Annotated in this window: 46 protein-coding genes and 7 pseudogenes (1 of these 53 running past the window's edge); 16 read left to right on the top strand and 37 right to left on the bottom strand. The window is 70.4% G+C overall.

Annotated elements, in window-relative coordinates:
- Positions 1 to 64: the final stretch of a tyrosine-protein phosphatase gene (locus ACWD68_RS18700; protein ID WP_451807518.1), read on the top strand. 734 nt of this gene lie to the left of the window's left edge; only the last 64 of its 798 coding nucleotides appear in the window; the start codon falls outside the window, past its left edge; its stop codon occupies positions 62 to 64.
- A gap of 42 nt (positions 65 to 106) precedes the next feature.
- Here the strand turns inward: ACWD68_RS18700 and ACWD68_RS18695 are convergent, their stop codons facing one another.
- The 20 genes from ACWD68_RS18695 to ACWD68_RS18600 all read right to left on the bottom strand — a co-directional run bounded on the left by ACWD68_RS18695 (position 107) and on the right by ACWD68_RS18600 (position 21256).
- The gene (locus ACWD68_RS18695; RefSeq protein ID WP_356166334.1) at positions 107 to 223 is read right to left on the bottom strand and encodes a DUF6126 family protein; all 117 of its coding nucleotides are present in this window, start codon (positions 221 to 223) and stop codon (positions 107 to 109) included.
- A 29-nt stretch (positions 224 to 252) separates the two neighbouring features.
- Complete coding sequence (locus ACWD68_RS18690; protein WP_451807517.1) at positions 253 to 888, bottom strand: helix-turn-helix domain-containing protein; 636 nt, start codon at positions 886 to 888, stop codon at positions 253 to 255.
- A 99-nt stretch (positions 889 to 987) separates the two neighbouring features.
- A complete protein-coding gene (locus ACWD68_RS18685) occupies positions 988 to 2388 on the bottom strand; it encodes an aspartate aminotransferase family protein (protein WP_451807516.1) in 1401 nt (466 codons plus the stop codon).
- Positions 2385 to 4337, bottom strand: a complete 1953-nt coding sequence (dxs, locus tag ACWD68_RS18680; protein WP_451807515.1) for a 1-deoxy-D-xylulose-5-phosphate synthase — start codon at positions 4335 to 4337, stop codon at positions 2385 to 2387. The genes ACWD68_RS18685 and dxs overlap by 4 nt, the downstream gene beginning before the upstream one ends.
- Positions 4338 to 4364: 27 nt before the next feature.
- Positions 4365 to 5522 carry a flavodoxin-dependent (E)-4-hydroxy-3-methylbut-2-enyl-diphosphate synthase gene (gene ispG / locus ACWD68_RS18675; RefSeq protein WP_451807514.1) on the bottom strand — a complete coding sequence of 386 codons (1158 nt, stop codon included), beginning with the start codon at positions 5520 to 5522 and terminating at the stop codon, positions 4365 to 4367.
- A 4-nt stretch (positions 5523 to 5526) separates the two neighbouring features.
- On the bottom strand, positions 5527 to 6549 hold the full coding sequence (gene hpnH / locus ACWD68_RS18670) for an adenosyl-hopene transferase HpnH (protein ID WP_451807513.1): 1023 nt from the start codon (positions 6547 to 6549) through the stop codon (positions 5527 to 5529).
- 5 nt (positions 6550 to 6554) lie between these two features.
- Complete coding sequence (locus ACWD68_RS18665; protein ID WP_451807512.1) at positions 6555 to 7196, bottom strand: phosphorylase family protein; 642 nt, start codon at positions 7194 to 7196, stop codon at positions 6555 to 6557.
- A complete protein-coding gene (shc, locus tag ACWD68_RS18660; protein ID WP_451807511.1) occupies positions 7196 to 9196 on the bottom strand; it encodes a squalene--hopene cyclase in 2001 nt (666 codons plus the stop codon). Before shc ends, ACWD68_RS18665 begins: the two co-directional genes overlap by 1 nt.
- 149 nt (positions 9197 to 9345) lie before the next feature.
- Positions 9346 to 10476: a polyprenyl synthetase family protein gene (locus ACWD68_RS18655; protein WP_451807510.1), complete on the bottom strand. Its 1131-nt coding sequence runs from the start codon at positions 10474 to 10476 to the stop codon at positions 9346 to 9348.
- Entirely contained in the window at positions 10473 to 11879 is a 1407-nt protein-coding gene (gene hpnE, locus ACWD68_RS18650) for a hydroxysqualene dehydroxylase HpnE (RefSeq protein WP_451807509.1), read from the bottom strand. Before hpnE ends, ACWD68_RS18655 begins: the two co-directional genes overlap by 4 nt.
- On the bottom strand, positions 11876 to 12007 hold the full coding sequence (locus ACWD68_RS18645) for a DUF6380 family protein (RefSeq protein ID WP_406376945.1): 132 nt from the start codon (positions 12005 to 12007) through the stop codon (positions 11876 to 11878). Before ACWD68_RS18645 ends, hpnE begins: the two co-directional genes overlap by 4 nt.
- Before the next feature lie 8 nt (positions 12008 to 12015).
- Positions 12016 to 12966, bottom strand: coding sequence for a presqualene diphosphate synthase HpnD (gene hpnD, locus ACWD68_RS18640; RefSeq protein ID WP_451807508.1), 951 nt, complete (start codon positions 12964 to 12966; stop codon positions 12016 to 12018).
- Positions 12963 to 13865 (bottom strand): squalene synthase HpnC, encoded by a 903-nt coding sequence (hpnC, locus tag ACWD68_RS18635; RefSeq protein WP_451807507.1) that lies wholly within the window; start codon positions 13863 to 13865, stop codon positions 12963 to 12965. Before hpnC ends, hpnD begins: the two co-directional genes overlap by 4 nt.
- 358 nt (positions 13866 to 14223) lie before the next feature.
- Complete coding sequence (locus tag ACWD68_RS18630) at positions 14224 to 15003, bottom strand: ABC transporter ATP-binding protein (RefSeq protein ID WP_451807506.1); 780 nt, start codon at positions 15001 to 15003, stop codon at positions 14224 to 14226.
- Positions 14996 to 15925, bottom strand: coding sequence for an ABC transporter permease (locus ACWD68_RS18625; protein ID WP_451807505.1), 930 nt, complete (start codon positions 15923 to 15925; stop codon positions 14996 to 14998). The genes ACWD68_RS18630 and ACWD68_RS18625 overlap by 8 nt, the downstream gene beginning before the upstream one ends.
- Before the next feature lie 98 nt (positions 15926 to 16023).
- Positions 16024 to 16908 carry a glycosyltransferase family 2 protein gene (locus ACWD68_RS18620; protein ID WP_451807504.1) on the bottom strand — a complete coding sequence of 295 codons (885 nt, stop codon included), beginning with the start codon at positions 16906 to 16908 and terminating at the stop codon, positions 16024 to 16026.
- Positions 16905 to 17684 carry a CDP-alcohol phosphatidyltransferase family protein gene (locus ACWD68_RS18615; protein ID WP_451807503.1) on the bottom strand — a complete coding sequence of 260 codons (780 nt, stop codon included), beginning with the start codon at positions 17682 to 17684 and terminating at the stop codon, positions 16905 to 16907. Before ACWD68_RS18615 ends, ACWD68_RS18620 begins: the two co-directional genes overlap by 4 nt.
- Positions 17662 to 18723, bottom strand: a complete 1062-nt coding sequence (locus tag ACWD68_RS18610; RefSeq protein ID WP_451807502.1) for an iron-containing alcohol dehydrogenase family protein — start codon at positions 18721 to 18723, stop codon at positions 17662 to 17664. Before ACWD68_RS18610 ends, ACWD68_RS18615 begins: the two co-directional genes overlap by 23 nt.
- Positions 18711 to 19463: a phosphocholine cytidylyltransferase family protein gene (locus ACWD68_RS18605; RefSeq protein ID WP_451807501.1), complete on the bottom strand. Its 753-nt coding sequence runs from the start codon at positions 19461 to 19463 to the stop codon at positions 18711 to 18713. The genes ACWD68_RS18610 and ACWD68_RS18605 overlap by 13 nt, the downstream gene beginning before the upstream one ends.
- The gene (locus ACWD68_RS18600) at positions 19460 to 21256 is read right to left on the bottom strand and encodes a DUF5941 domain-containing protein (protein WP_451807583.1); all 1797 of its coding nucleotides are present in this window, start codon (positions 21254 to 21256) and stop codon (positions 19460 to 19462) included. Before ACWD68_RS18600 ends, ACWD68_RS18605 begins: the two co-directional genes overlap by 4 nt.
- Positions 21257 to 21575: 319 nt before the next feature.
- On the opposite strand from ACWD68_RS18600, the gene galE reads away from it, so the two are divergent.
- The 4 genes from galE (at position 21576) to idi (ending at position 25090) form a co-directional block, all read left to right on the top strand.
- The gene (galE, locus tag ACWD68_RS18595; RefSeq protein WP_451807500.1) at positions 21576 to 22556 is read left to right on the top strand and encodes a UDP-glucose 4-epimerase GalE; all 981 of its coding nucleotides are present in this window, start codon (positions 21576 to 21578) and stop codon (positions 22554 to 22556) included.
- A 136-nt stretch (positions 22557 to 22692) separates the two neighbouring features.
- Complete coding sequence (locus ACWD68_RS18590) at positions 22693 to 23631, top strand: cation diffusion facilitator family transporter (RefSeq protein ID WP_451807499.1); 939 nt, start codon at positions 22693 to 22695, stop codon at positions 23629 to 23631.
- Between the two features lie 187 nt (positions 23632 to 23818).
- Positions 23819 to 24373: a GNAT family N-acetyltransferase gene (locus ACWD68_RS18585; RefSeq protein WP_451807498.1), complete on the top strand. Its 555-nt coding sequence runs from the start codon at positions 23819 to 23821 to the stop codon at positions 24371 to 24373.
- Between the two features lie 123 nt (positions 24374 to 24496).
- Positions 24497 to 25090 (top strand): isopentenyl-diphosphate Delta-isomerase, encoded by a 594-nt coding sequence (idi, locus tag ACWD68_RS18580; RefSeq protein ID WP_451807497.1) that lies wholly within the window; start codon positions 24497 to 24499, stop codon positions 25088 to 25090.
- 9 nt (positions 25091 to 25099) lie between these two features.
- On the opposite strand, the gene ACWD68_RS18575 is transcribed toward idi, so the two are convergent.
- Positions 25100 to 25600, bottom strand: a complete 501-nt coding sequence (locus ACWD68_RS18575) for an ATP-binding protein (RefSeq protein ID WP_451807582.1) — start codon at positions 25598 to 25600, stop codon at positions 25100 to 25102.
- Between the two features lie 303 nt (positions 25601 to 25903).
- On the opposite strand from ACWD68_RS18575, the gene ACWD68_RS18570 reads away from it, so the two are divergent.
- The gene (locus ACWD68_RS18570; protein ID WP_451807496.1) at positions 25904 to 26647 is read left to right on the top strand and encodes an enoyl-CoA hydratase/isomerase family protein; all 744 of its coding nucleotides are present in this window, start codon (positions 25904 to 25906) and stop codon (positions 26645 to 26647) included.
- 80 nt (positions 26648 to 26727) lie between these two features.
- On the opposite strand, the gene ACWD68_RS18565 is transcribed toward ACWD68_RS18570, so the two are convergent.
- The gene (locus ACWD68_RS18565) at positions 26728 to 27363 is read right to left on the bottom strand and encodes a DJ-1/PfpI family protein (RefSeq protein WP_451807495.1); all 636 of its coding nucleotides are present in this window, start codon (positions 27361 to 27363) and stop codon (positions 26728 to 26730) included.
- 138 nt (positions 27364 to 27501) lie between these two features.
- On the bottom strand, positions 27502 to 28455 hold the full coding sequence (locus ACWD68_RS18560; protein WP_451807494.1) for a GlxA family transcriptional regulator: 954 nt from the start codon (positions 28453 to 28455) through the stop codon (positions 27502 to 27504).
- A 112-nt stretch (positions 28456 to 28567) separates the two neighbouring features.
- Between ACWD68_RS18560 and ACWD68_RS18555 the strand changes: the two genes are divergently transcribed.
- From ACWD68_RS18555 to ACWD68_RS18545, 3 genes are all read left to right on the top strand, one after another.
- Positions 28568 to 29434 carry an SCO6745 family protein gene (locus tag ACWD68_RS18555; protein ID WP_451807493.1) on the top strand — a complete coding sequence of 289 codons (867 nt, stop codon included), beginning with the start codon at positions 28568 to 28570 and terminating at the stop codon, positions 29432 to 29434.
- Positions 29435 to 29514: 80 nt separating this feature from the next.
- Positions 29515 to 29646, top strand: a complete 132-nt coding sequence (locus tag ACWD68_RS18550; RefSeq protein WP_266764083.1) for an LPFR motif small protein — start codon at positions 29515 to 29517, stop codon at positions 29644 to 29646.
- Positions 29647 to 29852: 206 nt separating this feature from the next.
- Positions 29853 to 32237 carry a Tex family protein gene (locus ACWD68_RS18545; RefSeq protein WP_451807492.1) on the top strand — a complete coding sequence of 795 codons (2385 nt, stop codon included), beginning with the start codon at positions 29853 to 29855 and terminating at the stop codon, positions 32235 to 32237.
- Between the two features lie 72 nt (positions 32238 to 32309).
- Here ACWD68_RS18545 and ACWD68_RS18540 read toward each other — a convergent pair whose 3' ends face one another.
- Entirely contained in the window at positions 32310 to 33950 is a 1641-nt protein-coding gene (locus ACWD68_RS18540) for an ABC-F family ATP-binding cassette domain-containing protein (protein WP_451807491.1), read from the bottom strand.
- 540 nt (positions 33951 to 34490) lie between these two features.
- Positions 34491 to 35510, bottom strand: coding sequence for an oxidoreductase (locus ACWD68_RS18535; RefSeq protein WP_451807490.1), 1020 nt, complete (start codon positions 35508 to 35510; stop codon positions 34491 to 34493).
- 66 nt (positions 35511 to 35576) lie between these two features.
- Here ACWD68_RS18535 and ACWD68_RS18530 point away from each other — a divergent pair, with 66 nt between their 5' ends.
- Positions 35577 to 36539, top strand: a complete 963-nt coding sequence (locus ACWD68_RS18530; RefSeq protein WP_451807489.1) for an FAD-dependent oxidoreductase — start codon at positions 35577 to 35579, stop codon at positions 36537 to 36539.
- Positions 36540 to 36588: 49 nt separating this feature from the next.
- On the opposite strand, the gene ACWD68_RS18525 is transcribed toward ACWD68_RS18530, so the two are convergent.
- Entirely contained in the window at positions 36589 to 38547 is a 1959-nt protein-coding gene (locus ACWD68_RS18525) for a Xaa-Pro dipeptidyl-peptidase (RefSeq protein WP_451807488.1), read from the bottom strand.
- A gap of 182 nt (positions 38548 to 38729) precedes the next feature.
- Here ACWD68_RS18525 and ACWD68_RS18520 point away from each other — a divergent pair, with 182 nt between their 5' ends.
- Entirely contained in the window at positions 38730 to 40229 is a 1500-nt protein-coding gene (locus ACWD68_RS18520) for a M1 family metallopeptidase (RefSeq protein WP_451807487.1), read from the top strand.
- Positions 40230 to 40350: 121 nt separating this feature from the next.
- Here ACWD68_RS18520 and ACWD68_RS18515 read toward each other — a convergent pair whose 3' ends face one another.
- From ACWD68_RS18515 to ACWD68_RS18505, 3 genes and pseudogenes are all read right to left on the bottom strand, one after another.
- Positions 40351 to 41274 (bottom strand): adenosine kinase, encoded by a 924-nt coding sequence (locus ACWD68_RS18515; RefSeq protein ID WP_451807486.1) that lies wholly within the window; start codon positions 41272 to 41274, stop codon positions 40351 to 40353.
- 140 nt (positions 41275 to 41414) lie between these two features.
- Positions 41415 to 41684 (bottom strand): annotated as a pseudogene (locus tag ACWD68_RS18510) (Appr-1-p processing protein); the annotation flags it as partial.
- A pseudogene (locus ACWD68_RS18505) lies at positions 41684 to 42358 on the bottom strand (AMP-binding protein); the annotation flags it as partial. The pseudogenes ACWD68_RS18505 and ACWD68_RS18510, both read right to left, overlap by 1 nt.
- A 73-nt stretch (positions 42359 to 42431) precedes the next feature.
- On the opposite strand from ACWD68_RS18505, the pseudogene ACWD68_RS18500 reads away from it, so the two are divergent.
- Positions 42432 to 42887, top strand: a pseudogene (locus ACWD68_RS18500) (IS607 family transposase); the annotation flags it as partial.
- An 11-nt stretch (positions 42888 to 42898) separates the two neighbouring features.
- Positions 42899 to 44344 (top strand): IS607 family element RNA-guided endonuclease TnpB, encoded by a 1446-nt coding sequence (gene tnpB / locus ACWD68_RS18495; RefSeq protein WP_451807485.1) that lies wholly within the window; start codon positions 42899 to 42901, stop codon positions 44342 to 44344.
- Positions 44345 to 44418: 74 nt separating this feature from the next.
- Here tnpB and ACWD68_RS18490 read toward each other — a convergent pair.
- A pseudogene (locus ACWD68_RS18490) lies at positions 44419 to 45219 on the bottom strand (AMP-binding protein); the annotation flags it as partial.
- Positions 45220 to 45277: 58 nt separating this feature from the next.
- Here ACWD68_RS18490 and ACWD68_RS18485 point away from each other — a divergent pair.
- Positions 45278 to 46082, top strand: a pseudogene (locus ACWD68_RS18485) (MerR family transcriptional regulator).
- A gap of 70 nt (positions 46083 to 46152) precedes the next feature.
- Here ACWD68_RS18485 and ACWD68_RS18480 read toward each other — a convergent pair.
- From ACWD68_RS18480 to ACWD68_RS18460, 5 genes and pseudogenes are all read right to left on the bottom strand, one after another.
- Positions 46153 to 46842 carry an SDR family NAD(P)-dependent oxidoreductase gene (locus ACWD68_RS18480; RefSeq protein ID WP_451807484.1) on the bottom strand — a complete coding sequence of 230 codons (690 nt, stop codon included), beginning with the start codon at positions 46840 to 46842 and terminating at the stop codon, positions 46153 to 46155.
- Positions 46843 to 48771: 1929 nt separating this feature from the next.
- Positions 48772 to 49893 (bottom strand): endonuclease NucS domain-containing protein, encoded by a 1122-nt coding sequence (locus ACWD68_RS18475; protein ID WP_451807483.1) that lies wholly within the window; start codon positions 49891 to 49893, stop codon positions 48772 to 48774.
- A 409-nt stretch (positions 49894 to 50302) separates the two neighbouring features.
- Positions 50303 to 52381: a TerD family protein gene (locus ACWD68_RS18470; RefSeq protein ID WP_451807482.1), complete on the bottom strand. Its 2079-nt coding sequence runs from the start codon at positions 52379 to 52381 to the stop codon at positions 50303 to 50305.
- A 250-nt stretch (positions 52382 to 52631) separates the two neighbouring features.
- The gene (locus ACWD68_RS18465) at positions 52632 to 52904 is read right to left on the bottom strand and encodes a dsRBD fold-containing protein (protein WP_451807581.1); all 273 of its coding nucleotides are present in this window, start codon (positions 52902 to 52904) and stop codon (positions 52632 to 52634) included.
- 201 nt (positions 52905 to 53105) lie between these two features.
- Positions 53106 to 53708 (bottom strand): annotated as a pseudogene (locus ACWD68_RS18460) (asparagine synthase-related protein); the annotation flags it as partial.
- Positions 53709 to 53917: 209 nt separating this feature from the next.
- Between ACWD68_RS18460 and ACWD68_RS18455 the strand changes: the two are divergent.
- Positions 53918 to 54193, top strand: a pseudogene (locus tag ACWD68_RS18455) (transposase); the annotation flags it as partial.
- 54 nt (positions 54194 to 54247) lie between these two features.
- Here the strand turns inward: ACWD68_RS18455 and ACWD68_RS18450 are convergent.
- Together ACWD68_RS18450 and ACWD68_RS18445 are read right to left on the bottom strand one after the other, a co-directional pair.
- Complete coding sequence (locus tag ACWD68_RS18450) at positions 54248 to 54691, bottom strand: ATP-binding protein (protein ID WP_451807481.1); 444 nt, start codon at positions 54689 to 54691, stop codon at positions 54248 to 54250.
- Positions 54692 to 54980: 289 nt separating this feature from the next.
- On the bottom strand, positions 54981 to 55721 hold the full coding sequence (locus ACWD68_RS18445; RefSeq protein WP_451807480.1) for a GntR family transcriptional regulator: 741 nt from the start codon (positions 55719 to 55721) through the stop codon (positions 54981 to 54983).
- Between the two features lie 133 nt (positions 55722 to 55854).
- On the opposite strand from ACWD68_RS18445, the gene ACWD68_RS18440 reads away from it, so the two are divergent.
- A complete protein-coding gene (locus tag ACWD68_RS18440; protein ID WP_451807580.1) occupies positions 55855 to 56967 on the top strand; it encodes a DUF1152 domain-containing protein in 1113 nt (370 codons plus the stop codon).
- The last annotated feature ends 35 nt before the right edge of the window (positions 56968 to 57002 follow it).

The raw sequence follows: 57002 nt of genomic DNA, 5'->3' as shown, positions 1-57002 counted from the left end.
GGAGCAGGGCCTGGGCATGACGCCGGAGCTGCGGGAGCGCCTGCGCGAACGACTGCTGGACTGAGCCGCCCGGGCGCCCGCCGGTTCCGCGGGCCCTGCCGGGGAGCTACTGGTTCTGCGCGCCCAGCGTGAAGAGCAGGTAGATGAAGGCCGCGAAGAGGTGGCCGACGGCGACGTAGATGATCAGCCGCACCCACAGGGCGCGCGGGAACTTCTCCTCCATGGAGCGCCGACGGGGTTCTGTGGGTTCGGTCATGACGTGTCTCCCAAGGTGGGGTGGCCGGTCGCCGGGCCGAGGCACAGCGCGGCGACGGGGCTCTGCAAGAGGGTGTGTACGAAGAGGAGCTCGGCCCCGTCGCGCTCGGCGGCCGCGATGCGGTGCGGGGTGAGCGAGTCGAAGTGGGCGCTGTCCCCCGGCGCGAGCACGTGCGCGGTGTCCCCGAGGCGCAGCCTGAGCCGCCCCTGGAGCACATACAGCCACTCCTCGCCGGGGTGGACGCGCACGATGTCGCCCTGCGAGCCGTACGGGACGTGCACACGCAGCGCCTGCATGCCGCGGCCGGCCGCGCCGGCCTGCCAGTAGGTCCAGCCGCCGGCCGGGGCCGGTTCCATGTCTGTGGCACGCACGATCGCGTCACGGTCGGCGACCGTCTCGCCGAGCAGTTCGGAGACTGTCGTACCGTAGACGCGGGCCAGCGTGAGCAGCATCGGCAGCGAGGGCTGGCGCTGCCCGGTCTCCAGACGGGAGAGATGGGCGGGTGAGAGTCGCGCGGCCCGGGCGGCGGCCTCCAGGGTGAGGGAGGCACCGCGGCGCAGCGCGCGGAGCCGGGGCGCCACGGCGTGCAGCTCATCGGACGGCTCGTCGACCGTCCCTGGATCGGGGCTCATAGGTCCATTGAGCCCGATGATTGCCTCTGGGGCAATTTTCTTGCCCCAGAGGCAAAGAATTTCGTCGCGTCTCCGTCGGCCCGCCGGAGAGGGCGGGCCTCAGCGGTTCGCCACCGCCTGCTTCACCAGCGTCTTTCCGAAGTCCCACATCAGGCCGCCGCCGCTGTGCGCGTCCTCCATCACCGCGGTGAAGGCCTCGACGAACCGGTCGACATCCCGCTCGTCGATGACCAGCGGCGGGATCAGCTTGATCACCTCCAGGTGGTCTCCGGAGACCTGGGTGAGGATGCGGTGCCGCTGGAGCAGCGGGACGACGACCATCTGCGCGAACAGACCCTTGCGCGCGGCCTGCAGCATGGTCCAGCGGCTGCGCAGTTTGAGCGACTTGGGCCGGCCGAACTCGATGCCGATCATCAGGCCCCGGCCGCGCACGTCGCTGAGCAGTTCGTACCGGTCGACCAGCGCGGCCAGCCGGGACTTCAGCCGCTCACCGGTAGCCCGCGCGTTGGCGACGATCTGGTCGTTCTCCATGACGGAGAGCACCGCGAGCCCCGCCGCCATGGCTTGCGCGTTGGAACCGAAGCTCGCCGAGTGCACGAGGACCCGGTCCATGGAGGAGTAGACCTTTTTGAAGATCCAGTCCTTTCCGAGGGTCGCGCCGACCGGCACATAGCCTCCGGAGAGCGCCTTGGCCACGCACACCAGGTCCGGCTCGACGCCCTCCTCGTGCTGGTAGGCGTAGAAGTCCCCGGTCCGACCGAGGCCGGTCTGCACCTCGTCCGCGATGAGCAGCGCCTTGTGCCGGTGCAGCAGCTCCTGGGCGGCACGCAGATATCCGGGCGGGGCCTCGTGGACGCCCTTGCCCTGGATCGGCTCCACGATCAGCGCGGCGACGTCGCCCTTCTTCAACTCCCGCGCCAGGGCGTCGAGATCACCCAGTGGGACGGCCGTGTCGGGCAGCAGGGGTGCGAAGCCGTCGCGGAAGCCGTCCTCGCCGTTCACGGACAGGGAGCCGGTGGTCAGCCCGTGGAAGGCGTGCGAGCAGTACAGGATCCGCGGCCTGCCGGTGGCGTACCGGGCGAACTTCAGCGCGGTCTCGACCGCTTCCGTTCCGCTGCTGCCGAAGAACACCCGGTCGAGGTGCGGGCTGTGGGTGAGCAGTCGCTCCGCGAGCAGACCGGGCAGCGGCTGGCAGTCGAAGCGGGTGAGGTCGGCGAGCGAGGCGTCGAGGACGTCGTGCAGCGCCCGCCGGACGACGGGGTGATGGCGGCCGACACCCATCACCCCGAATCCGGCGAGCATGTCGAGATAGTCGTTGCCGTCGGCGTCCCAGAAGTGCGCGCCCTCGGCTCGCTCGTAGACCTTGTCGAAACCGATGGTGTGCAGCATGCGCGGGAGCTGGTGGTTCAGGTACTTCGTGTGCAGCTCGTAGCGCTCGGCTCCGCGCTCGGCGAGGAGCGCGCCGAGGTCGAACTCCCCCTTCTCCGCAGGGTCGGTCATTCCTTCTTCTCCTTGGACAACTCATCCTCGGCCTGCACGTCGGCGGCCTTCGACAGGTGGTGGGCGGCCTTGGACCGCTCGTCCTTGACGGCCAGGCCGGCGCTGATCCGCCCGGCGATCTCCACGGGCGTGAGCCCGATGTCGGCCAGTACCTCGGCCCGCTTGGCGTGCGCGAGGAACTGCTCCGGGATACCGAACCGCCTGACGGGTACGTCGACTTCGGCGTCCCCGAGAGCCAGCGCGACGGCCGCGCCGACGCCCGACGCCCGGCTGTTGTCCTCGACGACGGCGACGAGCCGGTGCTCGGCGGCGAGCGGGGGCAGCGCGGGGTCGACGGGCTTGACCCAGCGCGGGTCGACGACGGTGCAGCCGATGCCGCGGGCCTCGAGCAGGTCGGCGGCCTGGAGGCAGACCGGGGCCATCACCCCCACGGCGACGAGCAGCACCTCGGGGCGCTCGCCCCGGTGCAGGACGTCGAGCCCGCCCACGTGGTCCACCGCGGGGATCGCGGGACCGACCGACTCCTTCGGGAAGCGGATCATCGTCGGCGCGTCGTCGACGGCGACGGCCTCCCGCAGCTGGGCCCTCAGCTGGTCGGCGTCGCGCGGCGCGGCGATCCTGAGGCCGGGCACGACCTGGAGGATCGACATGTCCCACATGCCGTTGTGCGAGGCGCCGTCGACACCGGTGATCCCGGCCCGGTCGAGGACGAAGGTCACACCGCAGCGGTGCAGGGCGACGTCCATGAGGAGCTGGTCGAAGGCCCGGTTGAGGAAGGTCGCGTAGACGGCGACGACGGGGTGGAGACCGCCGGTGGCGAGTCCGGCCGCGGAGACCGTGGCGTGCTGCTCGGCGATGCCGACGTCCCACACCCGGTCGGGGAACCTCTCGGCGAACTTCCCGAGCCCCACCGGATGCAGCATGGCCGCCGTGATGGCCACGACGTCCGCGCGCTCCTCGCCGATCCGGACGATCTCCTCGCCGAACACGGAGGTCCAGGAGGGGCCGTTGGACGGCGCGAGGGGCTCGCAGGTGAGCGGGTCCATCACACCGACGGTGTGGAAGTGGTCCTCCTCGTGCGCGAGCGCGGGCTCGTAGCCGCGCCCCTTCTCCGTCAGGCAGTGGATGAGCACGGGCCCGTGGAAGCGTTTCGCCCGCCGCAGGGCGGACTCCACGGCGCCGAGGTCGTGGCCGTCGATCGGGCCGACGTATTTGAGCCCGAGATCCTCGAACATGCCCTGCGGCGCGAAGGCGTCCTTGAAGCCTTTCTTCGCGCCGTGCAGGGACTCGTAGATCGTGTTGCCGACGACGGGGGTGCGCAGCAGGACGTCCTTGCCCCAGGCGAGGATCTGCTCGTAACTGTCGGTCGTCCGCAGGGTCGCGAGGTGGTTCGCGAGGCCCCCGATGGTCGGTGCGTACGAGCGTTCGTTGTCGTTGACGACGATGATCAGAGGCCGGTCCTTGGCGGCGGCGATGTTGTTCAGCGCCTCCCACGCCATGCCGCCGGTCAGCGCGCCGTCGCCGATGACCGCGACGACGTGGCCCTTCTCGCCCTGCACCTGGCGGGCCTTGGCGAGCCCGTCCGCCCAGCCGAGCGCCGTGGAGGCGTGGCTGTTCTCGATGACGTCGTGCTCGGACTCCTCGCGCGAGGGATAGCCGGACAGGCCGCCCTTGCTGCGCAGCTTGGAGAAGTCCTTACGCCCTGTCAGCATTTTGTGTACGTAACTCTGATGGCCGGTGTCCCACAGGATGCGGTCGACGGGCGACTCGAAGACCCGGTGGAGGGCGATGGACAGCTCCACCACTCCCAGATTGGGTCCGAGGTGACCGCCGGTCCTGGCGACCGCGTGCACCAGGAACTCCCTCACCTCTTCGGCCAGTTCACCGAGTTCCGCCTCGGACAGCGCCTTCAGGTCGCGTGGTCCCCGGATGTTCTCCAGAATCGTCACGTCGGGCCCCCTCTCGGTCCGTGCTGATCAGCTCACGGTGACGGCCGGTTCTCCGGACACGACGCCGTCCTTCTCCATCTGCTCGGCGATCTTCATCGCCTCGTCGATGAGGGTCTCGACGATCTTCGACTCGGGGACGGTCTTGATGACCTCGCCCCTGACGAAGATCTGCCCCTTGCCGTTGCCGGAGGCGACCCCCAGGTCCGCCTCCCGCGCCTCGCCGGGACCGTTGACGACGCAGCCCATGACCGCGACGCGCAACGGGACCTCCATCCCCTCCAGACCGGCCGTGACCTCGTCGGCCAGCTTGTACACGTCGACCTGGGCCCGCCCGCAGGACGGGCAGGAGACGATCTCCAGGCGCCGCTGCCGCAGCCCGAGCGACTCCAGGATCTGGATGCCGACCTTGCACTCCTCGGCGGGCGGCGCGCTCAGGGAGACCCTGATGGTGTCGCCGATGCCCTCGGAGAGCAGCGCCCCGAACGCCACGGCCGACTTGATGGTCCCCTGGAACGCCGGACCGGCCTCGGTCACGCCGAGGTGCAGTGGATAGTCGCACTGGGCGGCCAGTTGCCGGTAGGCGTTGACCATGACCACCGGGTCGTTGTGCTTGACGGAGATCTTGATGTCCTGGAACCCGTGCTCCTCGAAGAGCGACGCCTCCCACAGCGCCGACTCCACGAGCGCCTCGGGCGTCGCCTTCCCGTACTTCTGCAGCAGCCGCCGGTCGAGCGAGCCGGCGTTCACCCCGATACGGATCGGGATTCCGGCGTCCTTCGCGGCCCGCGCGATCTCCTTCACCTTGTCGTCGAACTGCTTGATGTTGCCGGGGTTCACCCGCACCGCCGCGCAGCCCGCCCCGATGGCCGCGAACACGTACTTCGGCTGGAAGTGGATGTCCGCGATCACCGGGATCTGCGACTTGCGGGCGATGGTCGCGAGGGCGTCCGCGTCGTCCTGCGTGGGACAGGCGACACGGACGATCTGACAGCCGGACGCGGTCAGTTCCGCGATCTGCTGCAGGGTGGCGCCGACGTCCGACGTACGGGTCGTGGTCATCGACTGCACCGACACGGGCGCCCCGCCCCCGACCGCCACCGGTCCGACCTGGATCCGCCGCGACACACGGCGCTCCGCGATCGGGCGGACCGGCACTTCGGGGAGGCCCACGGAAACCGCGGTCACGACGTCACCCGCGGCTTTCCGTGAAGGTCTCGCGGGCGGCCCGGATCGACTCCTTGAGGGAGCCCATCGTGGCGAGGACCGCGGTCGGCTCGTAGCCGCAGTGCGCCATGCAGTTGGCGCACCTGTCGTCCTTGCCGCGGCCGTAGGAGTCCCAGTCGGTGTCCTCCAGGAGCTGCTTGTACGTCTGGACGTACCCGTCGCTCATCAGGTAGCAGGGTTTCTGCCAGCCGAACAGCGAGTAGCTCGGGATCGCCCAGGCGGTGCAGGGGAAGTCGACCTTGCCCTCCAGGAAGTCCAGGAACAGCGGGCTCTGGTTGAGCCTCCAGCGGCGCCGGTTGCCGCCCGCGAAGGCCTTCTTGAACAGTTCCCGGGTCTGCTGGACGCCGAGGAAGTGTTCCTGGTCGGGGGCCTTCTCGTAGGCGTAGGCGGGCGAGAGCATCATCTCGTCGACCTTCAGGTCGTCGTTGAGGTAGTTGAGCACCTCGATGATGGTCTGCGGGGTGTCGGTGTTGAAGAAGGTCGAGTTGGTGGTGACCCGGAAGCCGCGGCGCTTGGCCTCCTTGATGGCCGCGACCGCCTCGTCGAAGACACCTTCCTTCGCGACGGACTCGTCGTGCCGCTCACGCAGCCCGTCGATGTGCACGGCCCAGGCGAAGTACGGCGAGGGCTTGAACTTGTCCATCTTCTTGCGCATCAGCATCGCGTTGGTGCAGAGGAAGACGAACTTCTTCTTGGCCACCAACTGCCGGACGATCTCATCGATCTGAGGGTGCATCAGCGGCTCGCCGCCGGCGATGGACACCATCGGCGCACCGGATTCGAGGACCGCCCCCACGGCCTGGGCCACGGGCATGCGCTGCTTGAGCACCCCCGCGGGGTGCTGGATCTTGCCGCAGCCCTCGCACGCGAGGTTGCACGCGAAGAGCGGTTCCAACTCGACGAGCAGGGCGAACTTTTCCCGCTTCCTGAGCTTCTGTTCGAACAGGTACGCAGCGACCTTCATGGACTGCCGAAGCGGCATGGCCATACGGCTCACCTCCGAGGGAGCAACAAAGAACGGTGCCATTCAAAGAAAGCGGGAAGTACGGCACGAAGAACACGGAAAGCTGATATTCCACCGCGTACCGTGCCAATACGGACGAGTTCATGTTCTGGAGCATCCACGACCACCCGTACGGCCGCAACGGGACGCGGACCCGTGCGGACCGCGCCGAGCAGGGTGGCCGCGGACTCCATGTCGACGGCGATGGCGCCGGTCGCGAGCAGATCGGCGCGCTCGTGACCGCGGACGACGTGATCGGAGCCGGTGAGCGGCCCCGTGTGGACGGTGCGGCCGGGCACGGCGCGCACGAGTTCCTTGACCAGGAGATCGGTACCCACGCACGGCGTGGCGCCGCTCGGGTCCCGGGTCTCCTCGGCGACGACCAGGTCACCTGGGTGCATGCCCGGGGCGAGCCCCGCGCAGAAACCGGTGGCCAGCACGGCCGCCGCGGTCAGCGCCGGGTCGGCGAGCACCCGGGTGACCGACCGGTCGGCGGCCTTGGGCCCCATGCCCGTACGCAGCACGGTGACCGGCCCGCCGGCGCCGCTCCGGTCACCGGTGCGCAGGGCGAGGTGCTCGATGCCGAGCGCGCAGGCGATCAGCAGCGGGGCCGGTGCGGGCTGCCTGAGCATCAGCCCCCCTCGGCCGCGGAGAAGGGCTCTCCGTGGACATAGCGACCGAGCGCGGTGAGGGGGAAGACCTGCCGGTAGAGGTGATAGTTGATCGAGAAGTCCCCCGGGAAGCCGGTCCCCGTGAAGTACGGCTCGTCCCAGGAGCCGTCGGGCAGCTGGGTCTCCGCGAGCCAGACGACCCCGCGCTCCACCGCCTTGGATTCGAGCTCCCCCGCGGCCAGCAGGGCGAGCAGCGCCCAGCCGGTCTGGGAGGCGGTCGAGGCACCGCGTCCGCTCCACCCGACGTCGTCGTAGGAACGCAGATCCTCGCCCCAGCCGCCGTCGTCGTTCTGTACGGTCTCCAGCCAGGCCACGGCCCGGCGGATCGCCGGGTGCGAGCCGGGCAGCCCCGCCGCCACGAGCGCCGGGACCACCGACCCCGTGCCGTAGACGTAGTTGACACCCCAGCGCCCGAACCAGGACCCGTTGGGCTCCTGGTTGGCGAGCAGCCACTCGATGCCCCGGCGGGTGCGCGGGTCGTGCGTAAACCCCTCCACCGCCAGCATCTCCACCACATGCGCGGTGACATCCGCGGACGGCGGATCGATCACCTCCCCGAAGTCGCAGAACGGCAGCCGATTGGGGAAGGCGCTGGTGTTGTCGACGTCGAACGCGCCCCAGCCGCCATCCTTGGACTGCATACCGAGATTCCAGCGGACCCCGCGTCCGATGGCGTTCTCGACGCGGTCCGGGTCGTGGTGCCGGACGCGGCGCAGCGCGAGCACGACCTCGGCGGTGTCGTCGATGTCGGGGTAGTTGTCGTTGTGGAACTCGAACGCCCAGCCGCCGGGCGGCAGTTGGGGCCGCTTGACCGACCAGTCGCCTGGCCGGACGATCTCCTCCCCGAGCATCCAGTCCGCGGCCTTGACGAGCTGCGGATGGTCGGCCGGCACCCCGGCGTCGGCCAGCGCGATGGTCGCCAGACAGGTGTCCCACACCGGCGACTGGCACGCCTCGATCATCCGGGCGCCGTCCTCGCGCCACACGGCGAAACGGTCCAGCGAGGCCAGCCCCTCGCGCATCACCGGGTGTTCGAGGTCGTAGCCGACCAGATGGAGGGCGATGACCGAGTAGACGGCGGGCGGCTGGATGCCTCCCCAGCAACCGTCGTTCTCCTGGCGCTCGATGATCCAGCGGGCCGCCGTGTTCATCGCCGCCTTGCGCAGAGCGCGCGGCGCGACCTTGCGGTACTGGTGCAGCGCCTTGTCCAGGCGCTGGAAGGCGCCGTCCCAACTGGCCACGGAGGCAGGGCGCTTGGCCGGGTTGGGATTGCGTGGGTCGGTGTGCAGCTCGTCGAGCGCGAACGGCGCGGGCCGCACCGGACGCTTCGCCGAGACGATGGTGAGCGGCACGATCGTCTGCCGCGCCCAGCAGCCGAAGTCGTAGATGTTCAGCGGCATCCACTTGGGGAAGTAGATGAGCTCCGGCGGCAGCTCGGGCAGGTCGTCCCACTTCCACCAGCCGAAGAGGGCGAGCCAGATCCGGGTGAAGACCCGGGCCCCGGCGATGCCGCCGCGTTCGCGGATCCACGCGGACGCCTTCGCCATGTGCGGTTCGTCCGGGGCGTCCCCTGCCATCCGCAGGGCGACGTACGCCTCGATGGTGGTGGAGAGTTCGCCCGGTCCGCCGTAGAACGAGGCCCAGGTGCCGTCCTCGCGCTGCTCGCCGCGGATGAACACCCCGGCGCCGCGGGTCGTCGGCTCGTCGCGGATCCCCAGGAACTGGCGGAGAAGGAGGTCCTCGGCGTCCATGGTGACGTTCGTCTCGAGGTCGCCCTTCCACCAGCCCTGGGCGTCCTGCCGCGCGAGCAGGAAGTCCGTGGCGCGTTCGATGGCGCGCGTGGCGGCGTCTCGGGTCTCGACTGTCCCGGCCGCCTCGGGAGTCGTCTCGTGCTGGGTTTCGCTGGCCGAGGCAGCGCGGGGCGGCAGGGCCCCGGTGCTTCCGTCGGTCGTCGCTGTCATGGCTTCCCCTTCGTGCAGTGGTACGTCTCTGCTGTGGGTCCGCCGTCGGCCGGTGCGTTCGTTCGGATGGGAATCCCCCCTGCTCGAACGAGGTTCGAAGCTCGGGGCACCGGCCGGCGACTACGCGAGGTTTATTCGACCGATAGCGATCATCTCTTTCGTACGACGACGAAATCGGCGAGCGCCACGAGCTGGGCCCGTACCTGCTCGGGCATCGGGACGGCGTCCAGGGCCTCGATGGCGATCGCGTGCTGGCGCCGTGCCTCCTGGGCGGTCCACTCGCGGCCGCCCGCCTCCTCGATGAGCGCGGCGCGCACCGCGAACTCCTCCTCGGAGAAGTTCTCGAAGTCGCTGGCCTTGGCGTCCTCGGCGAGCAGGTCACCGAGCCGCTCCGAGGCGGCACCGCCCGCGGCGAGCGCGGCCACGACCGGCAGGGACTTCTTGCGCTGGCGCAGATCGCTCCAGGTCTGTTTTCCGGTGGCCTCCGGGTCGCCCCAGATACCGAGGAGGTCGTCGACGGCCTGGAAGGCGAGACCGAGGTGGTAGCCGTATCGTTCCAGCGTGTCGGCTGTGAGGTCGTCGGCGCCGCCGAGGACCGCGCCGATGGAGCAGGCGCAGGCGAGCAGAGCGCCGGTCTTGTTGCCCTCCATCTCCAGGCACTCCTCGACGCTGACGCGGTCGCGGTGCTCGTAGGAGATGTCCTGGGCCTGGCCGTCGATGAGGGCCCGGGTGGCGGTGGTAAGACGCCGGGTGGCGCGGCCGGCCTCGACGGTGCCGAGCTCCAGGAGGACCTCGTTGGCCAGCGCGAACAGGGCGTCGCCGACCAGGATGGCCTGGGCGGGGCCGTGCACCTTCCAGACGGTGTCGCGGTGGCGGCGCTGTTCGTCGCCGTCCATCAGGTCGTCGTGCAGGAGCGAGAAGTTGTGCACCAGCTCGACCGCGACCGCGCCCGGGACGCCCACCTCGGGCTCGGCGCCGGCGGCCTGCGCGGAGAGCACGGCGAGCGCGGGGCGCACCGCCTTGCCGCCGTCGCCGTCCGCGGGGTTGCCCTCGGCGTCGATCCAGCCGAAGTGGTAGGCGGCGACGGTGTCCATGGGCGCCGCCAGACGGTCGACGGCCGCCTTCAGCACCGGTGTGGCCAGGGTCCGGCCGCGCTCCAGGAGCGCGGTCACGTCCACCGCGTCGGCAGCCGCTTCGGCCGGGGGCACAGTGGGCACAGTCTCTCCTCTTGTTGCGGTACCGGGGGTGCGGGGGCCTGCGATGCTCCGGTCGAGCGTCATGCCGCCTCCTCGAAGAGTCCGAGGAGGTGATCGCGGGGCCGCCCCAGGGCGTCCAGTGCGGCGCCCGCCGCACCTACTCCACTGCGAACCGCACTCTCCATGGTCGCGGGCCACCCTGTGGCGGTCCACGCTCCGGCCAGGTACAGGCCGGGGGCCTTGGTGCGGGCACCGGGCCGCAGCCGCCCGACGCCCGGGGCGGGAGCGAACGTCGCGGTGCGCTCCCTGGTCACGAAGAAGTCCTTCACCTCGGCGCCGCGCGCGGGGGGCAGCAGCCGCTCCAGCTCCGGCAGATACCGCTCCCGCAGCGCGGAGACGGGCTCGTCGATCTCGTCCTGCGCCGCCGACTGCGACAGCGCCAGGTACTGGCCCTCCCGGAGTCCGGATGCCTCGGTGCGGTCGAAGACCCACTGCACCGGGGAGCCGAGCGCCGCGAAGAACGGCGCGGTGAGGACCTTCCGGTCGTAGACGACGTGGATGTTGAGGATCGGCGCGGTGCCGATCTCCAGGAGCCGCTCGGGGGCGTCCAGCGCACCCTCCGGCAGAAGATCGTGGGCCTCACGCTGGGGTACGGCCAGCACGACGGTGTCGGCCTCGATGCGCTCGCCGGGAACCTGAACGCTCCAACGTCCGTTTTCGTAGGGGGAGATGGAGGTGACTCGTGTACGGATCTCGGTACGCACGCCCGCGGAGTCGAGCGCCTTGCGGGCGAGGGTGTCGTGCAGTTCGCCCAGCGGGACGCGCGCCCAGCCGATGTCGGCCGCGCCCGGGTCGGACAGCAGACCCGTCTTGAACACCATCGCGGCGAGCCCGAGCGAGGAGTCCTGGGCCACCGCGTTGAGGGTGGCGACCCCCACGAGGTCCCACAGTGCTTCGACGGCACGTTCCGACTGACCGTGCCCGGCGAGCCAGTCGCCGAAGTTCTGCGCGTCGAGTGCCGGATCGCTGAGATCCAGGCCCTTGAGCGCGAGCGCGGCACGGCCGACCTTGGCACGCTCCGCGAGCGACAGATGCTGGTACGTCGCGAGGCTGCGCGCCAGATGCAGCGGCACGGGCAGAGCGCCGCGGCCGATTCTGCCGAGCCGTCGTCCGGGAGCCGCCTCCGCGTCGAGAACGGGCACGTCGAGACGATCCTGCAGAGGCGCGAGCGAGGTTCCGTCGACGCGGTCGAGGAACCATCGGTAGGCGGTGCAGCAGCGCAGATAGACGTGCTGTCCGTTGTCCACGGTGAGGGCGCCGCGCTGGAAGGAGAACGCGAGACCGCCGAGGCGCGGCCGGCCTTCGAGCAGCGTCACCCGCAGCCCGGCGTCGGCCAGCGCGAGCGCGGCGGTGATCCCGGCTAGCCCGCCGCCGATCACCACGGCAGCGGCCCGGCCGGAGTCGTCCGTGGACTCGACCTCGCTCATCGTGCACCCTCCCCTGCGGCCGCGCCGTGTTGATTGAACGATGCACGGCAGGCCGTTGCAGTCAGGGACGCCGCCCGGCTCCGGAGGGTTGCGTGCCGCTTTTCTCCGGTGGAGTCACCTTGGCCCATATTGTCCATCAGACGCGCCTCCGGACGGTGCGGCGGGAGGCGTGCCGGGCGTCCAGACCGGAGAGGCCGCGCACGGCGACGTACGCCTTCTCGCGCCCCGGGAGGGACACCCGGCCGCGCAGCACGGCCTCCGGCTCCCGCTCGATGCGGTCGAGGAGACGCCGGTAGATTCCCGCCATGGCCGCGACGCACGCGCCGCTGCGCCGGTCCAGCATGGGCAGCAGCCGGTAGCCCTCGGCGAAGAGGGCACGGGCCCGGCGCACCTCGAAGTGCACGAGGCCCGCGAAGTCGGAGCCCGGCGGTGGAGTCGGCCCGTTGAAGCCGGCCGAGCAGCCGAACTTGGCCAGGTCGTCGGCGGGCAGGTAGGTGCGCCCGCCCTCGGCGTCCTCCCGGACGTCCCGCAGGATGTTGGTGAGCTGGAGCGCGAGCCCGAGTGTGTCGGCGTACTCCGGCGCGCGCTCGGTGCCACGCGCCCCCGGTTCGGTGCCGAAGACCCCGAGCGAGAGCCGTCCGATCGCCCCGGCCACGCACCGGCAGTAGATCTTCAGGTCGTCCCAGGTCTCGTACGTCTCACCGCGTACGTCCATCAGCACGCCGTCGATGAGTTCGTCCAGGCCCGCGAGAGGCACCGGGAAGTACTCGGCGGTGTGGCTGAGGGCGACGGCGACCGGGTCGGTGTCGTCCTCGTCGACGGTGCCCGCGCGGACGCGGGCGAGCACCGCCCGGGTCTCCTCGAGGCGCACGGTCTTCACGTCCGGCGCCAGCGTGCCGTCGCCGATGTCGTCGACGCGCCGGGAGAACGCGTAGAGCGCCGACATCGCACGGCGCTTGGGCGTCGGCAGAAGCCTGATGCCGTACGCGAAATTACGGGCCTGCTGACCGGTCACCGCCTCGCAGTAGCTGTACGCGGCGAGTACCGGTGCGGACACGTGCTGTTCCGACTCCACGGTCCGGATCACCCCTCTCCTCGCAGAGTCACTCCCACCTCGCGCAGCAACTGGAGCTTGCCGGGCTTGGGCGGGCCGGGAAGTACGTCGTATTCGGCGGCGGCAATCGCACGGATTGCCGCCCTTCCCCCCGCAACGAACCCCGCGAGCAGCAGTTTCAGCCTGCCGTGGACGCTACCCACGAGGGGGGTGCCTTCATTCAGGAGGTTCAAGGCGCGTTCTGCTTCGTATGCAACCAGTGCTCGCACCGATGCGCCTGCTGTGGGGACGGTCAGATCCGCTTCGACGACATGAAAACGTTTCATGTCCTCGGCGGGCAGGTAGACGCGGTCGCGGCCGAGGTCCTCGGCGACGTCCTGGAGGTGTTCGACGATCTGCAGCGCCGTGCACACCGCGTCGGAGTGGCGGACCCGCTCGGGCGTGGTCGTTCCGGTGACGGAGAGGACCAGGCGGCCGACGGGGTTCGCGGAGAGCTCGCAGTAGGTGAGCAGATCGTCATAGGTCTCGTACCGCCGGACCAGCTGGTCCTGGCGATTGGCCGCGATCAGGGCGAGGAAGGGCTCGGGGCTGAGGCGCGCGCGGCGGACGGTGGGCTGGAGCCGGCGCAGCAGGGGGTGGCGCGGGGTCGAGTCGAACACGCGGTGAAGATCGGCTTCGAGGGCGTCCAGGAGGGCCATGCGGTCCTCCGGCCGCGTGGCCGGTACACCGAGGAGGCGGGCGTCCGCCCCGCCGGGGGCGAGGTCGCCGTCACCGATGTCGTCGACGAGGCGGGCGAAGCCGTACACGGCCATCAGATCGTCGCGCCAGACCCTGGGCAGGAAGAACGGGGCCACGGGAAAGTTCTCGTCCGCGGCTTTGTCGAGGGTGCCGCGCGCCGGATCACCGGTGCGGGCCGTCCCGGCTTCGGTCACCGCTCGCCGCCCGGCGCGAGGACGGCACACGCATCGCGGAGCTGGAGAGTCACCGTAGCCATTGCCGTCACATCTCCCGTTCTACACTGCCGACCCAACACTGCCCATTTCGGACACGCCGCCCGGAGATCCGCACAGCGCTACGGTGCCGGGTGTCGCGTATTATCGCCCTACTTGCCGCGATTCAGCACCGGTACAGCTTACGTTGTACAACGCGACACAGTCCGTCGGGGTGTCCTGCACATCACAACAACACACCGATTGGCGTCAAGATTCCTAAGGCCGACGGGAGTTGGCGTTTCCTTTGCAGACGCAGGGCCCCGCCGAAGAGTTCCGGCGGGGCCCTGGGCGAAACGGGCTACTTCCCCGTGAACTTCTCGTACTCCTTGAGGACCTCTTCGGTCGGTCCGTCCATGCGCAGCTCGCCGCGCTCCAGCCACAGCACGCGGTCGCAGGTGTCGCGGATCGACTTGTTGTTGTGACTGACCAGAAACACCGTGCCCGCGCTCTTGCGCAGCTCGCGGATGCGGGCCTCGGACCGCTTCTGGAAGGAGCGGTCGCCGGTCGCGAGGGCCTCGTCGATCATCAGGACGTCGTGGTCCTTGGCCGCCGCGATGGAGAACCGCAGCCGGGCCGCCATACCGGAGGAGTAGGTCCGCATCGGCAGGGTGATGAAGTCACCCTTGTCGTTGATCCCGGAGAAGTCGACGATGCCCTGGTACCGCTCCCTGATCTGCTCGCGGGACATGCCCATCGCGAGGCCGCCCAATATGACGTTCCGCTCGCCCGTCAGGTCGTTCATCAGGGCGGCGTTCACGCCGAGCAGCGAGGGCTGGCCGTCGGTGAAGACCTTGCCCTTCTCCGCGGGGAGCAGGCCGGCGATGGCCCGCAGGAGGGTGGACTTGCCGGAGCCGTTCGAACCGATCAGGCCGATGGCCTCACCGCGGTACGCGGTGAAGGAGACGCCCTTGACGGCGTGCACCTTGCGCACACCGCGCTCCTCGCCGCGCTTGAGGATGCGGCTGAGGGCGGCGGTGGCGCTGCCCTTGCCGGTCTTGGCGCCGTTCACGCGGTAGACGATGTGCAGTTCGTCCGCGATGACGGTCGGGATGTGCGACCTCTTCTCGAGCTCAGCCACGGCCGTACCTCTCTTCAGCCTTCCAGAAGTACACGAACCCGCCGACGGCCGCGACCACGGCCCAGAAGACGGCGATGCCCCACACGTGCGGCGGCAGGTTGGAGGAGCCGTAGCCGTCGATGAGCGCGAAGCGCATCAGATCCATGTAGACGGCGGCCGGGTTCGCCTGGAGCGCGCGGGCGATCCATTCGGGGCGGCCGGCGAGCATGGTGCTGATGGAGAACATGACGCCGGAGGCGTACATCCACGTGCGCAGGACGAACGGCATCAGCTGGGCGAGGTCCGGCGTCTTGGAGCCCAACCGCGCCACCACCAGCGCGAGGCCGGTGTTGAAGAGGAACTGCAGGAACAGCACCGGGAGGATCAGCAGCCAGGACAGGCCCGGGTAGCTGCCGAAGGCGATCACCACGACGAACAGCACGATCATCGAGAAGAGCAGCTGCTGGAGCTGCTGGAGGGCGAAAGAGATCGGCAGCGAGGCGCGCGGGAAGTGCAGCGCGCGCACCAGTCCGAGGTTGCCCGAGATCGCCCGGACGCCCGCCATGATCGAGCTCTGAGTGAACGTGAAGACGAAGACGCCGGTCACCAGGAACGGGATGTACACGTCGTGCGACAGACCGCGGTTGGCCTTCAGGATCAGGCCGAAGATCAGGTAATAGACGAACGCGTTCAGCAGCGGCGTCACCACCTGCCACAGCTGGCCCAGCTTGGCCTGGCTGTACTGCGCGGTGAGCTTCGCCTGCGAGAAGGCGAGGATGAAGTGCCGCCGGCCCCAGAGCTGACGAACGTACTCGACGAGCCCGGGACGGGCACCGCTGACCGCGAGCCCGTACTTGGCGGCCATCTCGGCCGCGGAAAGCCCTTCATCGGGCGACGGTCGGTCGCTCACCGCGACTCCGCCGTCATGCGTTGTCTCACTCACAAGTGGAAACTTTCGTCTTCAAGATGCACACAGCCTGGTCGGGCGTAGGCATGAGCCGGGGACCGGGTACGGCCCGAATGCTCTCAGAATCGAGCTTGTCAGATGACAGGAGGTCGGCCCAGTCGAGTCAGCCGCCACACCGTACGCCACTTCATGGGACTGCGGGGTCCGCACGGACTGGTCCAGCCTTCCCTGAATCCGCCGAACCAGGCACGCAGGGCCGCTCGCGAGGGACGGCGCAGCAGCGTCAGGAGCATCCAGACACCGAGGTAGACCGGGACGAGCGGCGCGGGCAGGTTTCGGCGTGCGAGCCAGACACGGTTGCGGGCCACCATGCGGTGGTACACAGCGTGCCGCGAGGGAGCGGTCGTCGGGTGGTACAGCACCATGTCGGACCGGTAGTCGATCATCCAGCCGGCGTCGAGGGCCCGCCAGGCCAGGTCCGTCTCCTCATGGGCGTAGAAGAAGGCGTCCGGGAGCCCGCCGACCTCGGCGAGGACCTTCGTGCGGACCGCGTTGGCGCCGCCGAGGAACGTGGTGACGCGCGAGGAGCGCATCGGGTCGGCGGCGCGCAGCCTCGGCACATGGCGGCGCTGGGTCTCGCCGGTCTCGGGGTCGGCGATACGGAAGCTGATGATGCCGAGGTCCGGGTCGTCGGTGAAGGCCCGGCGGCACAGCTCGGCCGTGTCGTGGCGGGCCAGCAGGCCGTCGTCGTCCAGGAAGAGGAGGACGTCCACGTCGGTGCCGCCGGGGCCGAAGGCCTCGATGCCGACGTTGCGTCCGCCGGGGATGCCGAGGTTCTCGGGCAGCTCGACCGTGCGGACGCCCGCGGGGACGTCCGGGACGGGTGAGCCGTTGCCGACCACGACCACCTCGACGCGGTCGCCGTCCTGCTTGGCGACGGAGTCGAGAAGGGCCCGGAGTTCGTCCGGGCGGTTGCCCATGGTGATGATCACCGCGCCGACCTTCGTCGCCGTACTCACTTGAGCCTGCTCGAAGCGAGGATGGACACGAGGTGCAGCACGGTCTGCAGGATCGCGATGCCGGCGAGCACGGCGGTGCCGAGCCGGGTGAAGAACAGGTCGCCCCTGATCTGGTCCGCGATCGCGAGGACCAGGATCAGCAGGGAGGCCTCGATACCGAGGATCAGCCGGTGGAACTTGAGGGCCGCGGCGGCCTTGCGGGCCAGCGCCACTCCTGAGGAGCGGGGCTCGGACGCGGACTCCTCGACCGGGGCCAGCCCGGTCTGGTGGCGGGCGACACCGACGAGGTCGGTCTCGGCCTTGATCAGGATCGCGCCGAGGGCGGCCAGTGTGCCGAGGAAGGCCCACAGCCAGTCGACGCTGCCCGTGCCCCACAGGTCGGCGGCGCGCAGACCGAGACCGACGAGGACGGCCGCGTCGGTCAGGTAGGCGCCGACGCGGTCGAGGTACACCCCGCCGAGCGAGTACTGCTTCTTCCAGCGCGCGATCTCGCCGTCGACACAGTCGAGCAGCAGATACAGCTGGACCATCACCACGCCGAGCACGGCGCCCGCGATCCCCGGCACCAGCAGGGCCGGGGCCGCGAGCACGCCGCACAGGGTCATCAGGTACGTGAGCTGGTTGGGCGTGATCCTGGTGTTCACCAGGTAGCGGTCGCAGCGCAGCGAGATCTCTCGCATGTACAGGCGTCCCGCCCAGTGCTCACCGCTGCGCCGGTCCTTCACCCCAGGGGGGTGAACGACGGGGCGGAGTTCAGCTACTGATGGCCTTGGCATAGTCGGAGTAGATGTCCTTGATCTGGTGGGTTTTCAGGTCGAGGTGCTCGAGGATCGTGTAGCGGCCGGGCCGGGTCTGCGGAGCGAACTCCACGACCTGCACGAACTCGTCCACGGTGAAGCCGATCTCCTCGGGCAGTACCGGCAGTCCGTGCCGGTGCAGCACCTCGGCCATGAACGCCGCTTCCTCGTGCGCCCCGCGCATGTACATCGCGAAGGCCGCGCCCAGGCCGCACTGCTCGCCGTGGCTCGCCGCGCGCTGGGGGAAGAGAAGGTCGAAGGCGTGGTTGATCTCGTGGCAGGAGCCGGAGGCCGGGCGTGAGTCGCCCGAGATCGACATCGCGACGCCGGTGAGGACGAGCGCCTCCGAGAGCACCTGGAGGAAGCCGTTGTCGCCGACACCGCCGGGGTGCCGGAGCACGGCCTCGCCCGCCTGGCGCGCCATCGCGGCGGCCAGCCCGTCGATCTTCTCTCCGTTGACGCGGTTGGCCAGCTCCCAGTCGGCGATCGCGTTGATGTTGGAGATCGCGTCTCCGATGCCCGCCCGGACGAACCGGACCGGCGCCTCACGGATCACGTCGAGGTCGATGAGCACGGCGATCGGGTTGGGCACACCGTACGAGCCGCGGCCCGCGTCGTTGTCGAGAGTGGCGACCGGCGAGCACAGACCGTCGTGCGCGAGGTTCGTGGGCACGGCGACCAGGGGCAGCCCGATCCGCGCCGCGGCGAACTTCGCGCAGTCGATGATCTTGCCGCCGCCCAGGCCCACGACGGCGTCGTAGTGCCCGGACTTCATGTCGCCGGCCAGCCGGATCGCGTCGTCGAGCGTGCCGCCGCCGACCTCGTACCAGGTGGCGCCCGGCAGTGTCGGGGCGATCCGCTCGCGCAGCCTCGCGCCCGAGCCGTTGCTGACCGCTATGGCCAGCTTGCCCGAGTGCGAGATGCGCTCGTCGCTGAGTACGCTCGCCAGGTCGTCCAGGGCACCCGGACGGATGTCGACGACGACCGGCGAGGGGATGAGCCTCGTCAGTACTGGCACGCGATCTCACGTCCCTTGGCCAGGTCGTCGTGGTTGTCGATCTCGACCCACTTGACCTCACCGATCGGCGCGACGTCGATCTTGAAGCCGCGGTTCACGAGCTCCTGGTAGCCGTGCTCGTAGAACTGCTGCGGGTCGGTCTCCCACACCGTCTTCAGGGCGTCGGTCAGCTCGTCGGCGGCGGCGCCCTCGATGAGGGTCACGCCGATGTACTCACCGGTGGCCTCGGACGGGTCCATGAGCTTGGTGATCTTCTGGACGCCCTTGTCGGGGTCCACGACGACCTTCATCTCCTCGTCGGCGAGCTTCTTCACCGTGTCGAGGGCGAGGATGATCTTCTTGCCCTCGCCGCGGGCGGCGAGCAGCGTCCGCTCGACGGAGACCGGGTGCACGGTGTCTCCGTTGGCGAGTATCACGCCGTCCTTGAGGGCGTCACGGCCGCACCACAGGGAGTAGGCGTTGTTCCACTCCTCGGCCTTGTCGTTGTCGATGAGCGTGATCTTGAGGCCGTACTTCTCCTCAAGGGCCGCCTTGCGGTCGTACACGGCTTCCTTGCGGTAGCCGACGATGATTCCGACCTCGGTCAGACCGATCTCCGCGAAGTTGCCGAGGGTCAGGTCCAGGACGGTGAGGGAGTCCTCTGCGCCCGCGGGGCCCACCGGCACGAGAGCCTTCGGGAGGCTGTCGGTGTAGGGGCGCAGACGCCGTCCGGCGCCGGCTGCCAGTACAAGGCCGATCATGCGGGTTCTCCTTCATCGTGTACGGCGGGCGCCCCGGTGGACACCCAGAAGCGGATGCTCTCGGCGAGCACCAGGAGGGCGACGGCCACGGCGAGTGCCGTGAGCGCGACCTTGAACTGTGGGGCGGCGAGCAGCGCGGCAAGGACGGTGACCAGCAACGTCCTGCCTTCGTGCCCACCGATCGCCCGCACCAGCCAGTGCGGCGGGGCTCCGGCGTTGCCGCGGATGCGGTACACCGTGTCGTAGTGATGGTAGGCGACCGCGGCCACCAGGCCGAAAGCCGCCGGAAGCGCCCCGTTCACGTCGGCGTTGGCCGCCAGTACGAGAACGGTGAGGTACTCGGCCGCGCGGTAGAACGGCGGCACCAGCCAGTCGAGAGCGCCCTTCAGGGGCCTGACCAGGGCGACCGGCGACAGCAGGACGTAGAGGGCGGCGCCCAGGACGGGCCACCAGCTGCCGTAGGGGGCGAGTGCGGCGGACGTCACGACGATCGCCCCGGCCACGAAGGCGACGAGGGCCGGTGCGATCCGCGGGAGGCGGCCGGCGAAGCGCGTCAGATACTCGGCGAGCGGGCCGGAGTCGGTGAGGTCCACGAGCGCCCGCGCGGCACGGTCCGTGCGGCGCGCCTTGCGGGTCAGGGAGCGCAGCACCCGGCCCGCCGTGGTGTAGGTGGCCGCGAAGGCGCAGCCGACGAGCAGCGCGTAGAAGGTGATACGGGGGGTCGTCAGCGCCGTGAGAACGGCGATCATCGCCCATCGTTCGCCGATGGGCAGAACTATCATCCGGCGCACCCAGACCGTCCAGCCGACGCTGTCGAGCTTGCCCGAGAGGGCGGCGGTGGGGCTGGTGTTGGCCTCGGCGTCGTGGTTCGCCTCGTTGAAGGAGAAGTCCACGACGTGCCGGCAGGTCTGCAGGATCATCGCGCCGAGCGCGAGCGCCCATACGTCGTCGCCGCCGCGGGCCGCGCCGAGCGCGAGGCCCGCGTAGTAGGCGTACTCCTTGGCGCGGTCGAAGGTCGCGTCCAGCCAGGCGCCGAGCGTCGAGTACTGGAGGGAGTAGCGGGCGAGCTGTCCGTCCGTGCAGTCCAGGACGAAGGAGAACAGGAGCAGCAGCCCGGCCGCGACGAAGCCGGGGCGGGTGCCGGTGGCGGCGCAGCTCGCGGCGATCAGCGCGGTGATCAGCGAGGCGGTGGTGACCTGGTTCGGGGTCAGACCGCGGCGGGCGCACCAGCGGGCGATGTAGCGCGAGTACGGGCTGATGCAGTACGTGGTGAAGAAGCCGTCGCGGGCCTTGACGGCGCTGCGCAGCCGTACGGCCTCGTCGTCGACGGCCAGCACGGCCTGCCGGACCTCGTTGCGCTCCTGCGGATCGGCCGGGACGGCGGCGACGAGACTGCCGAGCTCCGGGCGGTGGACGGCGAGGCCGTCCGCGTCGAGTGCCGCGCCGAGGCGCTCGACGAGGTTGTCCGTGGTGACGGCCACACTGCCCGCGGCAGCGGTCTCATGGGCCACGGCGCGGGCCAGCGCCCGCCGGGCCTCGGGCTGCACGGATACGGCGCCGGGCAGCGCGGAGGCCGCGAAGCGGGGGTCGGTGAGGCCGAGGCGCAGGGCGTGCACATGGCCCACGAAGCGGGCGTCGACGACGGCGACGCGCTCCTTCGCCGGCACGGCCGCGAGCAGCGCCTCGGTCTCGCCCGTTTCAGAGGCGAGCCGCACGTCGAAGCCGAGCGACCGCAGATCGCCTTCGAGCGACGATCCGGGGACCGGCTGGCCGGTGAGGATGGCGGTCGACAGCGAACTCACTCCCTGAATGCCGGCGCGGCCTGACGCCTGGCGTGTGCGTGATGGGATGGCCCCCGGCCCGCGGCGGCGGGCCCGGCGGCATGTCGGCAGAGGGTATCCGATGAACGGAAGAGAGCGTTCACCGCCCGTTCACGGCCCGATCAACGGGTTTTGCCCTGCCGGCATCGCGATCATCATCGGGGATTCCGGGCCCGGGTCACAAACCCGGGTTCACAGACCGGCGCATTCTCGGCACGGTGCGCCGCACCCCGCGCGCCCCGGGAGCGGGGCACGGCGGACGCCGCGCGGGACCGGCATAGGGTGGTCCTCCATGACATGGCTGATCACAGGCGGAGCCGGATACATCGGGGCCCACGTGGCCCGGGCGATGGCGGAGGCCGGAGAGCGGGTCGTCGCCCTCGACGACCTCTCGTCCGGGGTACCGAACCGGCTTCCGGAGAGCATCCCGCTGGTTCAGGGGTCGTCGCTGGACGGGGATCTGCTCAAGCGGGTCCTGGCGGAGCACGCGGTGACGGGCGTCGTGCACCTGGCCGCGCGCAAGCAGGTCGGTGAGTCCGTGGCCGAACCGGCGCGCTACTACCAGGAGAACGTGGGCGGTCTCGCGACGCTCCTGGAGGCGGTCGCCGGGGCGGGCGTCAAGCGCTTCGTGTTCTCCTCGTCGGCGGCCGTGTACGGCAATCCCGATGTGGACCTCATCACGGAGGCCACTCCCTGCGCCCCGATGAGCCCCTACGGCGAGACGAAGCTCGCCGGCGAGTGGCTGGTGCGGGCGACGGGCCGGGCGCACGGTATCGCCACCGTGTGCCTGCGCTACTTCAACGTGGCGGGCGCGGCCTCGCCGGAACTCGCCGACACGGGCGTCTTCAACATCATCCCGATGGTGTTCGACCGCCTCACCCGTGACGAGGCCCCGCGGATCTTCGGCGACGACTACCCGACGCCGGACGGCACCTGCGTACGCGACTACATCCATGTCGCCGACCTCGCCGAGGCGCATCTCACGGCGGCCCGGCGGCTGGCCGACGGTGCGAGCGGTGATCTGACGGTGAACATCGGCCGCGGCGAGGGGGTCTCCGTGCGGGAGCTCATGACGCTCGTCGCCGAGGTCACCGGGGACACCCGGCAGCCGCTCGTCGAGCCGCGCCGCCCGGGTGACGCCCCGCGCGCGGTCGCCTCGGCCGCCCTGGCGGCCGAGGAACTGGGCTGGCGCGCGCGGCGCGAGGTGCGCGAGATGGTGGAGTCGGCCTGGCGGGGCTGGCTGCTGCACCACCCGGAGACCGCGTCAGCATGATGGTGCCGGTGCTCTGACCTGCAGATCGTTTCCGCAGGTCAGAGCATATGACAACGGTGTTCAGTGCCGCGTTGCCCGGTACCCCTCGCCCGTAGTTCACTGTGACGACCGAGCGGAACACGGGAGGCGGCTTTTCATGGGGGCTGGGCACGACCACGGGCACGCGCACGGCGCTCCCCCGACCGGTACGGCGGCAGCCGCGTACCGCGGGAGGCTGCGCGTCGCGCTGGCGATCACGCTCACCGTCATGGTCGTCGAGATCTTCGGAGGTCTGCTCGCCGATTCGCTCGCGCTCGTCGCGGACGCGGCGCACATGGCGACGGACGCGCTGGGACTGGGCATGGCCCTGCTCGCGATCCACTTCGCGGCGCGCCCGCCGAGCGAGAACCGCACCTTCGGCCTCGCGCGGGCCGAGATCCTCGCCGCGCTCGCCAACTGTCTGCTGCTGCTCGTGGTCGGCGGTTATGTGCTCGTCGAAGCGATCCAGCGCTTCGTGACGCCCGCGGACACCAAGGGCGGACTGACCATCGTGTTCGGTGTGATCGGTCTGGTCGCCAACACGGTCTCGCTGACGCTGCTCATGCGCGGGCAGAAGGACAGCCTGAACGTGCGCGGCGCCTTCCTGGAGGTGGCGGCGGACGCCCTCGGCTCGGTGGCGGTCATCGTCGCCGCGGTGGTGATCATGACCACCGGCTGGCAGGCCGCGGACCCGATCGCCTCGATCGCCATCGCCCTGATGATCGTCCCGCGCACCTGGAAGCTGCTCCACGAGACGCTCGACGTGCTCCTGGAGGCGGCGCCCAAGGGCGTCGACATGGCGGACGTACGCGCCCACATCCTGGCCCTCGACGGTGTCGAGGACGTCCACGACCTGCACGCCTGGACCATCACATCGGGCATGCCGGTCCTCTCCGCGCACGTGGTTGTCAGCTCCGACGTCCTGAACGCGATCGGTCACGAGAAGATCCTTCACGAGCTCCAGGGCTGTCTGGGCGTCCACTTCGACGTCGAGCACTGCACCTTCCAGCTGGAGCCGAGCGGACACGCGGAGCACGAGGCGAAGCTCTGCCACTGACGTAAATCCGGAGGCGGCACCGCGGCACCGCCTGTTAGCGTGGCGGGAGATCCCAGGAGGTGGGTTGATGACGGCCGTTCCCGGCGCTGCCACGCGCAGCGACCTCGTCGTCCCCGTTTCCCGGGCCCGCGGCTGACCCGCCGTTTCGGCGACGCGTCGGCCGGGCCCCTCATCAAGGGTTTCCACGTTGACCGACCACACCGAACACAGGACTGAACACACCACCGGTCACAGCACTGTCTGGCGCACCCGCCAGGAGACCTCCGCCGACATCGCCGAGGTCTACGCCGTGACCGCCGCCGCCTTCGAAAGGGCGGAGGAAGCCGATCTGGTGGACGCGCTGCGCACCGACCCCGGGGCGTGGCTGCCCGGCCTGTCGTACGTCGCCGAGGCACCGGACGGCACGATCGCGTCGTACGCCCTGATCACGCGCTGTCATGTCGACGGCGTCCCGGCGGCCGCGCTGGCGCCGGTCGCCGTCCGCCCGGACCGGCAGCGCCGGGGCGCCGGATCGGCCGTCGTACGCGCGGTGCTGGAGGCGGCACGCGCGCGAGGTGAGGGGCTCGTCCTCGTACTCGGGCACCCCGGGTACTACCCGAGGTTCGGTTTCGGGCCCGCCGCCGACTACGGCATCCGGCCCGGATTCGACGTGCCGTCCGAACACGTGATGGCCCTCGTCCTCGACGATTCCGTGTCGGTGGCACCGGGCACGATCAGGTATCCGGCCGCTTTCGGCGTCTGATCCACGTCACCGTGTGTCCCGCCCCGGGGCTCCCCGGGGCGGGACATGCGGGAGCCGCGAAGTGCCGGGAGTGCCGGTTTCGTACGGCAGACTGGGGCTTGAAGACCGATGCGAAGGATGGGTATGCCGATCACACCTGCCACCGCGACGCACAGTTCGTCGAACGGCACCGTTGAAGCGATCTTGCTGGAACTGGTCGACGAGGACGGCAACACGATCGGTACGGCCGAGAAGCTCGCGGCTCATCAGGCCCCGGGGCAGTTGCACAGAGCGTTCTCGGTGTTCCTCTTCGACGAGCAGGGCCGGCTGCTGCTGCAGCAGCGCGCCCTCGGCAAGTACCACTCCCCCGGTGTCTGGTCGAACACCTGCTGCGGCCACCCCTACCCGGGCGAGGGACCGTTCGCCGCGGCGGCCCGGCGGACGTACGAGGAGCTCGGGGTGTCACCGACCCTGCTCGCCGAGGCGGGCACGGTCCGTTACAACCACCCGGACCCGGACTCGGGCCTGGTGGAACAGGAGTACAACCACCTGTTCGTCGGGATGGTGCAGTCGGTGCTGCGGCCCGACCCGGAAGAGGTCGGCTCGACCGCTTTCGTGACCGCCGCCGAGCTGGCGGAGCGGCACGCGAAGGACCCCTTCTCGGCGTGGTTCATGACGGTGCTGGACGCGGCCCGTCCGGCGATCCGGGAGCTGACGGGCCCGTCCGCGGGCTGGTAGGCCGGTCCTCTACACACTCGGAGCGAGCGGCAGGGCGGCCCAGATCACCTTGCCGCCGCTCGCGGTGTGCTCGACGTCGCACACTCCGCCGTACTCCCTGGTGACCTCACGCACCAGGAGCAGGCCCCGGCCTCCGGTCTGCCCGTGGTCGGCCTCCAGCGCGGTCGGCCGGTAGGGGTGGTTGTCCTCGACGGACACCCGCACCCACTCGGCGCCGACCGCGACCTCCACCGCGAGCATCGGCGACAGAAGTGCCGCGTGCTTGACGGCGTTCGTGACCAGTTCGGACACGATCAACAGCAGTCCCTGAACGAGATCGTCCGAGACCGGTACCCCCTGGCGGACCAGCAGATCACGGACGGCGTGCCGCGCCTGCGGCACCGAGGCGTCGACGGCGGTGGCGGTGAAGCGCCACACCCCCTCGTACGGCAGCGGTCCCGGCGATCTGACGCCGGAGGTCGCGCCTCCGCCTTCAGGGCTCGGGTCGGACCCCGGCCCGGGGTTCTCCATCGTCCGGTCGCCACCCTTGCGCTCGATTGTCACCACACGTCGAGTGTTGGTAATGCGCCGGTCCGTACCGGTTGACTGAACAGAAGTCAGCAATTATCGATAGTTTCTGATCGTTTGCGTATGACGCCGTCAGTTCCACGACAGCTCCTGTCTGTCTTGTGCCGACTTCGGAAACTCTTCGGGTTGTACGGGTTTGCCCCTCAGCTGACCCGATTCGTTCCCCGCCTTTCCGTCGCCCGTCTGACGGCCCGGGAGGGTGCCCGCGATCCGGAGCGCGCTGTAGGTGCAGATAGCATCCGGCGCATGGAGCCGCAGCTGTTGCACCACGTCGGCGACGGAGTCGCCACCGTCGTCATCCATCACCCCGCCAAGCGGAACGCCATGACGACGCAGATGTGGCGAGCACTGCCGCCGCTGCTGGACGAGTTGACCGTTCGCGCCGATGTGCACGCTCTGGTGCTCACCGGTGAGGGCGGGACGTTCTGCGCCGGAGCCGACATCTCGACGCTGCGGGGCTCTCCGGACGAGGCCCAGGGCCTGGCCGTGCTCGCCGAGGAGTCCCTCGCCGCGTTCCCGAAGCCGACGCTGGCCGCGATTCGCGGCTACTGCGTGGGCGGCGGATCCCAGCTCGCGGCCGCCTGCGATCTGCGGTTCGCCCAGGAAGGGTCGCTGTTCGGGGTGACTCCGGCGAAGCTCGGGATCGTCTATCCGGCCTCCTCCACGCGGCGGTTGGCGGCGCTGGTGGGTCCGTCCGCCGCCAAGTACCTGCTCTTCTCCGGCGAGTTGATCGACAGTGAGCGCGCGCTGCGTACCGGTCTGGTGGACGAGGTGCTGCCCGAGGGCGAACTCGACAAGCGGGTCGCGGAGTTCACCCGCATCCTGGCCTCGCGCTCCCTGCTGACGCAGGCGGCGGCGAAGGAGTTCGCGAACGGGCGCACCGACCGAGACGCCTACTGGGCGGAGCAGGCGCGCGGCGGCGGCGACACCGCGGAGGGGGTCGCCGCCTTCCTGGAGCGCAGGCAGCCGCGCTTCACTTGGGCTCCGTGAGGGCGCGACGGCCCTTCGAGGCGCGGCTGTTCGGGGCACTGCCGTTCGGGGGCGGCGCCTGAGACCGGCGGTCTCCGTGTCTAGGTCAGGAATACGTGGCTCTTGCTCCGGAACTCCTCGACCAGGTGCGCGGGCGCCTTCTCCGGGGACCCGGCGTCGTAGGGCGGCTGCGGGTCGTACTCGGTCAGCAGCTGTACGGCCTGGGCGTGTTCGTCCCCCGCGATCCGGCCGAGCAGGGTGAGCCCCATGTCGATGCCGGCGGAGACACCGGCCGCGGTCACGTACTTGCCGTCGAACACGACCCGCTCCCCCGTCGGCTCGGCGCCGAACCGCGCCAGGTCCCCGAGGGCCAGCCAGTGGGAGGTGGCCCGGTGGCCGTCCAGGAGCCCCGCGGCGGCCAGCAGCAGGGAACCGGTGCACACCGAGGTCGTCCAGACGCTGGTGCGGTCGGCGCCCCGCAGCCAGTCGAGGAGGACCCGGCTGTCCATCTGCGCACTCTGGCCCGGCCCTCCCGGCACCACCACGATGTCCGGGTTCGGCACCTCCGCGAGGCTCTTGTCCGCGGTCAGCGCGAGCCGGCCGGTGTCGGAACGGACCGGGCCGGTGCGCTCGGCGACGAAGACGGTGTCCGCGTCCGGCAGCCGGCCGAGGGTCTCGTACGGGCCGACGGCGTCCAGGGCGGTGAAGCGGTCGTAGAGGACGATGGCGATCTGCATCGGATTCCTTTCGGCGAGGGGCGCGGTGCGGCCCCTGGGTGAGCGGGTGTCGGGAGCGAGCCGACGCGAGGCCGGGGCGCGCGGAACGGTGAGGGCGGGCCCGGCCCGCGGCGGGCCGACGAGTGGAGCGGGCCGCCGTCAGCCCGTGGGGGCCGGCCGGAAGCGGCGCCGGTACTCGGCCGGAGCCGAGCCGAGGATCTTCACGAAGGCACGGCGCATGCCCTCGGGGGTGCCGTAGCCGCAGGCGCGGGAGATCTCCTCGATGCCGTCGGTGGTGTCCTCCAGGAGGCGGCGGGCGTGCTCGAGGCGGACCCGCTCGACGTACCGGCCGGGCGTCGTGCCGGTCTCGGTCTGGAAGGCGCGGGCGAAATGGCGGGGCGACAGGCGGGCGCGGGCGGCGAGCGACTCGACGCTCAGATCGCCGCCGGGGTGCTCGGAGATCCACTGCTGGACCTCGCGCAGCGGTTCGCGCCGCGCGGTCTGGGCGGCGAGCTGGGCGCTGAACTGGGCCTGGCCGCCCGGACGCCGGAGGAAGACGACGAGGTGACGGGCGATGGTCAGGGCTGCGTCGCGGCCCAGATCCTCCTCGACGAGGGCGAGGGCCAGGTCGATGCCGGAGGTGACGCCCGCCGAGGTGGACACGTTGCCGTCGCGTACGTAGATGGGGTCGGGATCGACCGTGACCGCCGGGTGGTCGTGGGCGAGCTGGTCGCAGTACGCCCAGTGGGTCGTCGCGCGGCGGCCGTCGAGGAGGCCCGCCGCGGCGAGCAGTCCGGCGCCGGTGCACACCGAGACCAGGCGCTCGGCGCGCGGACCGTGGGCGCGCAGCCAGCCGATCAGGCGGGGATCCGGACACCGGGTGCCGTGGCCGCCGGGAACCAGCAGGGTGTGCGCGGCGGGAGCGTCGGCGAGTGCCTGCTCCGGGACCAGGACGAGGCCGCTGGAGGTGCGCACCGGGGCGCCGTCCAGGGTGGCGGTGCGGATGCGGTACGAGCCGCCGCGGTAGGTCTCGGCTCCCGCGAACACCTCCAGGGGGCCGGTGACGTCGAGGCTCTGCACGCCGTCGAAGAGGACGATCAGGACCGTTCGCATGTCTCGATTCTCGACCGGCACGCCGATGGCCGCAATGACGCATACCCCACCTTTCCTGCCATCGGAGGGTTCACTGTTCACGACGTACCGACCAGTCGGTAATGTGCGGGGCATGACCTCTCCACTGCCGGAGCGCGCCGGGCGCCGCTGCCACAACGTCCTCAACCCGCTGCACTCGACGCACTACTTCTCGCCCGATCTGGGGCGTGAGCTGGCCGCGGTCGGCATCGAGGACGAGCGGGCCGCCTACTTCGCGGCACGGGCCGCGGCGATGGGCGCGGTCGGCGCCGGCACGGTGACGGCGACGTTCTACAACTTCCGGCACGACCTGGTGGCCGCGCATGTGCCCGCGGTGTGGCGGGCGGCCTCTCCGGAGACGGTGCTCGCGGCACGCGCGCATGCCGTGGACGCGACGCTCAGGCGGCTGCTCGGCGAGGACCTCATCGCCTCCAAGGACGTGGCCGAGGCGGCGGAACTCGCCCTGCGCGCGGCCGAGGCCTGCGGCTCGACCGCCCGTCCGCTCTACGCCGCGCACGCGGACCTCCCCGTGCCCGAGGCACCGCACCTGGCGCTCTGGCACGCGGCCACCCTGCTGCGCGAGCACCGCGGCGACGGTCACCTCGCGGTGCTGCTCGACGCGGAGCTCGACCCGGTGGAGGCCCTGGTGAGCCACACCGCGACCGGCAAGGGCATGGCTCCCAAGTGGGCGCTGGGCACGCGCGGCTGGTCGCGGCAGGACTGGGAGGCGGCGTCCGGGCGGCTGCGGGAGCGCGGGCTGCTCGACGCGCGGGGCGAACTGACGCAGGCGGGCGTGGACCTGCGCCAGGACATCGAGGCCCGGACGGACCGGCTCGACCGCGCCCCCTACGAGCACCTGGGCGCCGCCGGGGTGGAGCGGCTGACGGAAATCGCGAGGAACCTGCTGATGACGGCGTTCGCCGCCGGCGCGTTCCCGGACGGAATGATCGGCAAGGAATGACCTGCGAGGCATGATCGGCGGGAGCTGAGGTACCCGTACGTCACCCGGCTCTCCGTGCCGGGTGACGAAAGGGGAGATTCATGCTGCGTGCCATCGCGGACGTGCTGCGGCAGATCGGCGGGGCGATCGCCACGGTCGTGACGCTGCCGTTCCGGGCCCTGGCCCGGCTGTTCGGCGGAGCCTCGCGCTCCGGGCGGGCCCGAGGGGCCTGAGGGACACAACCGCCCACGGGGTCCGAGAGACACGCCCGCCCGCGAGATCCGAGGGGGACGCAGTCCCGCGGGCCCCGCGGGATTCCGTGTCCCTGGGGCCGGACCCCGCGGCGCGCGACCCGTTCGAGTGCCGCCCTGATCCCCCGTTGTCCGTGTCACCTGCCACAATTGCCGCGCAACCCCAGTGGAGAAGGCGGTACGGGATCGTGACGACACCCCTCGTAGGGTCCATCGAAGGCAGGATCGCCGAGGAACTCGGCGTACGGGAGCGGCAGGTCAAGGCCGCCGTCGACTTGCTCGACGGCGGGTCGACGGTTCCCTTCATCGCCCGCTACCGCAAGGAAGCGACCGAGATGCTCGACGATGCGCAGCTGCGCACCCTCGAGGAACGGCTGCGCTATCTGCGGGAGCTGGAGGACCGGCGCGCCGCGATCCTCGACTCGGTGCGCGAGCAGGGCAAGCTCAGCGCCGAACTCGAGGCGCAGATCAGGGCCGCCGAGACGAAGGCGCGTCTCGAGGACATCTATCTGCCGTTCAAGCCCAAGCGGCGCACCAAGGCGCAGATCGCCCGCGAGGCGGGCCTGGAGCCGCTGGCCGACGGCCTGCTCGGCGACGCGACGGTCGACCCGCTCGCCGCGGCGGCGGCCTTCGTCGACGCCGACAAGGGCGTCGCCGACCCGCAGGCCGCCCTGGACGGCGCCCGGTCTATCCTCACCGAGCGGTTCTCCGAGGACGCCGACCTGATCGGCGAGCTGCGCGAGCGCATGTGGGTGCGCGGACGGCTCGCCGCCAAGGTGCGCGAGGGCAAGGAGGAGGCGGGCGCCAAGTTCGCCGACTACTTCGACTTCGCCGAGCCCTTCAAGGAACTGCCCTCGCACCGCATCCTCGCCATGCTGCGCGGCGAGAAGGAGGACGTCCTCGATCTCGTCCTGGAGCCGGAGGAGTCCACCGAGGGGCCTTCGTCGTACGAGGGGATCGTCGCCCACCGTTTCGGGATCGCCGACCGCGGCCGTCCCGGCGACAAGTGGCTGACGGAGACCGCGCGTTGGGCCTGGCGCACCCGCATTCTCGTGCACCTCGGCATCGACATGCGCCTCAGGCTGCGCACCGCCGCCGAGGACGAGGCGGTGAACGTCTTCGCGACCAACCTGCGGGACCTGCTGCTCGCCGCCCCGGCGGGCACGCGCTCGACGCTGGGCCTGGACCCCGGTTTCCGTACGGGCGTGAAGGTCGCCGTCGTCGACGCGACCGGCAAGGTCGTCGCGACGGACGTCATCCACCCGCACGTCCCGGCCAACCGGTGGGACGAGGCGATCGCCAAGCTCGCCCGGCTCTCCAAGGAGCACGCGGTCGAGCTGATCGCGATCGGCAACGGCACGGCGTCCCGCGAGACCGACAAGCTCGCCGGTGAGCTCATCACCAAGCACCCGGAGCTCGGCCTCACCAAGGTCATGGTGTCGGAGGCGGGGGCGTCGGTGTACTCGGCGTCGGCCTTCGCCTCCCAGGAGCTGCCCGGCATGGATGTGTCGCTGCGCGGCGCCGTCTCCATCGCGCGGCGTCTGCAGGATCCGCTGGCCGAGCTGGTGAAGATCGACCCGAAGTCGATCGGTGTCGGGCAGTATCAGCACGACCTGTCCGAGGTGAAGCTGTCCCGGTCGCTGGACGCGGTGGTCGAGGACTGTGTGAACGGCGTGGGCGTGGACGTGAACACCGCCTCGACCCCGCTGCTGGCCCGGGTCTCCGGCATCACCTCCGGCCTCGCGGAGAACATCGTGGCGCACCGTGACGCCAACGGTCCCTTCACCTCCCGTACGGCTCTCAAGAGCGTGGCCCGGCTGGGCCCCAAGGCGTACGAGCAGTGCGCGGGCTTCCTGCGGATCCGGGGCGGGGACGACCCGCTGGACGCGTCCAGCGTGCACCCGGAGGCGTACCCCGTGGTGCGGCGGATGGTGAAGACGGCGGGCAGCGAGGTCGCGTCGCTGGTCGGCAACGCGGGTGTGCTGCGCTCGCTGAGGGCGGCCGACTTCGTCGACGAGAAATTCGGTCTGCCGACCGTCACGGACATCCTGAAGGAGCTGGAGAAGCCGGGGCGCGACCCACGACCCGCCTTCAAGACGGCCACCTTCAAGGACGGCGTCGAGAAGATCTCCGACCTGGCGTCCGGGATGGTTCTGGAGGGGGTCGTCACGAACGTGGCCGCGTTCGGCGCGTTCGTGGACATCGGCGTCCACCAGGACGGGCTCGTGCACGTCTCCGCGCTGTCGAAGACCTTCGTCAAGGACCCGCGGGACGTCGTGAAGTCCGGCGACATCGTCAAGGTGAAGGTCCTGGACATCGACATTCCGCGCAAGCGGATCTCGCTGACGCTCCGGCTGGACGACGAGGCGGCGGCCCCGGCCGCCGAGGGCGGCGGTCGTCCCCAGCGGGGCGGGCGGCCGCCCCAGCAGCGGGGACAGCGGCAGGGCGGTCGCGGAGGCGGTGGCGGTGGCGGCGGTGGCGGCTCCCGGCAGGCTCCGCCGCCGGCGAACAGCGCCATGGCGGACGCCCTGCGGCGCGCCGGCCTGACCGACCCCAAGCGGGGCCGGGGCTGACACGGCTGACTGCGGTGAAACTCTGCGAAGGGGCGGCTGCCTTCAACGGCGGCCGCCCCTTCGCGGTTCGTCTCAGCGCTCCGTCACCTTGCCGTCCGCCACCTCCAGGCGGCGGGTCGTGCGGACCGCGTCCAGCATGCGGCGGTCGTGGGTGACCAGCAGGAGTGTGCCCTCGTAGGAGTCCAGGGCCGATTCCAGCTGCTCGATGGCCGGGAGGTCGAGGTGGTTGGTCGGCTCGTCCAGGACCAGCAGATTGACTCCCCGGCCCTGAAGCAGGGCCAGCGCCGAGCGGGTGCGCTCGCCCGGCGAGAGGGTGGCCGCCGGGCGCAGGACGTGGTCCGCCTTCAGTCCGAACTTGGCCAGCAGCGTGCGGACTTCGGCGGGTTCCGTGTCCGGGACGGCCGCGCCGAACGCGTCCAGCAGTGACTCGGAGCCGTGGAAGAGCTTGCGGGCCTGGTCGACCTCGCCGACGACCACGCCGGAGCCCAGCGTGGCGTGGCCGCAGGACAGCGGGACCCGGCCGAGCAGCGCGCCCAGCAGGGTCGACTTGCCGGCGCCGTTCGCGCCGGTGACGGCGACCCGGTCCGCCCAGTCGATCTGGAGCGTCGCCGGACCGAAGGTGAAGTCCCCACGCCGCACCTCCGCGTCCCGCAGGGTGGCGACCACCGCGCCCGACCGCGGGGCCGCCGCGATCTCCATGCGCAGTTCCCACTCCTTGCGCGGCTCCTCGACGACGTCCAGCCGCTCGATCATGCGCTGCGTCTGCCGGGCCTTCGAGGCCTGCTTCTCGCTGGCCTCGCTGCGGAACTTGCGGCCGAGCTTGTCGTTGTCGTTGCCCGCCTTGCGCCGCGCGTTCTTGACGCCCTTGTCCATCCAGCCCCGCTGCATCTGGGCCCGGCCTTCGAGGGCGGTGCGCTTGTCCGCGTATTCGTCGAAGTCCTCGCGGGCGTGCCGGCGAGCGGTGTCGCGCTCTTCGAGGTATGCCTCGTAGCCACCGCCGAACAGCGTGATCTGCTGCTGTACGAGGTCGAGTTCGAGGACCTTGGTGACCGTGCGGGTGAGGAACTCGCGGTCGTGGCTGACGACGACGGTCCCGGCGCGCAGGCCGGAGACGAAGCGCTCGAGGCGCTCCAGACCGTCCAGGTCGAGGTCGTTCGTCGGCTCGTCGAGCAGGAAGACGTCGTAGCGGGAGAGGAGGAGGGAGGCGAGTCCGGCCCGGGCCGCCTGGCCGCCGGACAGGGACGTCATCGGCTGGTCGAGACCGACGCCGAGCCCCAGGGAGTCGGCGACCTCCTCGGCACGTTCGTCGAGGTCGGCGCCGCCGAGGTCGAGCCAGCGCTCCAGGCTGGTCGCGTAGGCGTCGTCGGAGCCCGGCGCTCCGTCGACGAGCGCCTGCGTCGCCTCGTCCATCACCCGCTGGGCCTCGTCGACGCCGGTGCGGCGCGCGAGGAAGTCCCGTACGGTCTCGCCCTCCCGCCGCTCCGGCTCCTGCGGCAGATGTCCGACGGTCGCGGTCGGCGGGGAGAGCCGCAGCTCGCCCTGTTCCGGGGCGAGGAGGCCGGCGAGCAGCCGCAGCAGCGTGGACTTGCCCGCGCCGTTGGCGCCGACGAGCCCGATCACATCGCCGGGCGCGACGACGAGGTCGAGTCCGGCGAAGAGCGCGCGGTCGCCGTGTCCGGCGGTGAGATTCTTGGCGACGAGAGTGGCAGTCATCAGGGAGCCGATTTTAACGGCCCGCGGGGCCGCCCCACGCCGCCGATCTCCGCGGGGCGGCACTCCCTGGGCCGACGGGCCCACAACTCTCCGACCCGCCGGATCCACCGCCCCCGGACGGACAGGCCCACGGCCCCCGGACCGCCGGGTCAACCGCCCCGGACCGTCGGACCCACGGCCCGCCGGACAGCACGCCCCCGTGCCGCCGGACACCCGGGTCGCCGGGGGCCGCAGGGCCACCGGCCGCCAGGCCACGGGGCCTCCAGGCCCCAAGGTTGCGGACCACGAGGCAGCCAGCCCACCAGGCCGCAGGCCGACGGGCCGCAGGCGACGGGCCGCAAGCCCGCAAGCCCGCAAGCCCGCAAGCCCGCAAGCCCGCAAGCCCGCAAGCCGACGGTCACCAGGGCTGGTGGTCACGGGCCGGAGTTCATGGCCGGAGGTCGGTGGCCCGGAGGTCACCGGCCGGAGGTCAGTGGCCGGAGGTCACCGGCCGGAGGTCAGTGGCCGGAGGTCAGTGGCCGGAGGTCAGTGGGGCATCGGTCAGTGGGTCATTCGTTCCGCCAGTACGCTCCCGGACGTCCGTGCCACGATGAACGACTCCCCCTTCACCGCGCGGGCCTCCAGGGGAATCCGGTGCCGGCCCGTTTCCAGGATTCCGTCGAACACGTCGTGCGCGTGGGTGCGCGAGAGGCGGTCGAGGCGGTAGGCGGTCAGCTGGACCCGGCAGGTGGACGTGACCTCGACGCCGGCCTCACCGTCGGCGGCGACCAGGCGGGTGAGCCGGCGCAGCTCCCTCGGGCCGCGGTCCAGCGCGTGCTCGATCTGGGCGACGAGCAGCGGAACGATCGGGGCGAGGCCCTCGACGTGGGCGACGTCGACGCCCGCGCCACGGAAGGACTCCCGTACGGCGGCCCGTTCGGCCTCGGGGACCGCCCGGCCGAACACCACCGCTCCGTAGGCGCGCAGTTCGTCCGCCGGTACTCCCGTGGCGTCGCGGGCGATGTCGGCGCCGATCCCGATGGCGCGCAGGGCGGCGGCCAGCTTCGCGAGGAGGGCGACCCGGGCGCCGATCAGCAGGACGCGGCGGCGGGAGCCCGGATCGCCGTCGAGCAGGGAGCTCAGGGCGCTGCGGTACTCGGCGCCGTGGAAGCGGAAAGGCCCTATGCTGTGGTAGCCGTTGCGTTCCAGATCGGCCCGTTCGCCGGTCTGCCAGGCGAATTCGCGCCAGACGTAGTCGTCCCCCTCTCTTTCGATGAGCGCGGTGACGGCACCGCACTCGATGCCCTCGCACTCCGGGCATCCGTAGATGACGTACCTGCCCCCGTCGAGCGGGGCGTCGGCCTCCAGGAGAAGGCTGCGCACCTGCGCGGTGAAGATCGCCGGCGGTACGTCGGAGGCGAGCGGGGACACCGCGTCGAGGTCGGAGAGCTGGAACAGCAGCGGGCGTCCGTCGACGACGAAGTCGACGAAGTCCCGGTGCACTTGGTAGTCACCGTTGGCGAGGACTCCACCGGCACGCATCGCCGGTGCCAGGCCGAAGGTGGCGTACTCGGCAGACATGCTGTGAGTATCCCCAGACGGAGAGTGATATGAGCACGGCATGACATATTCCGCTAACGTCCCGGCATGGGGAAGCCCGGGAGCGGCGATGTGATCGTGGTCGGCAGCGGGGTGGTCGGCCTGACGACGGCCGTCGTCCTGGCCGAGGCCGGCAGGCGGGTCCGGGTGTGGGCGCGGGAGCCCGCCGAGCTGACCACCTCGGCGGTTGCGGGGGCTCTGTGGTGGCCGTACCGCGTCGAGCCGAAGGCACTGGCCCGTGAGTGGGCGCTGGTATCCCTCTCCGTGTACGAGGAGTTGGCGGGGCGGCCCGAGGAGACGGGCGTACGCCTGGTCGAGGGGGTCATGGGCGAGACGCGGCTGGACGATCTGGGGGCGTGGGCGGCCCGGGTGCCCGGGCTGCGCGCGGCGACGGCCGAGGAGTACCCGGGAACCGCGTTGCGGGCACGGCTGCCCTTGATCGACATGCCCGTGCATCTGCGCCTGCTGCGTGAGCGCTTGCTGCGGGCGGGCGGCACGGTCGAGGAGCGGACGGTGACGGACCTCGCGGAGGCTCGGGCGCCGGTCGTCGTCAACTGCGCGGGCCTCGGCGCCCGCGCCCTCGTCCCGGATCCGGCCGTACGGCCCGTGCGCGGCCAGCTCGTGATCGTCGAGAACCCCGGGATCCGCGAGTGGCTCGTCTCGACGGACCCGGCGGCCGGGACGACCACGTACGTCTTCCCGCAGCCGGACCGGCTGGTCCTCGGCGGCACCACCGACGAGGACGACTGGTCGCAGGTCCCCGACCTCGACGTGGCGGCGGAGATCGTCGAGCGGTGCGCGGCGCTGCGCCCCGAGATCGCCGGAGCGCGTGTGCTCGACCATCGGGTGGGGCTGCGCCCGGTGCGCGACGCGGTCCGGCTGGAGCGCGAAGTCCTGCCGGACGGGCGCGTGTTGGTGCACAACTACGGTCATGGAGGTGCCGGGGTCACCGTGGCGTGGGGTTGCGCGCGGGAGGCGGCCGGACTCGTCGGTCCGACCGCCTCCGTCTGATCGATGCGTTCCCTCCGTCATCCGGCCCGTGGGCCGTCGTCCGGGTGGCTCAGCGGCTCTCCCCCGGGACGCGGAGGGCGGCGCCCGGATCGCGTACGCCGTCGAGGACGGACGCGGCCGGGGCCGCGGTGGAGCCCGCCGTAGCCCGCGCGAACGCGTCGGCGCCGCCGACGAAGGGGACGCGGGCCGATGTACGGGACAGGTCGAGGGTCAGGGTCGGTGTGGTGGAGGGCGGGTCGATGAGGTCCTTGTCGGTGCCCGCGACGATCAGCGCGAGCCGGTGGCCCTTGGGGACGATGTGGTCGGTGGCAGCCAGGTCGAGCGTGATGGTGTACGCCGTACCCGGGGTCAGCGGGACGCCCTGGTCCGAGGCGTGGTTGCCGAGGTCGGCCCAGCCGCGGCTGAGGACCGTGTAGCCGACATCGGCCCTGGTGGCCTGTGTCACCTTGTAGCAGGAGCTGTCGCCGGTCGTGCTCGGGCCCCAGCAGGTGCGGTCGGTGAGTGTGGTGATGCCCTCGCCGGAGGCGGCGTAGTCGCGGATGGTGTCCGGCCCGAGGTCGACGAGTACGGCCGAGAGATGGGCCGTCGAGGTCGTCGGCGTGGCGGTGACGGTCACCTTGGACGAGCCGGAGAGGCGCAGGTCACGGGTGAGCGGCCTGGTGGCGAAGCCCGCCTTGCCGGGCGTCGGCTCGTCGATGTGCGCGGCCCAGTCGGTCTCGCTCAGCCGCGGGTCGTCGGTGAAGGTCTCCGTTCCGGAGTTCCGGTGGCGTCCGAGGGTGCCGACGCCCGCCTGCGGTCCCGTGCCCGGTCGCAGGGTCGTCGCCGCGGTGGTGCGGGGCGGCCAGACGGTGGAGGTGGCCCACTGGTCGGGGTGGCGTTCGATGTCGGCCACCGGCTCGTCGTCGATACCGTTGTCGTAGCCGAGGAGTTCGTGGTCGAACCAGCGGTGCAGGGTGTCGACCCAGGTGGCGCGGCGGAAGTCGAAGGGGTCGACATGGCCGGTCTGGGAGAGCCAGATCTTGCGCTCGACACCGTTCCTGGCGAGCGCGTCCCACCACTGGCCGAAGTTCTTGGCGCGGACGTTGAGGTCCTGCATGCCGTGGACCAGGAAGACGCTGGCCTTCACCTTCGCGGCGTCCTTGACGTAGTCGCGCTCGGTCCACAGTGACGTCCAGTCGCCGGTGCGCGGCGCCTCGTCGACCAGCTTCCGTTGCACGGCGGCGCACTTGGCTCGGGCGTCGGGGCTGTCGACGTAACCGGAGAGCCAGTCGGGGCCCGAGTCGTAGAGCGGGGCGCCCTGGGCGAAGTAGTAGTCGTACCAGGAGGAGATGGCGCTGATGGGCACGATGGTCTTCAGTCCCTTGACACCGGTGGCGGCGACGCCGTTGGCGATCGTGCCGTCCCAGCTCTTGCCGATCATGCCGGTTCTGCCGTTGGTCCAGGTGGCCTTGGCCGTGGCGGCTCCGGTGCGTGTGGTGTAGGCCCTGGCCCGGCCGTTCAGCCAGTCGACGACCGCCTTCGCGGAGCGGATGTCGGAGCGGCCTCCCACGTCGACGCAGCCGTCGGAGCGGTTGGTACCGGCGAGGTCGACGCCGACGAAGGCGTAGCCGCGCGGCACGAAGTAGTTGTCGTAGAACAGCGGCATCTGGACGACGTGGCCATCCGCGTCGTACGTCTTCCGCTGGCTCTCGTTGCCGCGCCCGCAGCAGGAGTAGTACGGGCTGGCATCCATGATCACGGGGATCTTGCGTCCCTGGCGGGCGAGTTCGCGCGGCCGGACGATGTCGACCGCGACCCGGTCGTTCTTTCCGTCGCTGTCGCCGTCGAGCCCGGTGTCGACCCAGACGGACTCACGGATCGCGTTCTCGTACGAATAGACCGGGGCGCTCTCCTTCGGGGCCGCGTGTGCGGCGGAGGGAGCCAGGAGGGCGGCCATCAGGGCGGCAACGGCCGCCGTCGCGAGCGATCTCCAGGTCGTTAAGCGCGCGCGGCGCACTGGTATCGGCATGCGCGGAACGTACCCCGGTCAACTCCCGTGCAAAAGAGGGTCGATGAAAGGTCTCTGGGGCTGGATGGCTCATGTCGGCCGAATGGCGATCGTGTGACAGGGGTGGCCGTGGACATGACCGGGGCCACAGGGACTGAATAGGCTCCGGACCGACTTCATGCCCCCACGACTTGGAGCTCGACGTGCACCGCAGACTCATCGCCCCGGGCGCTCTCGCCGCCTTTCTGCTGCTGGCGATCCCGGCATCGGCGGCAAGCCACACACCGGGAGCACCGGGTATCGGCGACCCCTACTACCCGGCCTACGGCAACGGCGGATACGACGTCTCGCACTACGACCTGCGGCTCACCTACCAGCCGCGGACGGACGAACTGGAGGGCACGGCCACCCTCCTGGCGACCACCACGCAGGACCTGTCCCGGTTCGATCTGGACTTCCTGCTCGATGTGAGCGAGGTCCGGGTCAACGGCGCGAAGGCGTCGTTCGCCACATCGGGCCAGCACGAGCTGGAGATCACGCCGGCGAAGCCGCTGGCCAAGGGCACGCCGGTCACCGTCGTCGTCCGCTACAGCGGAGTGCCGTCCACGAAGAGCGCGTACGGCTTCTCGACCTGGCACCGCACCCCGGACGGGGCGGTCGCCGCGGACGAGCCCGAGTCGGCGTGGTGGTGGTACCCGAGCAACGACCACCCGCTCGACAAGGCGACGTACGACGTGTCGGTGGCCGTCCCGGACGGCACCCAGGCGATCTCCAACGGCACACTGCAGTCGACGAGTTCACGGCTCGGCTGGACCCGCTACAACTGGCGGTCGAACAAGCCGCAGGCCACCTACCTCACCACCCTCGCGGTCGGGAAGTTCGACATCACGACCGGCACGTCCGAGGGCGGCGTCCCGGTCGTCAACGCCTACAGCAAGGATCTCGGCGACAACGACGGGGCGGCGCGCGCCAGTGTCGAGCGGACGGGGGAACTCGTCGACTGGCTGAGCGGCTACTTCGGGCCGTATCCCTTCAGCTCCGCCGGCGGGTACGTGCCCAACACGACCACCGGGTACGCGCTGGAGACCCAGACGCGCGTGTACTACAGCCCTCGGCAGTTCGCGAACGGCTCCAATACCTCTGTGGTCGTTCATGAGTTGGCGCACCAGTGGTACGGCGACGACGTGTCGCTGAAGGGCTGGAAGGACATCTGGATCAACGAGGGCTTCGCGCGGTACGCGCAGTGGCTGTGGTCGGAGCACGAGGGCGAGGGCACCACGCGGGAGCTCGCGGACTACGTGTACGCCTCGCATCCGGCGGACGACACCTTCTGGACGGTGGCGCCCGGCGACCCGGGGCCGGACAACCAGTTCGACATCGCGGTCTACGACCGGGGCGCGCTGGCGGTGCAGGCGCTGCGCGAGGAGGTCGGCGACGACGCCTTCTTCGCCATCCTGAAGGGGTGGCCGAAGGAGCACGCGTACGGGAACGCGTCGGTCGGCGACTTCCAGAAGTACGCCGAGCAGGTGTCCGGTACGTCGCTCGCGGCGCTCTTCGACACCTGGCTGTTCCAGCCGTCGAAGCCGGCGGCTCCGGCGGCGCGGGGTGCCGGGCTCACGGTGGCCCCGCGAGCGGAAGGTGCCGTCGCCCGGCCGAAGTCGTGGAAGAAGATCGCCGCCACTGACGCGGTCCACTCCGGCTGAGGTACGTCCGCCCGCCCGCCGGGTCTTCCCTGCCCGCCCTCCCTGCCGGGGACGGGCGGGCAGGGGGTGAGCGGGCCACGGGCCGGGGCGTCAGCCGTGAGCCGGTGGCCGGCCGCATGCTTCAGCGGCGGGCGGTCTCACTTTCCAACTCGTCGACCTGGGCGAGGAGTTCGTCCCGGCTGATGGCGTCGGCCCGGGTCGCGGGCACGGTGCAGGCGTAGGCGCCGGCGACCGCGCCGTACAGGGCGCAGCGCCGGACCGGTTCGCCGGTCAGCCGGCCGAAGAGGAAGCCAGCGGCGAAGGAGTCCCCTGCGCCGTTCGAGTCGACCACGGGCGTCCGGGGCGGGACCGCCGGAACATGGGTCAGCTCGCCGTCGGCCAGCAGGTATGCGCCCTCGGCGCCGGCCGTGGCGACGACCGCTTCGGCCCGGCCCCGTTCCATGATCCGCCGCATGGTGCGCTCGGGGTCGGCGAGGGCGGTGGTGGAGACGAACACGACGTCGGCGGCGTAGGCGAACGGCTCGTGGTAGGGATTCTCGCCGTCCCAGTTGTGCAGGTCGGTCGAGAGGGTGACCCCGGTCTCCCGCAGGGCCTGCAGGGCGAAGGCGCACGGGTGGGTGATGGAGACGTGGGCGTGGCGGCTCGCCGCGGCCAGCTCCCTCACCGTCTTCTCGGGCAGCCGGTCCCCTTCGTGCGAGCGGCTGTCGTCGTACAGGGACAGCCGGCGCCCGTCGGGGCCGACGAGGTTGACCGCGCGCTTGGTGCCCGCGGGCTGGGGCACCTCGGTGAGCGCGATGCCCCGGTCGCGGTGCAGGGCTCGCACGAGGTCGCCCTCGGGATCGTCGCCGAGCATGTCGAGGTGGTGGGTGCGCAGGCCGAGCCGGTGCAGGCCCAGCGCGACGAAGTCACCGGTCTGCCCGGCCCGGGTCTCGATCCCGGGACGGATCATGTAGCTGTCGGCGTACGGAAGCGGCAGTTCGGGGACGTGGACGATCGTGTCCACCCCCGCACCGCCGAGGACGAGGACGTCGATGTCGCGGCTCATGACTCTCCCTCTCGGATCCGAGCAGCGAGTCAAGCAGGCCCGGCCCATCACGGCAAGAAATTGCAGAAACTTTCGCAACTTCCTTCATCCGTGGTCCGGTCGGCTCCGCCGGACCGCACGCCGCCGCGTCGCCCCGCCGGTCAGTCCCCGTGGTCGTACACCGTCACCGCCAGCCCCCGGCGTACCAGCCGCTCGGCGACGAGGGGTTCGACCCGCGACCATCTGCCGCCGGCCAGGCCGCACCCGATGCGCGGCATGTGCACGGACGCGCCGAGTTCGACGGCCTTGTCCGCGAGCAGTCCGAGCGAGGCGTCGATGGCCTCGTAGCGCACGGGCACGCCCTTGCTGCCGGTGCGTATCCCCCGCTGGCCCACCAGATTCGCCACCCACACAAAGGGCTCGACCTGGACATTTCCTTCTTGCGGTCGGTGATCCAGAGAAAGCCGTCCTCGTCGAGCCGTCCGATGTCACCGGTGGCGAACCAGCCGTCGGCGTCCCGGACGTCCTCCAGCGAACCGTCGGCCCGCAGATAGCCGACGAAGACGGCCTCTCCCCGTACGGGGATCTCGCCGACCCCGGCGATCCGGATCTCCAGTCCGTCCAGCGGCCTGCCGACCGAGCTGAGGCGGAAGGCGGCCGGGCTGTTGGCGGTGGCGACGCCGATCGTCTCCGTCAGCCCCCAGGCGTCCATGACCGCGAGGCCGAAGCACGCCCAAAACCGCACGACGTCCTGGGGCATCGGTGCCGAGGCGCTCGCCGTCCACTCCAGGCGGTCGAATCCGGCGAGCGCGGGGATCGGCTCAAGCACCTGTTCCTTGGCCGTGCGGTACGCCTCACTCAGTGCGGCGGACGGCTCCTCGCCGCGCTCACGGCAGGTCACGTGCGCGCGGGCCGTCTCCATCGCCGCCTCCACGGCCGTCCGCCGCTCCGTCGGCAGTCCGGCCAGCGCCGCCCGCACGGCGGACGCGAGCTTCTCCCACACGCGCGGGACACCGAAGAACTGCGCGGGATGCAGCTCCCGGGCGACGGCGGCCACCTCCGAGGGGTCCGCCCACAGATGGACGTGCGAGGCGCGGAACAAGGGGGGTGGCAGCTGCTACGGATTTTCTAGCCACTCATAGTCATATCCGGTCAGGCATCTCACGTACCTTGGTCTTGTGAAGCTTTCGGAGTGGGCACGTCAGCAGGGCGTGAGCTACCAGACCGCCTGGCGGTGGGTGAAGGACGGGAAGATGCCCGTTCCGGTCCGCCAGGCGCCCTCTGGGACGTGGTTGGTCGACGAGGTTTCCGGCCAGCCGTCCGGACGCGTGGTGGCGTACTGCCGCGTATCTTCAGCCGACCAGAGGGCCGAGCTGGATCGGCAGGTCGCGCGGGTGGTGTCCGGCGCGAATGGACTGGGCCTGGCGGTCGCGGAGGTCGTGACCGAGGTCGGGTCGGGGCTGAACGGGCGACGCCGCAAGCTGCACCGGCTCCTCGCCGACCCGGGCACTGCCGTGATCGTGGTCGAGCACCGTGACCGGCTGGCCCGGTTTGGTGTCGAGTACCTGGAGGCCGCACTGTCGGCGTCCGGCCGGCGCCTAGTCGTCCTCGACCTTGCCGAGACCGCCGACGACAAGGCCGTCGAGTGAAGAAGTTCCGGCCGCAGCCCGGGTTCGTGGTGCAGGCGTTCCGGTTCGCGCTGGACCCGAACGCCGCCCAGGAGCAAGCTCTTCGGTCGCACTGCGGTGCGGCGCGCGCGGCGTACAACTGGGCGGTGGGGTGGGTGTCGGCGTCGTGGTGGCAGCGCCGGGCGGAGGAGTCCTACGGCATTCCTGCCAACCGGCTCACCGAGTGGCGGCCGTGGTCGCTGCCCGCGCTGCGCAAGGAGTTCAACCAGGCCAAGAAGACTGACCCGCGCTTCGCTGCCTGGTGGGAGGAGAACTCCAAGGAGGCGTACAACACCGGCCTGGCGAACGCCGCGGCGGCGTTCGACAACTACGCCAGGTCCAAGCAGGGCAAGCGGCGCGGCAAGCAGCTCGGGATGCCCCGCTTCAAGTCGAAACGGAAGGCACGCCTGTCCTGCCGGTTCACCACCGGCACCATCCGGCTTGAGGCCGGCGGCCGTCACGTCACCCTGCCGAGGCTCGCCACCGTCCGCGTCCACGAGTCCACCGCCACACTCCTGCGCCGCGTGCAGGCCGGCACGGCGCGGATCCTGTCCGCGACCGTCCGCCACGAACGCGGACGCTGGTTCGTCGCCTTCCAGGTCGAGACCGCGCGCGACCTGGTCCGCGTGGCCCGGCCACGTGTCGCGGTCGGCATCGACCTCGGCATCAAGACCCTCGCCGTCATCGCCGACAGCACCGGCGAGATCCGCACCGTGCCCAACCCCAGGCACCTAGACAGCGCCCTGACACACCTGCGCCGGGCCTCCCGCACGGTCTCCCGCCGACGCGGCCCGGACCGCCGCACCGGTCGGAAGGCCTCCCGCAGGTGGGAGAAAGCCAACGCCCAGCGCAACCGCGTGCACCACCGGGTCGCGAACCTCCGCGCGGACGCCCTGCACAAGCTCACCACGAGCGTTGCTGCCGAGTACGGCACCGTCGTGATCGAGGACCTCAACGTCGCCGGCATGGTGAAGAACCGGCGCCTTGCCCGGCACATCGCCGACGCCGGATTCGGTGAGATCCGCCGCCAGCTCACCTACAAGACCAAGCGGAACGGCTGCCGCATCATCGCGGCCGACCGCTGGTTCCCCTCCTCCAAGACCTGTTCCGGGTGCGGCGTGGTGAAAGCCAAACTGCCGCTGCACATCCGGACCTACGCATGCGACGTGTGCGGCCTGGTCATCGACCGGGACGACAACGCGGCCCGCAACCTCGCCGCCCTCGCAGCGGCAGCCTGCACGACTGGTACCGGAGTGGCCGGAAACCAGGACACCGCCCGGCAGTGTCGAAACCCCGTGGAGCCGACCGGAAGACCCGCACCACCCGCCCCCGCCGCACGACGGGGACGGGGCGGGCAGGTGGCGCAACCCTGCCGCACCAGCAGCAGACAGAAGCGGGAGACCGTCTTCAAGCCGAGCCCTTGACGCTCTGGTGATGTGACGGACCTTCCGGGCCGAAATGCCCGGAATGCTGAGACCCGACTACGGGCTCAGCAACGGAGGTAGATCCCGAGCATCCGCTCGGCGATGTGCGCGAAGGGCAGATAGCAGATGTGCTCGACATGGGTGGGGAGTTCGACGAGTCGGTCGAGGGCCAGGACGTTCAGTACGACCTTGCGGTGGCTGATGCTCACTCCCTTGGGCTCGCCGGTGGTGTCCGAGGTCTAGACGACGGTGAGCGGATCGGTGGGGCGGCTCTGGTGCCAGGCCTTCTCGAACGCCTCGGAGCGGGGCGCGTCCGCGGCCGTCCCGACCGGTGCGGCCTCGGCGACGGTCCCCTGTCCGGACCCGGCGGACGCCGTGGGACGCTGGCCGCGCAGCGAGTCGTACGTGCGGTGGGTGCCCGCCTCGGACGCCTCCGCGACCACCAATCGATCCAGGGGTACGCCGGTGTCCCCCAACAGGGGTTCCCAGCACGGCAGTTCGCGCAGTCCCCCGACGACCGCGAGGCGGGCACGGCTGTGCCGGGCGATGTGCTGGACCTGTTCCGCGGCGGACGTGGAGTAGACGGTGACCGGTACGGCGCCCAGGTGGGTCAGCGCCAGGTCGCTCAGCCAGTGCTCGGGACGGTTGCCCATCATCATGAGGACGTGGTCGCCCCGCCCGACGCCGAGACCGGCGTATCCGGAGGCGAGTCCGGCGATTTCACTGCGCACCTCGCCCCAGGTGAGGGTGGTCCAGCCGTCTTCCGTACGCCAGGACAGCGCCGGCAGGTCGCCGTGGTCCTCGGCGTTGCGCAGCAGCAGGGCGGGGAGGGTGAGTTCGGCGGGCTCTCCCGGGAGTCTCAGGATCGTGGTCATGACCGCCTCCTGGCGCCGTCGGATCCGAGTGCCGCGCGGGCCGCGACCCGCGCCGCTCCTGGACGGACGCTTTCACAACACCGGTGAGACAGCAATACTGTTGCACCGCGCCGTCACCGGTGACCCAGGGCGCGCGGCACGACGCGAGAAGCGAGGACCTGCCCATGACGACGGACACCGAGGAGCCGACGCTCACGGTCGACGAGCTGGCCGCGCGGGCGGGTGTCACGGTCCGTACGGTCCGCTTCTACAGCGCCAGGGGCCTGCTGCCGCCGCCCGTGATCGGCCCCCGCCGCGTCGGCCACTACAGCCAGGAGCATCTGGCCCGGCTCGCGCTCATCGAGGAGTTGCAGCAGCGGGGCATGACGCTGGCCGCGATCGAGCGTCATCTGACGCAGCTGCCGCCCGGTCTGAGCGCGCACGAGCTCGCCATCCACCGTGCCGTGGTGGCGTCCTGGGCGCCCGACGCGACGGAGGAGGTGACCCGGGAGGAGCTGGAGCGTCGGGCCGGGCGGCCGCTCAGCGAAGGGGACCTGGAGCGGCTCGCCGCGATGGGTGTCATCGAGTGGACGGGTGACTCCGTCCGGCTGGACCCCGGGCTGCTGCGGCTCGGCGTGGAGCTCCTGGACGTACCGATCGCGCACGAGACGATCCTCGCCGCACGCACCGTCCTGCTGGAGCACTCGCGGGCGGCGGCCCACGAACTGTCCACCCTGTTGCGCGACGCGGTGGGGGAAGGGGAGTCCGTGGCGGCGGTGAAGTCCCTGTCGGCGCACATGCAGCCGCTGGTGGTGCAGGCGCTGCTCACCGCGTTCCAGCGCTCGCTGAAGGAGGAGCTGCGGGAGTGGCTCCGGGAGTCCTGATCCCGGGCCGACCGCCCCTCGGCGGCGCGGGCGCTCACAAGTAGGCCGATCCGCCCGCCACGTTGAGGGTCTAGCCGGTGAGGAAGCCGCTGCCCTCGTCGACCACGTAGAGCAGGGTGGAGACGAGGTCTCCCGGCCGCTGGGTCCGCGGGACGGCCTGCTGGGCGCGGACGTGCTCGAAGCCGCCGTCCGCGCCGACGGTCCGTTCGGCCGTGGCGGTGCGCACCATGCTCGGCGCGATCGCGTTGACGGTGATGTCGTACGGTCCGAGCGCGGACGCCAACGCCCTGGTGAAGCCGATCAGTCCGGCCTTCGAGGAGACGTACGCGACCATCGTGGGCGGAGCCGTGAGGACGGCCGCCGACGTGATGTTCACGATCCGGCCCCAGCCGGCCGCCTTCAGATGCGGCAGGACGGCACGGGTCATCAGGAACGGCGCCTCCAGGTTGACGCGCATCACCCGCCGCCACTCCTCGGGCGTGGTGTCCTCGAAGGCCGACTCCGGGTACACACCGGCGTTGTTGACGAGCACGTGCAGGGTGCCGAACCGGTCGATGACGTGCTCCAGCGCCGCCGTGACCTGTGCCTCGTCGGTGACGTCCGCGATCAACTCCACGTAGTCCGGTACGCGTTCCGCCGTCTCGGGCTGCGGGACCAGGTCCATGCCCGCGACCCGGTAACCGCGCCCGGCGAGTGCGACGGCGAATTCCTGTCCGAGGCCCTGTGCCGCGCCGGTCACCAGAGCGGTACGTGTCTCCATGCGCCGAGTGTGAAGAGCCGCCGAGCACCGGGCAAGAGCGCGTTCCACTCGCCGGAACCGCCCTGGGGAAAGGCGCATTCCACTCGCCGGAACGGCCCTGTTGCCAGGGACGTTCGCCGGGCCCACGCTGGGCCCTGACCCGCAGACCGCGGCGCCCAGGCCGACCACGGATGCAACCGCAGCGTCGCTCCTCGCCCAGCTACAACGGGAGCGACAGCCTGCCCCTCTGAACGTAAGGCAGACCACCGCCGAGCTAAGTAGTCGGCCCGGAATCGGTCAGGCGCGCCGGCCCCGCCCGGCGCGCAACACCGGCGAGCGCGCCCCGATCCCCGGCAGCGCCCGCGCCGCCCATCCGCCCTCCCTCACCTCTCAACTCCAGCCAGGGGTACGGGCAAAGCGGTCGCAACGGGGATGTCAGAGCACCGACCACGCCCGCACGCGGGAGGTGACCTGCACGGATTCCGCAATGAGGGAGATCCTCGCGCAAGAGAAGTCGCAAGAGATCTCGCAGGAGATGCAGCAAGAGTTGGCGCAAGAGATGTTGTCGCGAGGCGTACCCGAGATGTGGTTCGAACGGCAGTTCCGTCGGACCGTGGCATCCTCGTACGGCTCTGATCGACGACCAGGACGAACTCGGTCAGGTCCGCGCAGATCTGCGGACGCTCTTCCAGCGGGTGTCGTGGTCGACCGAACCGCGGGATGCGTGGGAGGTGCACGAGAACGCCTGACGGAAGTCGCCCCGCCCCTCCTCCCCCGGGCTGGGATCCCCAGGACGTGGCGGCTAGCGCCCGGCTCCGAGTGAGGGGGCGCGAACGCGCGGCGCTGATCGTCGCCCGCACGAACTGGAGCGGCCGCGCTCTGGGCGCGCCGGATTCCCGTGGCCGCCGCGCATGGCATCAGGTGCAGAACCCGATCGCCAGCGAGTACGCCGTCGGCGAGAGGAGCTGGCAGGTGTGCCAGTTCCATCCGCCGCGGAACCGCGCACCGCCCCTCAGGATTGCGCAGGCGGTAGGACACCAACCCTTTTGCTGCGCAGTCCCACTACAGCCCCGCTCTCCGCCACGGTCAGCCCCTCGATGGACAAGCCGATGATGCGCAGGATCTGTTCCTCCCGCACGGTCAGCTGCGCAGGCCGCGCCGGTTCACGGCTGCGCATCCACGCGTGAGGCCCGACTGCGCAACTCCGCCCGCACAGCCAACACCCGGCCAGGACCCGACCAGAAGGCCCCCTCCCTGCTGCGCACTGCGCACGGAAACCGCGCAAACTCACGGCACAGCAGGAAGGGGCGCTGCGCAGCGATCTGCGCAGTGCGGTGTCCGGTTCTGTTCATCGCACGACGTCACCTGCGCACTGCGGAGAACGACTCCCCCGCGCAGACGCTCCCCCGACCGCACGACACCAGGTTCGAGGCCAGCTGGTACCTACCTGCCGGCAGTGGCGCCAGATCCGAAGCGGCCACGGATGCTCGGCCCCCCTCCCACGAAGGCGTCCCCCTCGGCTCGACACCGTAGACACGGTCGCCCCGACCACGGGAACGACCACGAAGCAACCACCAGGGACATCACTTTGGGACGCCTCCCCCGACCACGGCTTCCGACCCCGACCACAGCCCCCACCACAGCAGGTCAACGCCGTACCGAACTCCCGATGCCCACAGCCAGAAGGAGGTTTCCGGGAGCCGTCGGCAGGTGGGGGCGCGCGATCGGCGCACTTCGTAGCCTTCGGCTTCCCGCCGACTGAACGGCACGGACACCATCGGGTGGCCCTACCAGCGCCGCAGGACCAAGCTGGAATGCACGATCCCCGCCCGCCGGCGATGGCGTCATGGATACTGCGCCCCGCTTGTCCACGGCGTTTACCGGTCCTCGTGATGGAAGATGGCCACGACGGCGCCAGACGGTCCTTCGACAGTGGCTGCGGAGGGCTTGTCAGGCGTCGGAGGTGTCTTGATCGACGCCGAAGTGGCGGGAGACCGCTTCGATCGTGAACCGGGCTCGGAGCTTGCAGGCGGAGTTCTGGTTGGCGAAGAAGCCCGCGCGCCACAATGCTTCTTCCCGCGGCACGGCACGCTCCCAGTTGACCGGAACGATCCACTCGCGCGGATCCTCCCCCTCCCTCTCCGTGCTCTCCGCAGGGCGTCGGTAGGTGCCCGCCAGGGAGAGATCGGTCATCCGCCGGGCTTCACCGTCGACGCTGAGGACGGCGTCCTCGAACGGTTGCGGTGCGCCGGAGACCGTGCCGACGCCCACATAGCCCACTTTGGGGATGTGCGTGAAAACCCGTGCCCCGAGTGGCAGAGACCGGATCGTCCGGGAGAACCACTCCCCGCCACCCGCTGACACGAACCCGTGGCGAAGGGCGTCGTTCCAGTTCCTGCCGCCAGACTCGTCGCCGAACGATACGTACCAATGCGTCCCGTTCCACGGCTCCTGCTTCCCTCTGCCCTTCGCTCCACCCGAGGGGACCGCGGCCTCGACCTCGTCCATCAACCAGGTACGAGCCAGATACGAGCGTTCCTCGTCCTCGAAGTAGCGAAAGAAGAGCACGTTGATCGGTACCCGGAACCCGGAAGCCAGATAGGTGACGATCCGCTCCGTCGCCGCATCGATCTCGCTTGCCACGATGGTGAGGGCGTGAGTGGAATTGAGCGCTTCGGGCGGGATGCCGCCGAAACGCAGCGCGAACGCCTCGTCCAACTCTTCCGCCAGTCCTCTGCCGCGGGCGTAGGAAGCGTAGATGTCGCGGATCTGGTCGTTGGTGAGCTCCTGAACCCAGGAACCGTAGTCGAGAACCTGAGCCACCACCTCACGAGATGTTCGGTCTCGCTTGAGCTCCAGAACGTGCAGGCCCCCCTCGGCATCCATGCCCAGTAGGTCGACGACCTTGCCGTACTGCGTCAGCACCTGCCGGCCTATCAGCAGCAGCGGATGTCCCAGGATGCCGGGATCGACCTCGATGAGTTCCTCGAGGCGAGACTCCAAGGGCATCGGCCGCGTGGCGACTCGTACGGGTTTGTCATCCACTCGCCACAACCCGAACTCCAGCGGCATCGCGTTCCCTCTCCGCTCAGATAACCGAGTCACTGCCGACCAGGCATGGATGAAGGCAGTATGACGCCGAGATGTCGTCTGCCGGTAGGTCGCTGGAAGCCGTTCCAGGTGACTGCCGTCGCGGTACAGCAGCGACGAACAGCGACCACCGCGACCGCGCTGACCGCCAACGCCCCTCGGTGGCCGCCAATCTGCAATCAGCCGAGCGCAGGCATGAAGCCACCGCGCGTGGTGCCTGAAGACAGCAAGGCGGACCAGTCGAGTTCCTCGGGTAGTTGGTGAGGGAGGGGGCACGGTTCGGGGCGGGCCGCAGGGCGATTGAGGCTTGCGCGATGCCGGGGACAGGAGCGGAGCCCGGCCGAGTCCTTGGGTTCGGGCCCCGCTCCTGCCTCCGGGTGGCCGTCGGGCCTCAGGCCGTCGGCGCCGTGCCCTTGGAGGGGGTCCGGCGGGAAGTCGAACCCTCCAGATGGACCACCACGCCGGTGTAGAAGCGGTTCACCGCGTCGTCGACGCTGCGGATGAAGCCCGACTCCGCGTTCCCGCGCGTGCTTCCCATGCTCTTGAGGAGGGACAGCCGGAAGCCGATGATCTGGGACGCGGGCTCCTTGGGCAGCAGGTCGGCCGGCTCGGGTCGGAGGCGTTCGAGCGTTCCCCGGGGGCCGACCGCTTCGCCTTCGACGAGGGTCTCGACGTGCAGGTCCGCCGGAGCCTCTGCCAGGCGCCGGACCAGTCGCTTCGCCCACGACAGGGGGTAGCCCTGCTCGGGTGCCGGGATCTCGATCGAGGTGCGAAGCTTGCCCGTGCGGAGGTCCGCGCTGATCGCCAGGACGCCGGGCGTCCCCTCGATGCGCAGCTCCGAGTGCAGGCGCCCCTCGAGGGAGAGCTGATCCGCGAGACGGCCGCGGAGCGCCTTCGGATCGGCTCCGCGTCTGGTGCGCTGGACCGGCAGCACCTTCTGCCCCAGTTCGCCGCCCAGCCGCAGGCAGACCTGACGGATGAGGCGTTCCCAGCTCTCGACGACCTCCAGCGCCCGCGGGTCGCCCTGGCACAGGGTCTCGTCGTCGATTCCGTTGCGTACCGGTACCCAGGCCGGACCCATGTTCTGGAAGCCGTGGCAGCCGGAGTTCTCGTGCCGCAAGTAGTGCAGCAGCTCCTGGAGGAGCCAGGCGTGCGCCGCGTTGCCGACACCTTCGTGCCTGATCAACAGCTGCGCCTGATGGGCGACTTCAGCCCACGACAGGTGCCACAGGGCCACCTTGTGCTTACGCCGCTTGTCGATCTTGACCTCGACGAGCGGGCTGCCCTCCAGCGCGACGTCGTTCGACAGGGTGATCACGGCCTCGTAGCCGCGGCGCGCGGCGATGTCCATGTACGCCTGGACCTGCTCGGCCTTGAGCGCGCTGCCGTTGGTCTTCGTCTCGATGAGGGCCGTCCACAGCTTGCCGGCCCGCTCGACCCGGATCACTCCGTCCGGGCGACGCGGGGTGTCGCCGTGCGGCAGGGTGACCTCGGTGAAGGTCTCCATGCGGCCGGCGGGTGCTCCGAAGGCGGCGGTGAGTCTCCGGCCGAACTCGGGGACCTGAGCCATCACGGACAGCAGTACCGAGGTCGCACGCGTCTCGCGCTCCCGGTCGCTCTTGAGCGCCGATGCCGGGAAGAGCCGCGCGTCCTTCCACGACTCGTTCTCGGCCAGCGTCTTCTTGGCAGCCTTGGGCAGGACAACCTTCTTCTTGGCCGTACGAGGCCTCGCCGCCGCCTTCCTCGGCTGCTCCTCGTCCTCAGGCCGGCGAGGGGAGGGGACCGCCTCGAGAGTCTCCTGCGGCTGGGGTTCGCCCGCCGACGCCCCCGCCGGGGGCGATGGCGACGCCGTTTCCGGCTCTGCCGCCGTCGGGTCCGCCTGATCGTCGCCCTCGGTCTCGTCCAGCGCTTCCCCGGCGGCCGCGTCGTCGTCGATGTCGACCCCGAAGTCCGTTGCCAGACCTGCGAGACCCACGTCGTACCCCTGGCCGACTGCGCGGAACTTCCATTCCTCCGCACGCCGGTACAGCTCGCCGAAGATGATCGCGCTCACCGAGTCGGCGTCGTCGATGGCGAAGTTGAGGAGTTCCTCGCCTCCGCCGTCTGCCAACGCCAGTCTCACGCAGTCGAGTTCTCCGAAGCGGGCGCCCTCGTAGCGGCTGGCGGCCAGGACGATCCGGTCGACTTCGGGGGAGACCGCAGTCAGGTCGAAGCTGATCCGGTCCTCGTTGCCGTCCGCCGTCGGCGTCTTGCCCAGAAGCTGCACGCTTCCGTCCGCTGCGACCGGGTTGTTGTAGAAGTAGAAGTCGGCGTCGCTGCGGACCTTACCGTTCTCGTCCAGCAGGAGGACGGACACGTCGGCGTCCCCTTCGCCGGTCGAGCTCCCCCAGCCCAGACTGACGATCACCGAATCGATGTTCTCGCTCAGAGCCGCGAGAGAGACATTCGACCCCTTGACCATGTCGCGCATAAAGCCCCCCAGAACGGTGCAACTTGCTGTGCTCGCACCTGCATCCGGCCGTCTGATGCCCAGGCGTTGCCCGGTGATCGGTGCGCGGGTGACTGTAGTACCCATGAACCACATCTGCAGGAGTCGCGCAGAATCTGTGCGGGAATCGTGGGCAGGCCCTTAAGGTGTCCCCCTGACCAGCCGCGGAGCAGCCGAAGACCCCCGGACGGGTCCAGGGGTCCGGAGCGGAGCAACTTGCAGGCCGCCGCGGTCACCTCGGCGGGTGCCGCCGCGCGTGGGACGTCCTGCCCGATGCCGCGTCGATCTCGTCGTGAGCCTTGGTCAGCAGTTGCACGGCGAGCTCGTTCAGGGCCCTCGCGCCCGCGACCTCCTCGCCGACCCTGGGCTGGTTCGAGTCGGAGGGGTGGCGGCTGGCGTATCCGCACGTCGAGATGGAATTTCGACGGCAGCGAGGCATGAGCCCACGGGCGCGGTGCCTGTCAGTGCCTCGTGGAGCAGCTCGCGGCCCGCCGGGGCGATCCAGTCCGGGACCTGTACGGCGTGCAGGCCCCAGCCCTTGGCTGGCGCCCGCGGCGGGCGGGGTGTGCCGAGGTTGGCCGCCTGTGCGTGCCACCAGTCGGCCACGCTTCCCGGGCGCAGCATGCCCGCGAGGCCCGGGCCCAGCGGCCAGCGCTTGAGCGCTCGGTTCTGGCGCAGTCGTCGCAGCGCGAGCACGGGGTGGCGTCGCAGCAGCGGGGCAAGGTAGCCGGGGGGCGGGCGCGAACAGTTCGTCTCCGCCGTGGCCCGCCAGATGCCGGCGGGATCCGCGGTGGGCGAGCAGTCGTGCATTGTGGTGCAACCGGGCGAGCGCGCGGACGGTGACCACGGGCTGTTCGGTCTCGACCGGTACGCCTTCGAAGCCCAAGATCGAGGGAAGCTCGCGCTGCGTGACCACCAGGTGTTCGGCACCGTCCAGAGCCTTGATCGCCAGGCCGGCGAAGTCGGCGTCGTCATTGGCTCTGTCGGCCTCGGCCCAGCGCAGTGTCAGCAGTTCCGGTGTGTGGCGGGCGGCCAGGAAGCACAGGGACGTCGAATCCATCCCGCCGGACAGATCGGCGCTCACAGGTCCGCGGAGCGGCGTACCGCCCCCCACCGCCGCGGTAAGTGCCTCGCGTACGCCGGACGCTCCGTCGCTCAGGCGCAGGTGCGGTGCGGGAGGGCTCCACCACACGCGCTCCTCGGCCCGGTCCCGGGTCCACACCAGACGGTGTTCCGGGGCCAGGGACGAGATTCCCGCCCACAGGCACTGCTCGTTCAGCGGAGGCGCCAGGGCGAGGCCGCCGGCCATTCGTACGGCCAGGGATTCCTCGTCGATCGTGGCGCCGACCGTCTCGGCCAGCACATCGGCCCGGTCGGACGCCAGATCGACGCCGTCGAGACGGGCGCGGAAGATCCGGCTCAGCCCGCTGACGCTGCCCTGCGCACGTACCTGCCCGCCCGTCGCCATCAGGTGAGCCGTGCCCGGCAGCAGATACGCCAGCCTGTCCGCGTCGGCGACACTGGTCATCGAGGCTGCGGGAGTTCATCGACACCCACGACTGGATCACCTGCTACTTCCTGCCGGCCTACGCACCCGACCTCAACCCCGTCGAGGGCATCTGGTCACTGCTGCGACGCAGCAGCCAGGCCAACACCGCCTTCAACGACCCCGACGACCTCATGAGCGTGCTTCGGCGCGGTCTCCGCCAGATCCAGTACCGCAGCAACCTCATTGACGGATGTCTCGCCGAATGCGGCCTCACCTTGACGACATCACGCCAGCAACGTCAGTAACTGCGTGACAACGCAGACGCACGGACTCGTCGGCGAGGCAGGCACGAAGCGACTTCACGGCTTCCAGGCTTCGTCGACCTGGAACCACACAACGGTTCCACCGAAGCGGCTGGGGCCGGCCGCCCACGAATCCGCCAGCGCGTCAACCAGGCAAAGCCCCCTGCCGTGCGCGTCATTGGCCCTGGGGCTGCGCAGCCGCACGTCCGCCGGGAAGCCGGGGTTGTGGACGTCGACCCGCAGGGATTCCCCCAGGCGCGACCACTCAACGCGGACCCGCCAGGGATCTTCAGCCTCCCCATAGAGGATCGCGTTCGTCACCAGCTCAGAGAGCATCAGGACACAGTCATCGATCGAGCAGGCCAGGTTGTACGGGGCGGTGAACTTCCGGAACCATCGCCTGGCCCGGGCCACGGACTCGGGCACGGGATAGAGGGTCATTCCCCCGATCGGCGTCGGTCCGGCAACCGCGGCTTCGGACTCTTCACGCGCATCCGCCATGAGCGCCACTACTCCCTACCGGTGCCGTCACAGTCGAGACAGCGCCGCTTGGACGTAGCACGGACGCGAGCGTCAGTGGCGGAGAGCGCCAGGGCAGAGCGGGAGCCGATGTGCTTCCACCCTCGCCCCCGGCATCCACGGCAGACCGCTTCCCGCGAGACGTGCCGTAACTCCCCGCACTCCTGGCTCACATCCGTGCCCCTTCCGGTCAAGTGGCCTTAGCCACTTACTGGATAGTGGCATTAGCCACTCGGAGCCACAAGCGGTTCTCGGAGAGAAGGCCGATTTTCTAGCTGATCGGGTAGCCCTGCTCGAACGCCCAACGCCTAGGCGGGTACGTGGCTTCGGCGAACTCCAGAGGCCGATCCTGCAGGTCATAGACCACGTGATGGACGATCAGGACAGCCGCCCCAGGCTCAAGTTCGAGGTCAGCGGCCTCGTCCTCGGTTGCCAGCCGGGCGCACATCCGGTCCTCGGCATAGCTTCCCTGGCGACCCGTCATGCTCTCGACGTACATGAGCGTCCCCTCCTGAATCCGTTCAGGATCAAGGAGCTTGGGGGCCCGCTCGCCGACATCGACGCCGAACCACGACGTCGAGATCGTGATGGGGCCGGACTCGTTCTTGGTCACCCGGCGCCGATGAACAGCTCGGGCTCCGACCGCCAGACTCAGCGCATCGGCCACATAGTCCGGGGCTTCGAGCCAACCGGCGGAGGTGATCACCGCGTAGTCACCCGGCGTGTAGATCTTGCCGGTCTGCTTGGCGCGACCGTAGAGCTCCCGAGCACGCCGATTCACCGCAAGGCCCCGCATGTAGGTGCCCGACCCCTGACGCTTCTCAACCAGGCCTTGGTGACTCAGGGCTTCCAGCGATCGAGCCGCCGTCGGGCGTGAAACGCTCCAGTCGGCGGCCAGTTGACGTTCCGACGGGACCTCGTCGCCAGGCCTCAAGTCGCCTCGCAAGATTTGATCGCGGATGTGGTGTGCGATCTGGAGGTACTTGGGCTGGGTCTCTTCGATCTGCGGCATCGGAGCCCCTCCCTAAGTGGCTATGACCAGTAGCCACTATAGGGTGAGTGGCCAGCCAGGGACCCCGTACGCTGCGAGGGTGACCCGCTTGATCGTGGCAGCAGGAGGAGGGGGCGACGCAGTCGCCGCCGCAATGCTCGACGCAGCCTTCTACGGAGGCGGCGACAGTCCGGCGGTGATCCTCACGTACGCGTGGGACCGCCTCCTGATCGATCCAGTGCCAGGACCACGAGGACCGGCGAACTTCACGGGCCTTCGCCCCCTCACGCGAAGCGTCTGGGCCGTCCCGGCCGACGCGAAGCCCATCGCCCCGGCAGGCTCAACACTCCCTCGCCTGGCCGCCGAACTCCCCCACACCTTCGCCCTGATCGACCCCATGCACGGCGCCGAGGGAATCACCCGCCAACTCGAAGAACTCATCGAGCACCTGGCCCCGGAGTCCATCGACCTCCTGGACGTGGGCGGCGACATCCTCGCCAAGGGCGACGAACCCACCCTGCGCAGCCCACTCGGCGACGCCCTCACCCTGGCGGCATGCTGCCAAGTCAACGCGCCTGTACGGCTCTTGATCGCAGGGCCCGGCCTGGACGGAGAGCTCCCGGCCGAGCTTCTGGCCGACCGCATGGGCCCAGCAGCCCTGACGCTCACGGCTGAGCACGTCAAACCCATCAGCTCGGTCCTGGAGTGGCACCCGTCCGAGGCGACAGCGATGCTGGCGGCCACAGCCCGCGGAGTACGCGGTCTCTGCGAAGTCAGGGACGCCGGCCTACCGGTCCCCCTCACGGACGAAGGCCCCACGATCCACGAAGCGGACCTGGACGACGCTCTCAACCGCAACGAGCTCGCGCGCGCCATCCTCGCAACGGAGACCCTTGCCGAGGCTGAGCAGTACAGCCGCGAGGTCTGTGGATACTCGGAGATCGACTACGAGCGCAACAAGGCCAGTTGGCTCGGCAGCCAGCCGGAACAGAAGCTCGACCCGGAAGCCACGCTCCGCCAGCTCGACCAGTTCGAAGCCCAGGCCCGCGACCACGGCATCACGCACACGACGTTCCGCAGGATCACCGAAGCCCTCGGCCTCAACGGCAAGCAGCGCCAGGACCTCAGAGCACTACTGCTCAGCAGCCGTCCTGCTCAGTACGCCGCCCCTCTGTGGCGCATCCCAGCCGCATCCCAGCCGAAGTGTCTAGTGCTGCTCCGCGTTAGTTCGTGGAGGGTGGTGTGGTCCAGGCGGTGGGGTCGTTGAGGTAGAGGCCGCAGGCGCAGTCGAGGGCTTCTTCG

Source organism: Streptomyces sp. NPDC005141 (genome assembly GCF_053599975.1).
The sequence above is the reverse complement of the archived record's forward strand: the minus strand, read 5'-3'. Positions and strand labels throughout refer to the sequence as shown.

Excerpts from the sequence above, each read along its gene's own strand:
- ACWD68_RS18480 (WP_451807484.1), bottom strand. The coding sequence starts at position 46,842 with ATGGAGACACGTACCGCTCTGGTGACCGGCGCGGCACAGGGCCTCGGA.
- ACWD68_RS18525 (WP_451807488.1), bottom strand. The coding sequence starts at position 38,547 with ATGCCGATACCAGTGCGCCGCGCGCGCTTAACGACCTGGAGATCGCTC.
- ACWD68_RS18470 (WP_451807482.1), bottom strand. The coding sequence starts at position 52,381 with ATGCGCGACATGGTCAAGGGGTCGAATGTCTCTCTCGCGGCTCTGAGC.
- ACWD68_RS18590 (WP_451807499.1), top strand. The coding sequence starts at position 22,693 with ATGGGGGCTGGGCACGACCACGGGCACGCGCACGGCGCTCCCCCGACC.
- ACWD68_RS18555 (WP_451807493.1), top strand. The coding sequence starts at position 28,568 with ATGACCTCTCCACTGCCGGAGCGCGCCGGGCGCCGCTGCCACAACGTC.
- ACWD68_RS18615 (WP_451807503.1), bottom strand. The coding sequence starts at position 17,684 with ATGCCAAGGCCATCAGTAGCTGAACTCCGCCCCGTCGTTCACCCCCCT.
- ACWD68_RS18540 (WP_451807491.1), bottom strand. The coding sequence starts at position 33,950 with ATGACTGCCACTCTCGTCGCCAAGAATCTCACCGCCGGACACGGCGAC.
- ACWD68_RS18685 (WP_451807516.1), bottom strand. The coding sequence starts at position 2,388 with ATGACCGACCCTGCGGAGAAGGGGGAGTTCGACCTCGGCGCGCTCCTC.
- ACWD68_RS18665 (WP_451807512.1), bottom strand. The coding sequence starts at position 7,196 with ATGCTCAGGCAGCCCGCACCGGCCCCGCTGCTGATCGCCTGCGCGCTC.
- ACWD68_RS18530 (WP_451807489.1), top strand. The coding sequence starts at position 35,577 with ATGGGGAAGCCCGGGAGCGGCGATGTGATCGTGGTCGGCAGCGGGGTG.
- ACWD68_RS18695 (WP_356166334.1), bottom strand. The coding sequence starts at position 223 with ATGGAGGAGAAGTTCCCGCGCGCCCTGTGGGTGCGGCTGATCATCTAC.
- ACWD68_RS18565 (WP_451807495.1), bottom strand. The coding sequence starts at position 27,363 with ATGCAGATCGCCATCGTCCTCTACGACCGCTTCACCGCCCTGGACGCC.
- ACWD68_RS18535 (WP_451807490.1), bottom strand. The coding sequence starts at position 35,510 with ATGTCTGCCGAGTACGCCACCTTCGGCCTGGCACCGGCGATGCGTGCC.
- ACWD68_RS18445 (WP_451807480.1), bottom strand. The coding sequence starts at position 55,721 with ATGCCGCAGATCGAAGAGACCCAGCCCAAGTACCTCCAGATCGCACAC.
- ACWD68_RS18570 (WP_451807496.1), top strand. The coding sequence starts at position 25,904 with ATGGAGCCGCAGCTGTTGCACCACGTCGGCGACGGAGTCGCCACCGTC.
- hpnE (WP_451807509.1), bottom strand. The coding sequence starts at position 11,879 with ATGAGCGAGGTCGAGTCCACGGACGACTCCGGCCGGGCCGCTGCCGTG.
- hpnH (WP_451807513.1), bottom strand. The coding sequence starts at position 6,549 with ATGGCCATGCCGCTTCGGCAGTCCATGAAGGTCGCTGCGTACCTGTTC.
- ACWD68_RS18605 (WP_451807501.1), bottom strand. The coding sequence starts at position 19,463 with ATGATCGGCCTTGTACTGGCAGCCGGCGCCGGACGGCGTCTGCGCCCC.
- ACWD68_RS18450 (WP_451807481.1), bottom strand. The coding sequence starts at position 54,691 with ATGGCGGATGCGCGTGAAGAGTCCGAAGCCGCGGTTGCCGGACCGACG.
- ACWD68_RS18575 (WP_451807582.1), bottom strand. The coding sequence starts at position 25,600 with ATGGAGAACCCCGGGCCGGGGTCCGACCCGAGCCCTGAAGGCGGAGGC.
- ACWD68_RS18550 (WP_266764083.1), top strand. The coding sequence starts at position 29,515 with ATGCTGCGTGCCATCGCGGACGTGCTGCGGCAGATCGGCGGGGCGATC.
- galE (WP_451807500.1), top strand. The coding sequence starts at position 21,576 with ATGACATGGCTGATCACAGGCGGAGCCGGATACATCGGGGCCCACGTG.
- ACWD68_RS18440 (WP_451807580.1), top strand. The coding sequence starts at position 55,855 with ATGCTCGACGCAGCCTTCTACGGAGGCGGCGACAGTCCGGCGGTGATC.
- shc (WP_451807511.1), bottom strand. The coding sequence starts at position 9,196 with ATGACAGCGACGACCGACGGAAGCACCGGGGCCCTGCCGCCCCGCGCT.
- ACWD68_RS18690 (WP_451807517.1), bottom strand. The coding sequence starts at position 888 with ATGAGCCCCGATCCAGGGACGGTCGACGAGCCGTCCGATGAGCTGCAC.
- ACWD68_RS18475 (WP_451807483.1), bottom strand. The coding sequence starts at position 49,893 with ATGCCGCTGGAGTTCGGGTTGTGGCGAGTGGATGACAAACCCGTACGA.
- idi (WP_451807497.1), top strand. The coding sequence starts at position 24,497 with ATGCCGATCACACCTGCCACCGCGACGCACAGTTCGTCGAACGGCACC.
- ACWD68_RS18645 (WP_406376945.1), bottom strand. The coding sequence starts at position 12,007 with ATGGGCCAAGGTGACTCCACCGGAGAAAAGCGGCACGCAACCCTCCGG.
- ACWD68_RS18655 (WP_451807510.1), bottom strand. The coding sequence starts at position 10,476 with ATGACGCTCGACCGGAGCATCGCAGGCCCCCGCACCCCCGGTACCGCA.
- ACWD68_RS18560 (WP_451807494.1), bottom strand. The coding sequence starts at position 28,455 with ATGCGAACGGTCCTGATCGTCCTCTTCGACGGCGTGCAGAGCCTCGAC.
- ACWD68_RS18515 (WP_451807486.1), bottom strand. The coding sequence starts at position 41,274 with ATGAGCCGCGACATCGACGTCCTCGTCCTCGGCGGTGCGGGGGTGGAC.